Genomic DNA, 55,346 nt, shown 5'->3' on the forward strand with positions numbered 1-55,346 from the left:
ACGCATCATTTACTCAAAATGCCCCACTGATGCCCCATAGAAAAACCGCATAACCTTAACTATCTGATTTAACATATTAATATCACTTCAATCATGATTCATCTGGATGAGCAAGGTCGGATCGTTTGCCTTTAGCTTCCTGCCGGTAATGTTCTGTATCGCCATTCCTCTGGGTCTGGCGCGCGAAAACAAAGGCGTGGCGGCGTTTGCGGGCTTCGTTGGCTATGCGGTCATGAACCTTGCGGTTAACTTCTGGCTGACCGCCAAAGGGATCCTGCCCACGACCGACGCGGCGGTACTGAAAGCCAATAACATTCAGAGCGTGATTGGTATTCAGTCCATCGATACCGGGATCCTTGGAGCCGTGATCGCGGGGGTGATTATCTGGATGCTGCACGAGCGATTCCACAACATCCGCCTGCCCGATGCGCTGGCCTTCTTCGGCGGGACCCGCTTTGTGCCAATCATTACGCTGGTTGTGATGGGTCTGTTTGGTCTGATCATCCCTCTGATTTGGCCGATTTTTGCCATGGGGATCACCGGTATTGGCCGCATTATCAACGGCGCGGGTGATTTCGGCCCGATGATTTTCGGTACGGGTGAACGTCTGTTGCTGCCGTTTGGTTTACAGCACATCCTGGTTGCCCTGATCCGCTTTACGGAAGCCGGCGGCACCATGGACGTTTGCGGTCATTCCGTTAGCGGCGCGCTGACCATCTTCCAGGCCCAGCTGAGCTGCCCGACCACTCACGGCTTCTCTGAAAGTGCGACGCGTTTCCTCTCTCAGGGTAAAATGCCTGCCTTCCTCGGCGGCCTGCCGGGCGCTGCGCTGGCGATGTACCACTGTGCCCGTCCGGAAAATCGTCATAAAATTAAAGGCCTGCTGATCTCCGGCGTTATTGCCTGCGTAGTGGGCGGTACGACAGAACCTATCGAATTCCTGTTCCTGTTCGTGGCACCGGTACTGTACCTCATCCACGCCGTACTGACGGGCCTGGGCTTTACCGTGATGGCTGTGCTCGGTGTGACCATCGGTAACACCGACGGTAACGTGATTGACTTCGTGGTCTTCGGTATCCTGCACGGTCTGTCCACCAAGTGGTATCTGGTGCCGGTTGTGGCCGCCATCTGGTTCGCGGTTTACTACGGGATCTTCCGCTTCGCCATCACCCGCTTTAACCTGAAAACGCCTGGCCGCGATACCGATACGGCCACCAGCGTTGAACAGGCGGTGGCTGGTACCGTTGGGAAATCCGGATATAACACGCCTGCTATTCTGGCGGCGCTGGGCGGTGCGGATAACATTACCTCTCTGGATAACTGCATCACCCGCCTGCGTTTGTCGGTGGCGGACATGTCCAAAGTGGATACCAACGCACTTAAAGCTAACCGGGCTATTGGCGTAGTACAGTTAAATCAACACAATTTGCAGGTCGTCATTGGCCCGCAGGTACAGTCAGTGAAGGATGAGCTGGCAACCCTGATGCGAACCGTCGAAGCCTGATGCCTCGCCCCCCCTCGTCATGAGGGGGTTTTACTTTACGGAGCACCGTCATGTTTGATTTTTCTACCGTCGTGGATCGACACGGCACCTGGTGTACCCAGTGGGATTATGTCGCTGACCGTTTTGGCGCTGCCGACCTGCTGCCCTTCACCATCTCTGATATGGATTTCGCCACCGCCCCCTGCATTACCGATGCGCTGCACCAGCGAATAAACCACGGGGTGTTTGGCTACAGTCGCTGGAAAAATGACGAATTTCTGGCCGCCGTGGCGCACTGGTTCCGGCAACGCTTTAACAGTCAGATTGATACCGAAACCGTGGTGTATGGGCCGTCGGTCATTTATATGGTCTCGGAGCTGATCCGCCTCTGGTCCTCGCCTGGCGACGGCGTGGTGGTTCATACCCCGGCTTACGATGCTTTTTATAAAGCCATCGACGGCAACCAGCGTACCGTTGTTTCCGTGCCGATGCAGAAAACAGCGCATGGCTGGGAGGGCGATATGGCCGCGCTGGAAGCGGCGCTGTCAAAACCGGAAAACAAGGTGTTGCTGCTGTGTAGCCCGCAAAACCCGACCGGCAAAGTCTGGACGCGGGAGGAGCTGACCACAATGGCGGCCCTGTGTGAACGTTATGACGTAGCGGTGATCAGCGACGAAATTCATATGGACATGGTATGGGGCACGCATCGTCACACCCCGTGGAATGAGGTTGCGCGCGGTAAATGGGCGCTGCTGACCTCGGGTTCCAAAAGCTTCAACATTCCGGCGCTGACGGGCGCCTGGGGGCTTATCGCCGATGACGCCAGCCGTAACGCCTATCTGAATGCATTAAAAGGTCGGGACGGACTCTCTTCCCCTTCCGTGCTGGCGCTGACCGCGCACATTGCTGCTTACCGGCAGGGCGAACCCTGGCTGGACGCGCTGCGGACCTATCTCGAAGAGAATCTGCGGTTTGTTGCTCGCGAATTAAACAGTGCTTTTCCGACACTCAACTGGCAACCGCCCGAGGCCACCTATCTGGCGTGGATCGATCTTAGCCCACTCGGTATAGATGACAAGACGCTGCAAAACGTGCTGATTGAACAGCAAAAAGTGGCCATCATGCCGGGATATACCTATGGGGATGAAGGTAAAGGCTATGTGCGTCTGAACGCTGGCTGTCCGCTTAGTAAACTTGAACAGGGCGTTCAACGCCTTATCGCTGGCATCAACACGCTGCTGTAAATTATTTGCGCAACGGAATATTCCCTTGCGCAAATAGCTTTTTACCCCGTTTTGTTTTTATAATATGGCGCACTTTAACCAGCAAAGAGTGCGACCATGATTGATACACGCCTGCCTTTAACTGATATTCACCGCCACCTCGACGGAAACATTCGTGCCCAAACCATTCTCGATCTTGGCCGCCAGTTCAATTTAACCCTCCCTGCCGAAACGCTTGAAACCCTGATCCCCCATGTTCAGGTCACGTCGAACGAACCGGATCTGGTGAGTTTTCTGAGCAAGCTCGACTGGGGCGTGAAGATGCTGGCCTCGGTGGATGCCTGTCGCCGTGTCGCCTTTGAAAACATCGAAGATGCCGCGCGCAACGGCCTGCACTATGTCGAACTGCGTTTCTCCCCGGGCTATATGGCGATGACCCACAATCTCCCCGTAGCGGGCGTGGTTGAAGCGGTCATTGAAGGCGTGCGTGAAGGCTGCAAAACCTTTGACGTTCAGGCGCGTTTGATCGGCATTATGAGCCGTACCTTCGGTGAAGCGGCCTGTCTTCAGGAGCTGGAAGCATTACTGGCGCATCGCGACCAGATCACCGCCATTGACCTGGCCGGTGACGAGCTGGGCTTCCCGGGCAGCCTGTTCCTGTCTCATTTCAACCGCGCACGTGATGCAGGATGGCATATTACCGTTCATGCGGGGGAAGCCGCTGGGCCGGAAAGCATCTGGCAGGCCATTCGTGAGCTGGGTGCGGAACGTATTGGTCACGGCGTGAAAGCCATTGAAGATCGCGCGCTGATGGATTTCCTCGCCGAGCAACGTATTGGGATCGAATCCTGCCTGACCTCCAATATTCAGACCAGTACAGTGGCGTCGCTGGCGCAACACCCGCTGAAAACCTTCCTTGAACACGGGGTGCTGGCTTCCCTGAACACGGACGATCCGGCGGTTCAGGGCGTGGATATTATTCACGAATACAACATCGCCGCACCGCAGGCCGGGCTGAGCCGCGAGCAGATCCGTCAGGCGCAAATCAACGGGCTGGAGATCGCCTTCCTGACGCCTGAAGAGAAACAGGCGCTGCGCAATAAAGTTGCTCAGTAGTCCTCTTTACTGCCGGGTGGCGCTGCGCTTACCCGGCCTACGAAAGCGTTTGGTACTTATGCCAGACAGAGCGTTGCGCGATGTTTGGCAGATTCGATCCCGAGCTCAATGAGCTCCATAATCTGGATTGCCTGGCTTGCGGGAACCGGATTTTCACCTGAACCGTTTAGCGCGTCACGAATGGCGGCGTAATACGCCGGATAGTTCCCCGGCAGGGTCAACACCGTCTCTTCAACCAGCGCCTCCCCCTCCGCACGCGTCACCACCCCGTCCCGCATGTCGTAGCCCCAGTCCTCCTGCGGTAAGCGTTCGCCATTTTTGAGGCGCTCTTCCTGCGGATCCAGGCCGAACTTCACATAGCTGCCGCGCGCCCCGTGAATGATATAGCGGGCCGATTCCGCCGCCGCAAGCATTGTCCCGTGCAGCACAATGCGCCGCTGCGGATAACTCAAAATGGCATGGAAATAGTCGGTGGTCTGCGCCCCCGGCCTGAGCTGCGCTAAATCGACCGTCATGCTCACGGGCAGACCAAACAGATGAACGGCCTGATCGAGAAGATGCGGCGCTAAGTCATACCAGATGCCGCTACCCGGTCCCGCCTGCTCGCGCCAGCGATCTCGCACCTGCGGACGATAACGATCGAAATGCGACTCAAAAAAGGCAATTTCGCCGAGCGTACCTTCGTTTATCAGCGCCTTAACCGTCAGGAAATCGCTGTCCCAGCGCCGATTGTGAAAGACCGATAATAACCGACCCAGACTTCGCGCCAGCGCATCCAGCTCGCGCGCCTGTGACAACGTCACGGTGAAGGGCTTATCGACAACAACATGTTTCCCTGCCTCCAGCGCCGCTTTCGCCAGGGGGAAATGCGTGTCGTTAGGGGTAGGAATGATAATAAGGTCAATATTAGGATCGTTAAACAGATGCTTAGGCTCCGTTACCACCGGCACGGCTGGCCAGTCGGCGCGGACCTTAGTCTCATCGCTGCTTGTGATAGCCGCCAGTTCCATTCCCGGCGTACCGGCAACCAGCGGTGCATGGAAGGTTTTGCTTGCGTACCCGTAGCCAATAAGACCGACGCGGATGTTTTCACTCATCGTGTGCCCCCTCGCTGTGCGCTTATTTATCACTGGCCTTGTGCTTAACGCACACATTAATAATGTGCCCTGTGAGTTAAAATAGCATCTCACGACAGCGTTTTTTGTTACCTCGCATTAAAGTGTGTATAGGGGCCGGGGAATCGTTCCCAAAGCGCTTGCTCTGGCGAAAAGGGCGCTGTAACATTTGTAATCTGTATTTATGGATAAATTACAAACACAAATTATGTCGTTAATAATTAATCGAATCATTGAATTAGCGGGATGGATTGTCCTTGGGGTTTCAGTCGTGTTGCTCGGTATTGCCAGCCATATCGATAACTACCAGCCGCCGGAGCCTGTTACTGTCGCACAACAAAAGTAAGCCGTAGCGTCATAAAGCGTGACACATTACGTCATGGTACGTATTGCCAGCCGTAATGAACGGGGTTACCCTTCTCTTCCAGGCATCTGCTGGTGCCTGATTCTTCGCAAAGAAAACTCCTAATTTCGTCGCGTTACCCGAGTGGACAGTTTACGTCTTTATTAATCCGTTTATTATTCGAACGCATTACCTTTATGGGTATTACCCTTTTATATGGAAACTTATTAATATGACAGTTCAGGACTATTTATTAAAATTTCGCAAGATCAATTCCCTTGAAAGCCTGGAAAAACTGTTTGACCATCTGAACTACACGCTGTCGGATAATCAGGACATCATCAATATGTACCGCGCTGCTGACCATCGTCGCGCCGAACTGGTCTCTGGCGGTCGTCTGTTCAATGTGGGGGAAGTGCCTAAATCAGTATGGCGTTACGTTGTATAAGAAAGTAGCCTTCGGCGTGAAATGTTATATACTCTCCGCCCTGCAAATTTCTGTATAACATTTCGCGCAGACTATGGGAGAGCGTATGACCGCATTGCCTGGAGAGAGAATTGGGGGCTGGTTAATCGCCCCGCTGGCATGGCTGCTGGTGGCATTATTAAGCGCTTCGCTGGCGCTGTTGCTTTACACCACCGCACTGGTTACGCCTCATGCTATCCAGACACTGATGTCCCAGAGTGCGCTTAATATTGCGACGTGGTTTGTGTCGTTCGTTTTCGCGATCGCGATGTGGTACTACACGCTGTGGCTGACTATCGCCTTCTTCAAACGCCGCAAAAGCGTGCCGAAACATTACATTATCTGGCTGCTGGTCTCCGTGCTGCTGGCCGTCAAAGCATTCGCTTTCTCGCCAGTGTCTGACGCGCTGGCGGTTCGCCAGTTACTGTTCCCGCTACTGGCGACGGCGCTTCTGGTCCCTTATTTCAAGCGCTCGACGCGCGTTAAGAAGACCTTTGTTAACCCGTAATAACCTTACAGTTAACCTGTTGTGGCCTGTTGTCGTTTATCCGATAATAGGCGGCTATTTTATTTCAGGCTAAATAATGACCGATTACTTACTGCTCTTCGTCGGAACTGTGCTGGTTAATAACTTCGTACTGGTGAAGTTCCTTGGCCTGTGCCCGTTCATGGGCGTCTCCAAAAAGCTGGAGACGGCAATGGGCATGGGGCTGGCCACCACCTTCGTGATGACGATGGCCTCCATTTGCGCATGGCTGATTGATACCTGGATCCTGATCCCGCTCGACATGCTCTACCTGCGCACCCTGGCCTTTATTCTGGTCATTGCGGTTGTGGTGCAATTTACCGAAATGGTGGTGCGTAAAACCAGCCCTGCCCTGTATCGCCTGTTGGGTATTTTTCTGCCCCTCATCACCACCAACTGTGCGGTGCTGGGCGTGGCGCTACTGAATATCAACCTCGGGCATAACTTCCTGCAATCGGCGCTGTACGGTTTTTCCGCCGCGGTCGGTTTCTCTTTTGTTATGGTCCTGTTCGCCTCGATTCGCGAGCGTCTGGCCGCGGCGGATATTCCCGCGCCGTTTCGCGGTAACGCCATCGCTCTGGTGACCGCAGGTTTAATGTCTCTGGCCTTTATGGGCTTTAGTGGTCTGGTGAAGTTGTAATGAGTGCTATCTGGATTGCCATCGCGTCCATCAGCGTACTGGGACTCGTCTTTGGCATCATTCTGGGTTATGCCTCCCGCCGGTTTGCGGTGGAGGACGATCCGGTTGTTGAAAAAATTGATGAACTTTTACCCCAGAGCCAGTGCGGGCAGTGCGGCTACCCAGGCTGCCGCCCTTACGCTGAGGCGGTGGGCGTGCAGGGAGAAAAGATCAACCGCTGCGCACCGGGTGGCGAAGCGGTCATGCTTAAAATAGCTGCCCTGCTGAACGTCGATCCCCAGCCTGTCGACGGCGATGAACAGGCCCAGGAGCCCGTTCGTGCCCTTGCTGTTATCGACGAAGCCAACTGCATTGGCTGCACCAAATGTATTCAGGCGTGTCCTGTTGACGCCATTGTGGGCGCAACGCGCGCGATGCACACCGTTGTGGCGGATCTGTGCACCGGCTGTAATCTCTGCGTGGCACCCTGCCCGACGCAGTGTATAGAACTACGCCCGGTTGAAACGACTACCGAAAACTGGAAATGGGACCTTCAGGCCATTCCGGTTCGCAATATTCCTGTGGAACAACATGCTTAAGTTATTTTCTGCCTTCAGAAAAGAGAAGATCTGGGATTTCGACGGCGGCATTCATCCGCCTGAGATGAAATCGCAGTCTAACGGCACACCGCTGCGCCAGATCCCACTGGCGACCCGTTACGTTATGCCCCTTAAACAGCATATCGGCGCGGAAGGCGAACTGTGCGTGAAAGAAGGCGATAGCGTTCTTCGCGGCCAGCCGCTGACCTTTGGTCGCGGACGGATGCTGCCGATACATGCCCCGACTTCCGGTAAGGTGGTGGCTGTTGCCCCCCATACCGTTGCCCATCCGTCGGCGTTGTCTGAGCTGAGCGTGATCATAGAAGCCGATGGTGAAGACCGCTGGATCGAGCGTGACGGCTGGAGCGACTACCGTTCCCACAGCCGTGAAGCGCTGATTGAACGCATTCATCAGTTCGGCGTGGCGGGTCTGGGGGGCGCAGGCTTCCCGACCGGCGCTAAGCTTCACGGCGGCGGCGATAAAATCGAAACGCTGATCATCAACGCCGCCGAGTGCGAACCGTACATCACCGCCGATGACCGTCTGATGCAGGACTGTGCCGCGCAGGTGGTGGAAGGGATTCGCATTCTTGCGCATATTCTGCAACCCCGCGAAGTGCTGATCGGTATTGAGGACAATAAACCGCAGGCCATTTCGATGCTGCGTGCGGTACTGGCGGACAGCCACGATATCGCCCTGCGCGTGATCCCGACCAAATACCCGTCCGGCGGGGCAAAACAGCTGACGCAGATCCTGACCGGCAAACAGGTCCCCCACGGGGGCCGTTCGTCCGACATCGGCGTGCTGATGCAAAACGTGGGAACCGCCTACGCGGTGAAACGTGCGGTGATTGATGGCGAGCCATTGACCGAGCGCGTCGTCACGCTGACCGGCGAGTCCGTCTCCCGTCCCGGCAACGTCTGGGCGCGTCTGGGTACGCCAGTGCGTCATCTGCTGGAACAGGCTGGCTTCTGCCCGGGTAGCGATCTACTGGTCATTATGGGCGGCCCGCTGATGGGCTTTACCCTGCCGTGGCTGGATGTGCCGGTGGTGAAGATTACCAACTGCCTGCTCGCCCCTTCCGCAACGGAGATGGGCGAAACGCAGGAAGAGAAAGGCTGCATACGCTGTAGCGCCTGTGCGGACGCGTGCCCGGCAGATTTACTGCCGCAGCAGTTGTACTGGTACAGCAAAGGCCAGCTGCACGATAAAGCCCAGGCGCATAACCTGGCTGACTGTATTGAATGCGGTGCCTGCGCCTGGGTCTGCCCCAGCAATATTCCGCTGGTGCAGTATTTCCGTCAGGAGAAAGCCGAAATCTACGCCATCTCCATGGAAGAAAAACGTGCCGCTGAAGCGAAGGCCCGTTTTGAAGCGCGCCAGGCGCGACTGGAGCGCGAGAAACAAGCCCGTCAGGAACGCCATAAGCAGGCTGCCGTGCAGCCTGCGGCGAAAGATCAGGATGCCATTAACGCAGCCCTGGCCCGCGTGCGCGAGAAGAAAGCCACCGCCGCCCAGACGGTTGTGATCGCTCCGGGAGAAAGACCGGACAACAGCGAAGCGATTGCGGCCCGCGAAGCGCGGAAAGCCGAAGCACGCGCGCGTCAGGCGGAGAAAGCGCAAAACGCCAAACCGGAAGCCGATATCGACCCACGTAAAGCGGCGGTGGAAGCGGCTATCGCCAGGGCAAAAGCCCGTAAAGCCGGTCAGCAGACAGTGGTGGTTGAACAGGAAGCGACGGATCCACGCAAGGCGGCCGTTGAAGCCGCTATCGCCCGCGCCAAAGCACGTAAAGCGGCACAAGTTCAGCCTGCCGAAGAGAGTGAAACGCCTGTCGACCCGCGTAAAGCCGCCGTTGAAGCGGCCATCGCCCGTGCCAAAGCACGAAAAGCGGCACAGCAGGACGAACTGCCTGCGGCCGCTAATGACGATCCACGCAAAGCCGCAGTCGCCGCCGCGATTGCGCGCGTTCAGGCAAAGAAAGCCGCGCAGCAAGCCGTTAACGAGGATTAAATGGTTTTCAGAATTGCAAGTTCCCCTTACACCCATAACCAGCGCCAGACATCGCGTATTATGATGCTGGTGTGCCTGGCCGCGCTGCCAGGTATTGCCGTACAGTGTTGGTTTTTCGGCTGGGGTACGCTTTTCCAGTTAGTTCTGGGTTGCGCCAGTGCCGTCGCAGCAGAAGCCGCGATCCTGAAGCTGCGCAAAATGGAAGTGACTCGCATCCTGAGCGATAACTCCGCCCTGTTGACCGGCCTGTTGCTGGCCATCAGCATTCCCCCGTTTGCCCCGTGGTGGATGGTGGTATTGGGAACGGTGTTTGCGGTGATCATCGCCAAGCAGCTGTACGGCGGACTTGGCCATAACCCGTTTAACCCGGCGATGATTGGCTACGTGGTGCTGCTGATCTCCTTCCCGGTACAGATGACCAGCTGGCTGCCGCCGCATGAAATCGCCGCCACGGTGCCCGGCTTTATGGATGCCCTGCACGTTATCTTTACCGGCCACACCGCGCTGGGCGCGGATATGAACGCGCTTCGCATGGGCGTGGACGGCATCAGCCAGGCCACCCCGCTCGATACCTTCAAAACCTCCCTGCGTGCCGGACACAGCGTGGAGCAGGTGATGAAATCGTCTATTTACAGCGGCGTACTGGCGGGTGCTGGCTGGCAGTGGGTCAATCTGGCCTATCTGTTGGGCGGCGCGTTCCTGCTGCAACAGAAGGCAATCCGCTGGCATATTCCGGTGAGCTTCCTGGTGACGCTGGCCGTCTGCTCGACGCTCGGCTGGGTGATCTCACCTGAGTCGCTGGCCAGCCCGCAGCTCCATCTGCTCTCCGGCGCGACCATGCTCGGGGCATTCTTTATTCTGACCGATCCGGTCACCGCGTCTACCACCAACCGTGGTCGTCTGATTTTCGGCGCGCTGGCGGGCTTGCTGGTCTGGCTTATTCGCAGCTTTGGCGGTTATCCGGACGGCGTGGCATTTGCCGTGCTGCTGGCTAACATCACCGTTCCGCTCATCGACTACTACACGCGTCCCCGCGTGTACGGTCATCGCTAAGGGTCACGCCATGCTAAAGACAATGCAAAAACACGGCGTCACGCTGGCGATCTTCGCCGCCGCCCTCACCGGGCTGACCGCGCTGGTAAATGAACTGACGAAAACCACCATTGCAGAGCAGGCAATGAAGCAGCAAAAAGCGCTGTTCGATCAGGTGATCCCATCCGACCTCTACGATAATGACCTGCAAAAAAGCTGCTTTGTCGTGCAGGCTCCGCAGCTCGGTAAAGGACCCCATCGCGTTTATATTGCCCGCAAGGGCGATAATCCCGTGGGTGCCGTCATGGAAGCCACCGCGCCGGACGGTTACTCCGGTGCGATTCAGTTGCTAGTGGGCAGCGATTTTTCCGGCACCGTGCTGGGTACGCGCGTGACGGAACATCACGAAACGCCGGGCCTTGGCGACAAAATTGAAACCCGCTTAAGCGACTGGATCTTACACTTCGCCGGGAAGATGATTCACGGCGAAGACGATCCTGCTTTCGCGGTGAAAAAAGATGGCGGCGAGTTTGACCAGTTCACCGGCGCCACGATTACCCCGCGCGCGGTGGTCAACGCCGTCAAGCGCGCCGGGCTGTATGCCGAAACGCTGCCCGCGCAGATCAATCATCTTTCCACCTGTGAGGAGTGACCATGAGCCAGGTTAAAGAGGTTATCGTCCAGGGTCTCTGGAAGAACAACTCCGCGCTGGTACAGCTGCTGGGGCTGTGTCCGCTGCTGGCGGTGACGTCTACCGCCACCAACGCGCTCGGGCTGGGGCTGGCGACCACGCTGGTGCTGACCCTGACTAACTTTTCCATTTCTGTTTTGCGCCGCTGGACGCCGTCGGAAATCCGTATTCCGATCTATGTCATGATCATTGCGTCGGTGGTCAGCGTCGTGCAAATGCTGATTAACGCCTACGCATTTGGCCTGTACCAGTCGCTCGGGATCTTCATTCCGCTTATCGTGACTAACTGTATTGTCGTAGGCCGCGCTGAAGCCTTCGCGGTGAAAAACAATCCGGCTATTTCCGCGCTGGATGGGTTTTCCATCGGCATGGGCGCGACTGCCGCCATGTTCGTCCTCGGCTCTCTGCGTGAAATTTTGGGCAACGGTACGCTTTTCGACGGTGCGGACGCGCTGCTTGGCGGCTGGGCGAAGTCGCTGCGTATTGAGGTGTTCCATACGGACACGCCGTTCCTGCTGGCCATGCTGCCGCCTGGCGCCTTCATTGGCCTTGGGATGATACTGGCGTTAAAATACCTGATTGATGAAAAACGTAAACGCCGCGCCGCTGAGCGCAGCATACAGGAAGGGATCCCCGAGAAAGCAGTATGAATAAAGAGAAACGCATTGCGATCCTGACGCGCCTGCGCGATGAGAATCCTCATCCTACGACTGAGCTGAACTTTAACTCGCCGTTTGAACTGTTGATCGCGGTGCTGCTCTCTGCGCAGGCGACGGACGTGAGCGTCAACAAAGCCACGGCCCTGCTCTACCCTGTCGCCAATACGCCGCAGGCCATGCTGGAGCTGGGCGTTGAGGGTGTGAAATCCTATATCAAGACCATTGGCCTGTTTAACAGCAAGGCCGAAAACGTCATTAAGACCTGCCGGATCCTGCTGGAGCAGCACGGCGGTGAAGTCCCGGAAGACCGCGCTGCGCTGGAAGCGTTGCCGGGCGTCGGGCGTAAAACGGCAAATGTGGTGCTGAACACGGCGTTTGGCTGGCCGACCATCGCCGTGGATACCCATATCTTTCGCGTCTCTAACCGCACCCGGTTCGCGCCGGGTAAAAACGTGGAAGAGGTGGAAGAGAAACTGTTAAAAGTGGTCCCGGCGGAATTTAAGGTGGACTGCCACCACTGGCTGATCCTGCACGGACGGTATACCTGTATTGCCCGTAAGCCACGCTGCGGTTCCTGCATTATCGAAGATCTCTGCGAATACAAAGAAAAAGTCTATCCCTGAGCGTAAACCACCTAACTTCTTACCTGTTCAAGCCCTTAATATTAACAAGGGCTCTGATATCTTCCCGATTGACCATAAATTGCCCTCTCTTTCTCCTTTACGCTTTGTCGATTCTTCGGTCATTTAACACTCAAACAGGTTAATAGTTTTTTCATCACCAAAAATTTCTATACATCTGTGATCGCGATCACTCTGATAACCTGATGTTGGATTTTTGTTGTTAAAACCCGCCCAACCCCTTTGTCAGACAAGATTTCATCGATTCCACACCGCACATAAGACCAGTCATTTTTCAGAATATGGGCTATATCACTGCCAATCACCCAAAATAGCAGAACATATCGCCATACAGCCGTTGAACAGGGTCGTTTACAGTGAAAAAAACCATCAATTTTGAACGGATGAGATTTAACGCTGTATAACATTTGCATGACCCGATGATTATACCGCCAGAGTTATATGTAACAGATTATTACAAACGTATTGCCAGATGGGGCTGGATAGTGAACATTACCCGCCGTTTCCCCTCCCAATATAACTATAAAGCGGATGGACTACGGTCATCACGCTATGAACACCCCCGTTAATATGGGATGTAAAAAAAGAGGTATATGTGTCTACTGCAAACAATAAACCAACAGATGAGAGCGTAAGTCTTAACGCTTTCAAACAGCCTAAAGCGTTCTATCTCATTTTCTCTATCGAATTATGGGAACGTTTTGGCTACTACGGCCTGCAAGGGATCATGGCGGTTTACCTGGTTAAACAGCTGGGTATGTCTGAAGCCGATTCCATCACGCTGTTCTCTTCCTTCAGCGCCCTGGTGTATGGCCTGGTAGCTATCGGCGGCTGGTTAGGCGATAAAGTTCTCGGTACTAAACGTGTCATTATGCTGGGCGCCGTTGTTCTGGCGATTGGCTATGGGCTGGTTGCCTGGTCCGGGCACGATGCAGGTGTGGTTTACATGGGTATGGCTACCATCGCGGTAGGTAACGGCCTCTTCAAGGCGAACCCGTCTTCCCTGCTCTCTACCTGCTACAGCAAAGATGACCCACGTCTGGACGGTGCATTTACCATGTACTACATGTCCATCAACATCGGTTCCTTCTTCTCTATGCTGGCAACCCCATGGCTGGCCGCAAAATTCGGCTGGAGCGTAGCGTTTGCGCTGAGCTTCGTGGGTATGCTGATCACCGTTGTGAACTTCCTGTTCTGCCGTAGCTGGGTTAAAGACTACGGTTCAAAACCAGACTTCGAACCCGTGCACATGGGCAAACTGCTGTCAACCATCGTCGGCATCGTGATCCTGGCCGCTGTCGCCACCTGGCTGCTGCACAACCAGGGCGTTGCACGTGCCGTACTGGGCGTGGTTGCGCTGGGTATCGTGATTATCTTCGCGAAAGAAGCCTTCGCGATGCAGGGTGCGGCACGTCGTAAGATGATTGTGGCGTTCATCCTGATGCTGGAAGCGATCATCTTCTTCGTTCTGTACAGCCAGATGCCAACGTCTCTGAACTTCTTCGCTATCCGCAACGTTGAGCACTCCATCCTCGGTATCGCGTTCGAGCCGGAGCAGTATCAGGCCCTGAACCCGTTCTGGATCATGATTGGTAGCCCGATTCTGGCCGCTATCTATAACAAGATGGGCGACCGTCTGCCTATGCCGCACAAGTTCGCTATCGGTATGGTGCTGTGCTCTGGCGCATTCCTGGTGCTGCCGCTGGGGACGAAATTCGCAACCGACGCGGGTATCGTGTCTGTTAACTGGCTGATCCTGAGCTATGCGCTGCAATCCATCGGTGAACTGATGATCTCCGGTCTGGGCCTGGCGATGGTTGCGCAGCTGGTCCCTCAGCGTCTGATGGGCTTCATCATGGGTAGCTGGTTCCTGACGACCGCTGGCGCAGCCATCATCGCAGGTAAGATTGCGAACCTGATGGCGGTACCAGACAACGTTACCGACCCGCTGGTTTCCCTGAATGTCTACGGCACCGTGTTCATGCAAATTGGTATCGCGACCGCCGTGATTGCCGTGCTGATGCTGCTGACCGCACCTAAACTGAATCGTATGACGCAGGACGACGACAAATCCGCTAAAGCGATCAAAACCGCGAACGCGTGATGTCATCGGGAAACGACTGAACAGAAGCCGCTAATTGATTAGCGGCTTTTTTTTTATCTGAACGCGCACTAACATAGCTGGAACCTCAGCAAAAAGGAGTTACCGATGAAACTGTTCTATAAACCGGGCGCCTGCTCTCTTGCTTCCCATATTACGCTTCGCGAGAGCGGTAAAGATTTCACGCTGGACGGCGTTGACCTGATGAAAAAGCGCCTGGAAAACGGGGATGACTTTTTTGCGATTAACCCAAAAGGCCAGGTTCCGGCCCTGCTGCTGGATGATGGCACCCTGCTGACCGAAGGGGTGGCGATTATGCAATTCCTGGCGGACAACGTACCGGATCGTCAGCTCCTTGCCCCCACCGGCAGCATTGCACGTTATAAGACGCTGGAGTGGCTGAACTATATTGCCACCGAACTGCACAAAGGATTTACGCCCCTGTTCCGCCCGGACACGCCGGAAGAGTACAAACCTACCGTGCGCGCGCTGCTGGAGAAAAAGTTGCAGTACGTTAACGACGCGCTGAAAGACGACCAGTGGATCTGTGGCTCGCGTTTCACCATCGCCGATGCTTATCTGTTTACCGTTCTGCGCTGGGCGCGCGCGGTTAAGCTGAACATGGAAGGGTTAGACCATGTCGCGTCGTATATGACGCGCGTGGCGGAGCGTCCTGCGGTGGCGGCGGCGCTGAAAGCGGAAGGGTTGAATTAACCGAAGGCCTGGGTTGCCGGGTGGCGCTGACGCTTACCCGGCCTACCAATTCCGTAGGCCCGTGCAAGCGCAGCGCCGCCGGGCGGTGTCTAAAGCTGCGTTGCGCTGAAATAGTGCTCCGGCTTCGCGATACGATCCTGCGCCGCGACGACCTGGAGCTCATATTCCTGCATCGTCTTCGTCGCAATCATGATTTCATAAACGGCTGCGGTGACGTGCTCCAGCGCATCGCGCAGGCTCGCACCCTGCAATAGCTTCACCAGCAGCAAACCGCTGGTCACATCCCCGACCCCGACAGGCTGACGTGTACCGAAATCCACCAGCGGTCGACTGATATGCCAGGCTTCATCCTTCGTCACCAGCAGCATCTCAAAACGGTCCTGGCTCAACCCTGCGCGTGCCAGGTGTTTCACCAGCACAATCTCTGGCCCCTGTGCGATCAGCTCGCGAGAGGCGCTTACCGCCTCTTCTACGCTGTTGACCGGATGCTCGCACAGGATCTCAAGTTCAATCAGGTTGGGGGCAATAATATCGCTGGCGGGCAATGCATGGCGGACATGAAACTCCGCAACGCCCGGCGCTACAATGCAGCCTTTTTCCGGATGTCCCATCACCGGATCGCAGAAATATTTCGCCGCGGGGTTTGCCGCTTTCACCTGGCGCACAATGCCGAGGATATGTTCCCCCTGCTCCGCCGAACCCAGATAGCCGCTCAGTACGGCATCGCAGCGTTTGAGCTGGTCGATATCCGCAATCCCCTGAACGATTTCCGTCAGATGCGACGGCGGCATCACGCAGCCGGTCCATTTACCGTACTGGGTGTGATTCGAAAACTGGACGGTATTGAGGGGCCAGACGTTAACGCCGAGGCGGCGCATCGGGAATTCCGCAGCGCTGTTGCCAGCATGTCCAAACACAACGTGGGACTGAATGGCGAGGATGTTCTTCATGTTTTACTTACCAAACCCTGTCAAAACAAAAGGGGCGTGGTTTCCCACGCCCCTGCATACTTTTAATTACTTCCAGCAGACCAGGCAGTAATTTTTCTTACCGCGACGCAGCAGCGTGTAGCGACCATAGAGACGGTCGTTCTCGGTAAAGGTGTATTCCGGATCGGCCTGTTTTTCGCCATTAATGGTGATGGCGTTAGAGGCGATGGTTTTACGCGCCTGACCGCGAGACGGCTGGAGCTCGGAGTCCACCAGCGCCTGCATCAGATCTGCGCCTTTTTCCATCTCTACCATCGGCACGCCATCCTGCGCCAGCTGTTCGAAATCCGCTTCGCTTAAATCGCTCAGGGTTCCGTTGAACAGGCTCGCCGTAATGCGCTTCGCCGCCGCCAGACCTTCTTCGCCGTGAACCAGTTTGGTCACTTCGTCCGCCAGCACGTACTGGGCGCGTGGTGCTTTACCGCTGTTCTTGTCTTCTTCTTCCAGCGCATTGATTTCTTCGATATCCATAAAGGTGAAGAACTTCAGGAAGCGATAAACGTCGGCATCCGCCGTGTTGATCCAGAACTGGTAGAACTTGTACGGGCTGGTTTTCTTCGGATCCAGCCATACCGCGCCGCCTTCGGTCTTACCGAACTTGGTACCGTCGGCTTTGGTGATCAACGGCACGGTCAGACCAAACACCTGATTCTGGTGAAGGCGACGGGTCAGATCGATACCGGAGGTGATGTTACCCCACTGGTCGGAACCGCCAATTTGCAGAGAGACGCCGTGCAGCTTGTTCAGGCAGGCGAAGTCATACCCCTGCAACAGGTTGTAGGAGAACTCGGTGAAAGAGATACCCTGATCGTCACGGTTAAGACGCTGCTTCACTGCTTCTTTGTTAATCATCTGGTTAACAGAGAAGTGTTTGCCGATGTCACGCAGGAACGTCAGCACGTTCATGCCACCAAACCAGTCGTAGTTGTTCGCCGCAATCGCAGAGTTATCACCGCAGTCGAAATCCAGGAACGGTGCAACCTGTTTCCGGATCTTATCCACCCACTCCTGCACGGTGTCTTCGGTATTCAGCTTACGCTCAGCGGCTTTGAAACTTGGGTCGCCAATCAGACCGGTCGCGCCGCCAACCAGTGCGACAGGCTTATGGCCGGCCATCTGGAAGCGTTTCAGGCATAACAATGGAACAAGATGCCCCAAATGCAAGCTGTCAGCGGTGGGATCGAAGCCGCAATAGAGCGCGATCGGGCCTTGCGCCAGTCGCTCTGCTAACGCTTCCTCGTCCGTCACCTGGGCCACGAGGCCCCGCTCTTGCAATTGTTTAATCAAGTTACTGCTTGCCATCAAATTCTCCATGTATAAACGACTGCACCTTTGCCGGTACACGACTTTTCGCCTGATGCGAAAGGACCATAGAATAAAGCGCCAGCGCGGTGTGCGCTAGCGCTTAAATCAACAAATTTTGGGGATTACGGGGCCAGTCTGTCGATTTTCCAGCCACCGTTGTCGCGCTGGTATAAAAAGCGGTCGTGCAGGCGGTGTTCACCGCCCTGCCAGAACTCTATCTGTTCAATGGGGATGCGGAACCCGCCCCAGAAACTCGGCAGCGGTACTTCACCCTGCTGAAACTTCTGTTTGAGTTCGAGGAATTTACTCTCCAGCACGCCGCGGGCTGAGATTCGGCTGGACTGTTTAGAGACCCAGGCGCCGATCTGACTGTCGCGCGGGCGGCTGTGGAAATATTTTACCACTTCGAGCGTAGAGAGGCGCTCCGCCTTGCCGGTGACCATCACCTGGCGCTCCAGCATATGCCACGGGAAGAGCAGGCTAATACGCGGATTATTTTCAAGGTGATGCGCTTTACGACTGCCAAGGTTGGTGTAGAACACCAGCCCTTTCTCGTCATAATGCTTGAGAAGAACGATGCGTTGATACGGCTGACCGTTTTCATCAACCGTGGCAACGACCATCGCCGTCGGGTCGGCCAGTTTCGCTTCGCAGGCCTGCTTCAGCCAGCGTTCAAAAAGCACCAGCGGTTCGGCGGGAAGATCCTGGCGGCGCAAACCGCCTTTGGTGTATTCACGGCGCAGATGCGCAATTTGCTGTAGTTCGTCGTTATCTGACATGGCGTTAGCTGAAAGTGAGATTGGGTGGCGCTATTGTGCGCGCCCCCTTCAAAAATCTCAACGCTTCGGATTTTCAAGCTGACAATTGTTCAGCACAATGCGGTCACGCTTGTAGACGGTGGCGCTGTCGCCTTTCGACCAGAAGACGTAGATCCCGTCTGAGTAGCGCGCACCGGAGGCCGACATTCCCTGCTTCAGCGTCAACAACTTATTGTCATAAACAAAGCTGGCTTCCTGACGCGGGTTGTTCAGCTTCACCGTCAGCGGTTTTTCATCACAACGATATTCCAGCGTATCGGTTTGCATACGCTCAACGAACTGGTTATAGACGCTGCATCCGGTCATAAGAAAAGATACAGCAATGAGAAGAAGTTTTTTCATGGGCAGATTCCGAAGACTATCCTGGTCCTGGAGGGCCTAACCGCCCTCCTGTTTTTCCCTATTTTACGGGTTACGCCTCCCGCTGAATTTCAGTTAACTCTGATTATGGCGCGGGTTTGCGGGGAAAATGGCCCCGAGGACGCTCGCCTCCCGCGCACCGGTTACGGAGGGTAAATTCCCCGGCAGACCGGCAACCGTACGCCAGGCGAGCCAGGCGAAGGCCAGCGCTTCCATATCGTCTCCGCTGATCCCGGCTTCATCAGTGGTCGTGACTTCGGTGCCCGGCAGCAAGGCGGCGAGGCGTGCCATCACCAGCGGGTTGCGGCTTCCGCCTCCGCATACCAGCAAGCGCTCACACCCGCCGCTCAGCAACACCTGTTCAGAAATCGACACCGCGGTGAGCTCCGTCAGCGTAGCCTGCACATCCTGAGGCGCAAGGCCGGGGAAGCGCGTCAGCTGACGTTCAAGCCAGCCGTAGTTGAAATATTCCCGCCCCGTGCTTTTCGGCGCAGGCAGAGCAAAGAAAGGATCGCTTAACAGGGTTTGCAGCAAGGGAAGGATCACTTTCCCCTGGCTGGCCCACTGCGCGTCTTTGTCATAGGCTTTACCGCTCTGACGCCAGATCCAGGCATCCATCAGCATATTACCGGGTCCGGTATCGTACCCCCGCACGGGTTGCCCGGGAATAAGCATTGACAGGTTGGCGATCCCGCCGATGTTCAGGACCATCCTGCGCTCTACCGGGTGCGCCAGCAGCGCCTGATGAAATGCCGGAACCAGCGGCGCCCCCTGCCCGCCGAGGGCCATATCGCGACGACGGAAATCACCCACCACCGTCACGCCGGTTTTTGCCACAATCTGGTTGTTATCGCCAATTTGCATCGTGTGCGGCGCCTCCCCGACAGGTTCATGCCAGACGGTCTGCCCATGGCAACCTATTGCCACGATATCCTGCGGGTGGAGTCTTTCCTGCTGCATCAGGGCCAGTACCGCATCAGCAAACAGCGCCCCCAGACGCACATCCAGTTGGCCCAGTTGGGAAAGCGTCAGCTGTTGCCCCTGGCAAATGTTCAGGATCTCTTCTTTTAACGAGACCGGAATTGGCCAGGTCAGGCTTGCCTGCTGCGCCACCATGTTTTCATCAATGGCGGCCAGAACGACATCCACACCGTCAAGACTGGTACCAGACATCACACCGATATAGCGACCCGATTTCATGCGCTTTCCTTACGTTACATGGGCTAAGTGCAAACACTCCATCATAAATAACGCGGCTTTGCTATGCGGTGATAATAATTTTTAACAATCTCAGACCTGTAGCACAGGCGATGTTTGTTTATGTCCCGTTAAGCCCTGTTCAGGTAAAATTTATCTATTCGGGATGCAAAGATATGAACTGTGGTCAGGAATGCCATATAATTTAGCCATAACGGATGCCCCAACCGGGCGTTTTTTGGTGAACAGGAGAGTCAAATGATTTTACGTGTACTGGGCGTTTCGCTGATTGGTTTAACACTGGCGGGTTGTGTGAATGACAGTTCACTCTCCGGCGACGTATATAGTGCTTCTGAAGCTAAACAGGTACAGAACGTGACATACGGTACTATCGTTAATGCCCGTCCTGTTCAGATTCAGGGTGGCGATGACACGAACGTGGTGGGCGCAATCGGCGGTGCTGTGCTGGGCGGTTTCCTGGGTAATACCATTGGCGGCGGCACCGGACGTTCTCTGGCGACCGCAGCGGGCGCAGTTGCAGGCGGCGTAGCGGGTCAGGGCGTTCAGGGTGCGATGAACAAAACTCAGGGCGTTGAGCTGGAAATCCGTAAAGACGATGGCAGCACCATTATGGTTGTGCAGAAACAGGGTAACACCCGCTTCTCTGCTGGCCAGCGTGTTGTTCTGGCAAGCAACGGCAGCCAGGTCACCGTCTCCCCGCGTTAATATCCTGATGGATGTGGTCTTTCAGACCGCATCCATTTACCAAAATCATCATTTCCAATAATATATTGGCACAATATATTCACATGGTGAATTATTCATTTCACCTGTTCTTGTCCGTGCGCAAAGTATTTTTTATTTCCCTCGCTTAGACTCTTCGCAATCTCTTTTTCCTTTTTTAATTTTTAAATTCTCTATGCTTGCGATCTGTCGATTTGTAAAGAACCGCTTTGTGGCCTTCGCGCTTGGGTGCATTGTTATCATTGCCGTATTACAAGGTTTTTTTATAAAACTTGTTGAATGGGTTCCTTCGTTTTCACCTTTGTTTTTCCCTACGCTGACGATATTTCTTCTGGTGTTCCATCTGTTTATTGCCTGTTTTATGGCAATGAAATACTGGTGCGACAGAAGGCGATTATATCTTGTTCCCATTGCCCTGGCCTTTGCCGGTTCGGCGTTACTGATGGTGGGGACACTGGCCAGCTTCCCGGCCTGGCTTGATCTCTATCAGTTCAACGAAGCGAACTATAACGACGCCATGATTTTCTACATGTTCCGCCACTTTTTAATGGCGGTGCTGATGATCGTCGCAGCATTACTGTATAGCCTGCGCAATTCTGCGCTCTCACGAAGCGCCCATGTTGGTATCGTTGTCGGCGCCTCGCTCTTTACGGGCTGTATGCTTGGGCTGGCATTGTTCTATTCCAGCCATTCAACCCTGCTCACACTGGACCTGGTTGATAATGAAACCCGGCAGTTTATGGTTCTGTGGAGCCAGGCGATCAATATCATTTTGATCGTCCTGTGGGTAGTAACGTTAATCACCCTGTTGGCCATTACCCGCGTGAGGAATTTGTTTTGGGTCGGCGGCAATTTTTTATGTGTCTGTTATATCGTCACTCTGCTCATGCTATTGTTAGGCGGACACGCTGAAGATATTTCATGGTACCGGGCACGGTTATTCGAAACTGTCGCTACGTTAATGATTATTTTCATCTTACTTTCTGATGTATTTAATTTGTATCGTGACTCGCATGTAAAATATCAGCAGTCTTATCAAAATTCCATCCGCGACCCCCTCACCCGTCTTTATAATCGCAGCTATTTCTATGATTCATTAAATCACGCGCTAAACACGGCCACGGTGACACATCCGGTGTCGGTGGTCGTGAGCGATCTTGACCGTTTTAAACGCATTAACGACTGCTACGGCCATTTGCAGGGGGATAAGGTTTTACAGTTTGTCTCAAACCTGTTGACCGATTCGGTGCGACCGCAGGATATCGCGGCGCGGATCGGCGGCGAAGAGTTTGTGCTCATGCTGACAAATACACCGTCTGATGTCGCGCATCAGGTTGCCGAACGTATTCGCCTCAAGTTGAGCGGGTTTGACAAGGCCAGCAGCGGTGGGCAGCTTCCGGAACCGATTACCATCAGTATGGGGGTATTCACCGCCACCTCGCCGGAAACCAGCGCTGAAACCTGCGTGGAGAGCGCGGATAAAGCCATGTACGAGGCAAAAGAGACGGGCCGCAACCGGGTGGTGGTGTTCAAATCATGACAGAGGCCTTGCACGAGCAAGGCCTGTAAACAACGTCAGTCGCGCGACTGTAAATCGTGGATGTTTTGCTCAAGACGGGCGATGAGTCCGATCAGCATTTCCAGCTCAGCGGGGGAAATACCGGCCAGGATCTCCCCTCGCGTTTTACTGATGACGGTTTCCATCTCAGTGATAATCGGGGCCGCTTTTTCCGTCAATTTGATCCGCTTGGCGCGACGGTCGCTGGCGCAGGTTTGTCGGGAGATGAGTCCCTTCTCTTCCAGCTGGTCAAGGGTACGCACCAGAGACGGCTGCTCAATACCAATCGCTTTTGCCAGTTGGATCTGTGACTGATCGGGCGGAAGCTGATGGATGTTATGCAGCGTAACCCAGTGCGTCTGTGTGAGTTCCAGAGGTTTCAGGCGATGGTCAATCAGAGCACGCCAGATGCGTACCAACCTTGCCAGATCAGAACCTAATGGCGATTCCAATTTCATCTCCTTATAATTAGCTTGCTAAGTGATTATAGTGATTTTAGAATAGTTTGCAGTATTTGTATTGCCAAAACAAATGCAATCACGGTATTCATCATTCCTTAAAGGATGATTTACACTGAATGGTAATGCGCCATCGCATTGAAATCTGCCAATGTGGCCCTCATTCCACCGCAAAGGATCGCTGCTTGTGACGTTGTTTTCCTTCTCCGCAGGGTTACCCCTCCAGGATCTGATTGTTGGCGCATCGGTCTACTTTCCGCCACTGTTTAAAGCCGTGATGGTCGGTTTTGTGATCTGGCTCATTGCGCATCGTCTGCTGCGCGACTGGATGTATTCCGGTGAAATCTGGCACCCGATGTTAATGGATCTCTCCCTGTTTACCCTCTCCGTCTGTCTTGGCCTTGCCGTGTTAACCGTGTGGTGAGAATAGCATTGAAAACGTTAAAATATTTTTCCACTCTTTTTGTCTTAGCGCTGGCGCTGATGGCTGGCTGGTGGCTCTGGAATTATTACATGCAGTCGCCCTGGACGCGTGACGGCAAGATCCGCGCGGAACAGGTCAGCATCACGCCACAGGTATCCGGCAGTATCAGCGCGCTGCTGGTGAAGGACAACCAGTACGTTCATGCGGGCGATGTGCTATTCCGCATCGACGAGACCCCTTTTCACATTGCGGTGCTTAATGCCCAGGCGCAGCTCGCTAAAGCTCAATCCGATCTGGCAAAAGCCAATAACGAAGCCGAACGCCGCCGCCATCTGTCGAGAAATTACATCTCTGCGGAAGATCTCGATACCGCCAATATCAATGTAAAAGCCATGCAGGCCAGCCTGAAGGTTGCAGAGGCAACGCTGAAACAGGCCGAGTGGCAACTGACCCAGACCGTGGTCAAAGCGCCGGTGGATGGATGGATCACGAGCCTGTCGACCCGTGTGGGGGATTACGCCACCACAGGCCAGCCGGTCTTCGCCCTGGTCGATAGCCACTCTTTCTATGTTGTAGGTTATTTTGAAGAGACCAAGCTGCGCCATATCCGCGAGGGAGCGCCTGCCCGGATCACGCTTTACAGCGGCGCAGAAACGTTACAGGGTCACGTTAGCAGCATAGGTCGGGCAATTTACGATCAGAGCGTGGAAACCGATTCTGGCCTGGTGCCCGACATCAAACCCAACGTACCGTGGGTGCGTCTGGCTCAGCGGGTGCCTGTTCGCGTCGAGTTTGATCAACTGCCGAAAGACATTACCCTGGTCTCTGGCACAACCTGCACCGTCGCCATCGGATCGCGATGATGAACCTGGGGGCTTTCTCCTGGCGCAATACGCCGTGGATAAAAGCGACACGACCGCAGTGGCGTTACGCGCTGCGCAACGGCATCGCCATGTGCCTTGCGCTTACGGTTGCCTATTATCTGAATCTGGATGAGCCTTACTGGGCGATGACCTCTGCGGCGGTCGTCAGCTTCCCTACCGTCGGGGGCGTTATCAGTAAAAGCCTCGGGCGCGTGGCGGGTAGCCTGCTGGGGGCAACCGCCGCACTGCTTCTTGCCGGCCATACCCTGAACGATCCCTGGCTATTTCTGTTAAGCATGTCGGCATGGCTGGGGCTGTGTACCTGGGCCTGCGCCCATTTTACCAATAACGTTGCCTATGCGTTTCAACTGGCGGGTTACACCGCGGCCATTATCGCCTTTCCGGTCGTCAACGTGCTGGACACCACCGAGCTGTGGGATATCGCCCAGGCACGCGTGTGTGAAGTAATGGTCGGCATTCTGTGCGGGGGCGTCATGATGATGATTCTGCCCAGTACCTCAGATGGCACTACGCTTATCACCGCCCTTAAAACGATGCACGCACGTTTGCTGGAACATGCCAGCCTGCTCTGGCAGCCTGACAGCAGCGATGACATCCGCCTCGCGCACGAAAAGGTCATCGGCCAGATCCTGACCATGAACCTGCTGCGCATCCAGGCTTTCTGGAGCCACTACCGTTTTCGTCGCCAGAATACGCTTCTGAACTATTTACTGCACCAGCAATTGCGGATGACGAGTGCGATCTCGAGCCTTCGCCGGATGTTGCTGAACTGGCCTGCACCGCCAGCCCATACCCGGGAGATTATTGAGGCGCTGCTCGCCGCCCTTGCGCGTCCGGATGCCGATATCTATACCGTGGCCCGCATTATCGCGCCGCTCGCTCCAACGGATGAATATGACTACCGGCATCGCGCCTTCTGGCAGCGTCTGAACTATTTCTGCCGCCTGTATCTGCGCAGCAGCCGCTGGTTAAAAGCCGTCGAAAATGCCACGCCCGTCACCGAATTTTCCGTTCCCGGTAGTCCTGCTCTGGCGCGGCATACCGACGCAATGGAGGCGCTGTGGAGCGGTTTTCGTACGTTTTGCGCGTTAACGGCCGTGGGCGCATGGGCCATCACCACCCAATGGGATGCGGGCAGTGCGGCCCTGACGCTTGCAGCAATCAGCTGCGTGCTCTATTCCGTCGCCGCTTCCCCCTTTAATTCCCTGACGCTTCTGCTGCGTACGCTGGTACTGCTGTCGCTGTTCAGCTTCGTGGTGAAATTTGGTTTGATGGTGCAGATAACCGACCTCTGGCAATTTCTGCTGTTTCTCTTCCCGCTATTAACCACCATGCAGTTGCTCAAACTGCAAATGCCTAAACTGGCCGGTCTGTGGGGTCAGTTGATTGTTTTTATGGGCTCATTTATCTCTGTAACGAATCCACCGGTTTACGATTACGCTGATTTTCTCAACGACAACCTGGCGAAGATCCTCGGCGTGGGGCTGGCGTGGCTGGCTTTCGCCGTGCTACGCCCGGGCTCGGACGCGCGTAAAAGCCGCAGGCATATTCGGGAGTTGCGCAGGGGTTTTGTCGATCAGCTGAGCCGCAGGCCGCATCTGCGCGAAAGCGAGTATGAATCGCTGGTTTATCATCATGTCAGCCAGCTGAACAATAGCCAGGATTCACTCTCCCGTCGCTGGCTGCTGCGCTGGGGCGTGGTGCTGTTAAACTGTTCGCACGTGGTGTGGCAACTGCGCGCCTGGGAGACACGTTCCGATCCGCTGTCGCAGGTCCGTGATAACTGTATTTCCATGCTCCGAGATGTGATGAGCGAGCGCGGGGTGCAGCAGCGCCCCCTGAGCGTCACGCTCGCCGAGCTTCAGCGTATTTGCGACGCGCTGGCGCACCATCATCAGCCTGCGGCCCGCGATCTGGCGTCCATTATCTGGCGGCTGCACTGCTCCCTGTCACAGCTTGAACAGGCGCCGCCACCCGGAACGATTGGCGATCAGATCACCCCGCAGGCATAGCGCGCCCCGCCGCCGCCAAGCGGTTTAGGCTGATCGGACATGTTATCGCCGCCCACGTGGACCATCAGCGCCTTGCCTTTGACCTCGTCAAGCTTTTTGAGTCGTGGCGCCACAACCGGATCGGTGGCTTTACCGTCGTTATTTACCACCAGGACCGGCAGATCGCCGAGGTGCCCCATCCCTTCCGGACCTTCATGCTTACCGGAGTTGTGCGGGTCGAGATGCCCCCCTGCCGCTTCCGCAGCTGTTGGTTTCCCCTCTTTCATTGCGGGTTGACAGCTGCCTTTGGCATGAACGTGAAAACCATGTTCGCCGGGTGGAAGAGCCTTGAGATCGGGAGCAAATTCCAGCCCTTTATCGGTTTCGGTGATTTTCACCGTCCCGATGGACTGGCCTACCCCCTGAGAAGTGACGAGATTCATTTCAACGTCCTCGCTGGCTGCATGCGCCCCTGCGCAAACAACCAGCGTAACCATTGCCAGAGCAAAACGCTTCATAAGACCTCCACGGGTTATTTTTTGCACCTTAAGTCTATACCAGCGGCGCAGATTTCACCGGAAAGTCAGGTTCAGGCGTGCTCAGGGTACGTCGTAGCCCAGCGCCGCCTTGCGGATGCGGAACCACTGCTGGCGCGTCATATCCAGCTCCTCAGCCACAAGCGCAGCGCGGACGCGCTCAATTTTGCCGGAGCCAATAATTGGCAGCGGTTTAGACGGCAGGCGCAGGATCCAGGCGTAAACCACCTGCTCGATACTCTCCGCATTCAGTTCGCGCGCCACCGTTTCAAGCTCGTTACGCAGCGGCTGGAATGCCTCATCGTTAAACAGGCGGCCGCCTCCCAGACAGGACCATGCCATTGGACGGATGCGCAGCTGTTGCAGTTGGTCGAGCGTGCCATCCAGCAGCAGCGGCTGATGAACAGGCGAGATCTCCACCTGATTCGTCGCCAGCGTAAACGGCAGGCGAGACTGCAATAACGCAAACTGTGCCGGGGTGAAGTTAGACACGCCAAAATGGCGCACCTTTCCGCTCTGGTGCAGCGTCAGGAAGGCTTCCGCGACCTCATCCGCATCCATCAACGGATCGGGACGGTGGATAAGCAGCAGGTCGATGCGATCGGTCGCCAGGTTGATCAGTGACTGCTCGGCGCTTTTAACGATATGCGCGCTGTCAGTGATGTAATGCCCAAGCGCATGCTCCGGTTTTGCTGTGGTGGCAATACCGCATTTGGTCACAATCTCCATACGTTCACGCAGCGCTGGCGCTCGCTTCAGCGCTTCGCCAAAGGCGGCCTCGCACTGATAGCCGCCATAAATATCAGCGTGATCGACGGTGGTGATCCCGAGATCGAGATGCTCTTCTATAAAGTCCGCCAGCTGGACCGGAGACATATTCCAGTCCATGAGGCGCCAGTAGCCCATAACAAATCGGGAGAATTCCGGGCCCTGCGGGGCAAGGGTAATACGCTGAACCATAACATTTTCCTCAAGGAAGTCTTGTTACCAGTATACGCAATTACCCTGCTAAAACAGTGAAGGTTGCTGAGGTTCTTCGGGTTCAACCGCTTTGTTTGCACGAATTTTGCGCAGCAGACGCTGTCGGCAGAGCCGTAAGACCTCCTGCTTTTGCGCGTCGCTGAAATTTTGCCAGTTAAAACGTTCATCGCGCGTGCGCATGCAGCCACGGCAGTATCCTCGTTCATCAACCTGGCAAATACCCCGGCACGGGCTCTGGACAGGGAAAAATTCCAGTTGCTCTGCCACACCTACCTCCAGAACGTCATTATTCCCTACAGTGAAGACCCTAAATGGCTTGCATGCAAGGATGTCCGCCACAAACAGGAGATTAAGGTTTCGCTAATCTTCCCTTCTTATACTCGCCGCATTGATATAACGAATGGTCTGTTCATCATGTGGTTCACTAAAAAGTTACACTGTAACGATATAAAATTTACTCTGGGCTGTGCACTTTTCTTCACCGTACTGAATGCACTGTTTATCCAGCGCAGCTGGTCAATCATTGCGCCTACGCATCTGCACGATGTCCTGTTTGCTGCCAGCGTGCCGCTGGTACTGTTCTGCGGCTGGGTGATTGTCTTCAGCCTGTTAAATATCCCCTTTATTCGTAAGCCGCTCCTGATTGTCCTGACCCTGGGATGTGCCGCCGCGACCTGGTTTATGTATTCCTATGGTACGGTTATCGATCAGAACATGATTGTGAACGTGTTCGAGACTAATTCTCAGGAAGCGACTGCCCTGGTGACGCCGCAGATGATCCTGTGGCTGGTCGTAGCGGGTCTGGTTCCATCTGTTGTGTTAGCCCTGACGCGCATTCGCACAGGAAAATGGTGGTATGCCCTCCTGACGCGCTTCGCCGCTATGCTGGGTGCGCTGCTGGTGATCATCCTGGTCGCGTCAGTGTTCTATAAAGACTATGCTTCGCTGTTCCGTAATAATAAAAGCATCGTCAAAATGGTCACCCCGGCGAATTACGTGAGCGCCCTGGTGAAATACAGCAAAATGCGTTGGTTTGCCGGCGACCAGACGCTGGTCCGCATTGGCGAAGATGCTCATAAAGGCGCGCTGATTTCCGGCCAACGCAAGAAAACCGTGCTGGTTGTGGTGGTGGGTGAAGCCTCCCGCGCCGCAAACTACTCGTTAAATGGTTACCCGCGTGAAACCAACCCAGAGCTGAAAAAGCAGGATGTCATCAACTTCCCGCGGGCCTCCTCCTGTGGCACGGAAACCGCCGTTTCCGTCCCCTGCATGTTCTCCGGTATGACGCGGAAAAAATATGACGCGGACCTCGCCCATCATCAGGAAGGTCTGCTCGATGTCCTTAACCATGCCGGGTTCAACCTGCTGTGGCGCGACAACGACGGCGGGTGTAAAGGCGCCTGCGACCGCGTGCCGCACACGGACATGACCCAGTGGAAACTGGATCAGTTCTGTAAGGACAAATCCTGTATCGACGACGTCAACCTGTACCGCCTGGACAATGTGCTGGATGGAATAAAGCAGGATACGGTTCTGGTTATTCACCTGATGGGCAGCCACGGTCCGGCCTATTACAAACGCTACCCGGACAACTTCCGCAAGTTCACCCCAACCTGCGATACCAATGAAATACAGGATTGCGATCATCAGTCGCTGATCAATACCTATGACAACACGATTCTGTATACCGACAGCGTCGTCAGCCGAACCATCGACGCGCTGAAAGCCCGGCAGGCCAACATGAACACGGCGCTCATTTACCTCTCCGATCACGGTGAATCGCTGGGTGAGAGCGGAATTTACCTGCACGGTACGCCGTATATGCTGGCCCCGGAGCAGCAAACGCATATTCCGTTTATGTTCTGGCTCTCCCCGGATTATGCGAAAAACTTCGGCGTAAACACGGATTGCCTGCGTGACCATGCCGCAAAAGAGGCGGTTTCACAGGACAATTTATTCGCCACCGTTCTGGGCATGATGGACGTGAAATCAGCGGTTTATCAGCCGCAGCTGGATATTCTGTCGCAGTGTCGTCGCTAAGCGGGCTTGCATTAGACCGAACGGTCTATTAGAGTAAGGGCATGAGCAGACACACTGAACACGATACACGAGAACATTTGCTGGCTACCGGCGAGCGCCTTTGCATGCATCGCGGGTTTACCGGGATGGGGCTGAGCGAGTTGTTAAAAACTGCTGAAGTACCTAAGGGATCGTTTTATCACTATTTTCGATCCAAAGAGGCGTTTGGCGTTGCCATGCTGGAGCGGCACTACGCCAGCTACCATCAGCGCCTGGCAGCCCACTTCGCCAGCGGTGAAGGTGACTACCGGGATCGTGTTCTGAACTACTATCAGGAAACGCTGACGCAGTTCTGTCAGCAGGGCATCATCAGCGGCTGCCTGACGGTAAAACTGTCTGCCGAAGTGTGCGATCTCTCCGAAGATATGCGCACCGCCATGGATAAAGGAGCCAGCGGCGTGATTGCCCTGTTGGCTCAGGCGCTGGAGAGCGGGCGCAATGAAAAAACGCTCTCCTTCTCCGGCGATCCGCTCACGCAGGCACAGGTGCTCTATTCCCTCTGGTTAGGCGCCAACCTGCAAGCAAAAATGTCTCGCAGCGCCGTGCCGCTCGAAAGCGCGCTGGCGCATGTGAAAAACTGTATAACCGCGCCTGGCGTGTAGCCGGCGTTTTTATTTACCCTTTTACTAGTCGACTGGTCTACTCAGGAGCCATTATGTCCGCTGAAAAGCTGTTTACCCCACTGAAAGTGGGTGCCGTTACTGCCCCAAACCGCGTGTTTATGGCCCCACTCACCCGTCTGCGCAGCATCGAGCCGGGCGATATCCCAACGCCATTGATGGGTGAGTATTATCGTCAGCGCGCCAGCGCGGGCCTGATTATTTCCGAAGCCACGCAGATTTCTGCCCAGGCAAAAGGCTACGCCGGTGCGCCGGGTCTGCACAGCCCGGAACAGATCGCCGCGTGGAAAAAAATCACCGCAGGCGTGCATGCTGAAGATGGTCGTATTGCCGTTCAGCTGTGGCACACCGGTCGTATCTCACACAGCAGCATCCAGCCTGGCGGTCAGGCGCCGGTTTCGGCCTCTGCCCTGAACGCCAATACCCGCACTTCCCTGCGCGATGAAAACGGTAATGCGATCCGCGTTGACACCACCACGCCACGCGCGCTGGAGCTGGACGAGATCCCGGGTATCGTGAATGATTTCCGTCAGGCCGTCGCCAACGCCCGTGAAGCGGGCTTCGACCTGGTTGAGCTGCACTCTGCGCACGGTTACCTGCTGCATCAGTTCCTGTCCCCGTCTTCCAACCAGCGTACCGACCAGTACGGCGGCAGCGTTGAAAACCGCGCGCGCCTGGTGCTTGAAGTGGTCGATGCTGTCTGTAATGAGTGGAGCGCAGACCGCATTGGTATTCGTGTCTCCCCGATCGGTACTTTCCAGAACGTCGACAACGGTCCGAACGAAGAAGCAGACGCGCTGTATCTGATTGAAGAGCTGGCGAAACGCGGTATCGCCTATCTGCACATGTCCGAGCCGGACTGGGCAGGTGGCAAGCCTTACAGTGAAGCCTTCCGCCAGAAAGTGCGCGAGCGCTTCCACGGCGTGATTATCGGGGCGGGCGCGTATACGGCAGAGAAAGCCGAGGATCTGATCGGGAAAGGCCTGATCGACGCCGTGGCCTTTGGCCGCGATTACATTGCTAACCCGGATCTGGTTGCCCGTTTGCAGAAGAAAGCCGAACTGAACCCACAGCGCCCTGAAAGTTTCTATGGCGGCGGCGCGGAAGGTTATACCGACTACCCTTCACTGTAATCCCGCTTTGTACATTGATAGCGGCGACCTTTCGCCGCTATACTAAAACATCGTTTCTGTTCAAAAAGATAATTCATTCCACTGTTTAATGAGGAAATTATGCGCCTACTTCACACCATGCTGCGCGTTGGCGACCTGCAACGTTCCATCGATTTCTACACTAACGTTCTGGGCATGAAGCTGCTGCGCACCAGCGAAAATCCGGAATATAAATACTCTCTGGCGTTTGTTGGTTACGGCCCGGAATCTGATGAAGCGGTCATCGAGCTGACTTACAACTGGGGCGTGGACAGCTACGAGCTGGGTACAGCTTACGGCCACATCGCGCTGGAAGTGGATAACGCCGCCGAAGCCTGCGAACGTATCCGCAGCAATGGCGGTAACGTCACCCGTGAAGCCGGTCCGGTTAAAGGCGGTACCACCGTCATTGCGTTTGTGGAAGATCCGGACGGTTATAAAATCGAACTGATCGAAGCCAAAGACGCTGGTCGCGGTCTGGGCAATTGATCCCGCAGGGCGCACTATGCGCCCGTTGTTTTGCTGCATCCCCTCTCAAAATTTGCCATAATGCGCACTGCTTTTTCCCCCTTGTAAGAGACCCTGATGTCCGATAACGCTCAATTTACCGGTCTGTGCGACCGTTTTCGTGGTTTTTATCCCGTTGTTATTGATGTAGAAACAGCCGGATTTAACGCTAAAACCGATGCGCTGCTTGAGATTGCCGCCATCACGCTGAAGATGGATGAACAGGGCTGGCTTGTACCGGACACCACGCTGCATTTCCACGTTGAACCCTTTGAAGGGGCAAACTTACAGCCAGAGGCGCTGGCCTTTAACGGTATCGATCCGACAAACCCGCTGCGCGGGGCGGTAAGCGAATACGAGGCGCTGCACGCCATTTTCAAAATGGTGCGCAAAGGCATGAAAGAGAATGACTGTAGCCGCGCCATCATGGTGGCCCATAACGCTACGTTCGATCACAGCTTCACCATGGCTGCCGCCGAGCGCGCCTCGCTGAAGCGTAATCCATTCCATCCGTTTGTGACCTTCGACACCGCCGCGCTGAGCGGCCTGGCGCTGGGGCAAACCGTGCTCTCTAAAGCCTGCATCACGGCGGGTATTGCGTTTGACGGCACCCAGGCACATTCCGCGTTATACGACACCGAGCGTACGGCGGAGCTGTTCTGTGAGATCGTCAACCGCTGGAAACGTCTCGGCGGCTGGCCGCTGCCGATGGGCGACGAGGCCGATCCTCAATCGTAGGTTGGGTAATTAACAGCCCCACAGGACAAAAAAAAGCGACCAACATAATGTGGTCGCTTTTTTATATCCGCAGAAAACTTATTCTGCGTCCGGCTCTTCGGTTTTATACTTCGCCGCAGTCTCTTTGATCAGCTGTTGCAGTTCGCCGCGCTGATACATTTCAATCAGGATGTCGCATCCGCCAACCAGTTCACCATCAACCCACAGCTGCGGGAAGGTCGGCCAGTTGGCGTATTTTGGCAGTTCAGCGCGAATGTCCGGGTTTTGCAGGATATCAACGTAAGCAAAACGCTCACCACAGGCGGACAGCGCCTGGACCGCTTGCGCGGAGAAGCCGCAGCTTGGCAGCTTCGGAGAACCTTTCATGTACAGGAGAATCGGGTTTTCAGCGATCTGGCGCTGAATTTTTTCAATAGTGGTGCTCATGTCTTGCTTCCTTTAACTTCTGTTACGGCATCAGTCTGACATTGTAGCGGGTCAGGCCGACATCGGAAAATAACATTTTTGTCACGTCTAATTATTTTATCGCTTATCGCATAAAGTTGCATTGCTAATGTCGTTTATCGCCAGACGGGGTGCGGTTTTGCTTAAGGAGCGAACAAGAGTACGACAGAATGGTGAATTTTTTTGCACTTGCTAACGAAACACAATTTTTGAATGAAAAATGCTATTAACTTCTTCTGATTTTATGGATTAGAATCGACAGGTTTTGTAAATCTCACGCGGGTATGCATTGTGGCCTGCATTTATCAGGGGACTGCCCAGTGGCGCGGATAACTAAAATCTCGATGACGCTCTGTGCTTTACTGTTTACCACACTCTCATTTACGCCAGCGGCGAACGCCTCTGAACAGGCGCGGCATTCTGCTGTACAAAAATCGCATCTGGCAAAAACCACAGAACGTAAGAAAAAAACCACCAGCAAAACAGTAAAGAAGAAAACCACCGCTCAGACCAAAAAGACCGCCTCCAGTAAAACCAAAACTCTCCGTTCCGGCACACACAAAACCACCCGCACGACTGCCAGCCTGGTGAATGAAAAATGCACCGTGCGCAAAGGCCATAAAACGAAATGTGCAAAAGTGACGAAGCTGGCTGACGTGCATAAAGCGCGTATGCAGAAAGCGCAAAAAACGGCGATGAACAAACTGATGGGGCAAATAGGTAAACCGTATCGCTGGGGCGGCACTTCTCCGCGCACCGGTTTTGACTGTAGTGGGCTGGTTTATTATGCCTATAAAGATCTGGTGAAGTTTCGCATTCCGCGCACCGCCAATGAGATGTACCATCTGCGCGACGCCGCGCCTGTAAACCGTGGCGAACTGCAAAATGGCGACCTGGTGTTCTTCCGCACCCAGGGACGCGGTACGGCCGATCACGTTGGGGTGTATGTGGGTAACGGTAAATTTATCCAGTCACCGCGCAGCGGTCAGGACATTCAGATCACCTCCCTCAGCGAAGATTACTGGGTGCGCCACTATGTGGGTGCACGCCGCGTGATGACGCCAAAAACCATCCGCTAGCCCCTGCCCTGCCGCCTCCGTGGCAGGGTAAGTTCCTCTTTTGCATACCCTTTCAATTTGCTATTCTGTCCTTGTTGTCTGTAGGGTTATTGGCAACGTATAAAACTATAAGGAGAGAAGCAATGTCGTTCGAATTACCTGCACTACCGTATGCAAAAGACGCCCTGGCCCCGCATATTTCCGCGGAAACCCTGGAGTACCATTACGGCAAGCATCACCAGACCTATGTCACCAACCTGAACAATCTGATCAAGGGCACCGATTTTGAAGGCAAAACGCTGGAAGAGATCGTGCGCAGTTCAGACGGTGGCGTATTCAACAACGCCGCTCAGGTGTGGAACCACACCTTCTACTGGCACTGCCTGGCCCCCAATGCAGGCGGAGAACCTGCCGGTGAGCTGGCGGCAGCGATTAACGCCGCGTTCGGCAGTTTCGCGGATTTTAAAGCGAAGTTTACTGACGCCGCCGTTAAAAACTTTGGCTCCGGCTGGACCTGGCTGGTCAAAGAGGCTGATGGCAAACTGGCTATCGTTTCCACCTCTAATGCGGGTACCCCTCTGACCACCAGCGCCACGCCGCTGATGACCGTGGACGTATGGGAACACGCCTATTACATTGATTACCGTAATGCGCGCCCGAACTACCTGGAACACTTCTGGGCACTGGTTAACTGGGAATTTGTTGCGAAGAACTTCGCCGCGTAAGAGACACGCAGAAGGGGAAGCCCTTCTGCGTTTTTGTTTATTCCGCCGTACACACCGCTTCAGGCTGTTTACGACCAGACATCATCACCAGCAGCAGACCGAGTGCGGCAATGATCGCCCCCATCACCGGCACAAAGCTGTAACCCAGACCACCGGAGATCACCGCCCCACCCGCTGCGGCCCCCAGCGCATTGCCCAGGTTAAACGCACCGATATTCACGGACGAAGAGAGCCCCGGCGCTTCGTGCGCAACGCGCATTACGCGCATCTGCAACGGTGGCACCACGGCAAAGGTTGCGGCGCCCCACACCACCATGGCAATCGCGGCACCCACTTCGTTACGCGCCAGCCACGGGATCGCCACCATGATGACAATCAGCAGCGTTAAAAAACCTTTCAGCGTCCCGCTGACGGAGCGGTCGGCAAATTTCCCGCCGAGATAGTTGCCAATCGAGAACCCGACACCAATCAGCACCAGCATCGCGGTAACAAAGAGTGGCGTTGCGTGGGTAATGTCGTGCAACACCGGGGAGATATAGGTGTAGAGCGTAAACATCGCCCCCGCCCCCAGCACCGTGGTGAGCAGCGCGGACAACACCTGAGGACGCATTAGCACCGCCAGCTCTTTGCGTACTTCCGGACGTTCTCCCGCACTTCCTTTCGGCAGTGAGAAGAACAGCGCAACCATCGCGACCACGCCCAGTCCGGCGGTTGCGAGGAAAGACATACGCCAGCCGATGGCTTCTCCCAGCCAGGTGGCAGCGGGAACGCCGCCGATATTAGCGATGGTGAGACCCATAAACATAGTGGCTACCGCGCTGGCCTGCTTATGTTTTGGCACCACACTGGCGGCGACAACCGAGCCCAGTCCGAAGAAGGCGCCATGATTGAGGCTGGTCAGAATGCGCGAAAGCATCAGAGTGGTGTAATCGGGCGAAATCGCGGAAAGCACATTTCCGAGGGTGAAAATCGCCATCAGGAAAATCAGCGCATTGCGGCGAGCGCGGTGCGAAAGCAGCAGCGTCATCAGCGGCGCGCCCACCATCACGCCAATCGCGTAGGCGCTAATTAACATACCGGCCGCAGGGATAGAGACGTCCACACCCCGGGCGATAACAGGCAATAACCCCATCGGGGAGAATTCAGTGGTGCCAATCCCGAAGGCGCCAATCGCCAGGGCCAGCAGGGGAAAATTGATTTTCATGAAGAGACTCCGGATACCGTGCCATAACCCGGCACAGAACTAAGAAGTCAAAAGCATGACATCAATCACAAAAAATGAGAAGTTAACATTTTGGCAAAAGATTTTTGCCGGAGAGGTAACAATAGCGGCAAGAGAGGGAGAAGGTTCTCCCCCCTCCTGAATCAGTGCAGCGCAGCGGTTAAACCACCGGCAACAATCAGAGCAAGAACAACAATGGTGGTAAACAGCGAAAACTTCAGATCGGTACTCATCAATTTTTCTCCTTTTATTCACCCTACGAAAAGTGAGCTTGCTCATTTTTACACAGTTCAGGTCAAAAATCTTCCAGGATTTAAACGGATATCCACTTTACCTCTTCCCCTTTTCATCAAGATAGGACAAAATTCCACGCTAAATTTATTAGCGTACCGGCCACTGACCCCCTCCTGACGTCCTGTGTCGTTTTCCCGGCGTGTCGCAACTCATGTTTGCGTAATAAGGGTGAGAGAAGGCAAACGTTTACCTTCAATTTTTTCAGGAGCTTAGGATATGGTCTGGAGTGACATTTAATGGCAACAATTAAAGACGTAGCAAAACGCGCAAACGTTTCCACTACAACCGTATCACATGTTATTAACAAAACGCGTTTCGTCGCTGAAGAGACGCGTAATGCCGTCTGGGCGGCAATCAAAGAGCTGCACTACTCGCCAAGTGCGGTCGCCCGCAGTCTGAAGGTTAATCACACCAAATCGATTGGTCTGCTGGCCACCAGCAGTGAAGCGGCCTACTTTGCTGAAATCATCGAAGCCGTTGAAAAAAACTGCTTCCAGAAAGGCTATACCCTGATTCTGGGCAACGCGTGGAACAACATTGAAAAACAGCGCGCTTACCTGTCAATGATGGCGCAAAAGCGCGTCGACGGCCTGCTGGTAATGTGTTCTGAATACCCCGAGTCGGTCCTTTCCATGCTGGAAGAGTATCGCCACATTCCGATGGTGGTCATGGACTGGGGCGAAGCGCGCGCAGACTTTACCGACTCCGTTATTGATAACGCCTTTGAAGGCGGCTACATGGCGGGGCGTTATCTGGTAGAACGCGGTCATCGTGAAATTGGCGTGATCCCGGGTCCGCTGGAGCGTAACACCGGGGCTGGTCGTCTGGCCGGTTTCATGAAAGCGATGGAAGAGGCGCTGATCACCGTGCCGGAAAACTGGATTGTTCAGGGCGACTTCGAGCCGGAGTCGGGCTACCGCGCCATGCAGCAGATCGTCTCCCAGCCGCATCGCCCTACTGCGGTGTTCTGCGGCGGCGACATCATGGCGATGGGCGCGCTCTGCGCGGCGGATGAACTCGGCCTGCGCGTCCCGCAGGATATCTCGGTGATCGGCTATGACAACGTGCGCAACGCTCGCTTCTTTACCCCGGCGCTGACCACCATTCACCAGCCGAAAGATTCGCTGGGTGAAACGGCCTTCAATATGCTGCTGGACAGGATCGTCAACAAGCGTGAACAGTCCCAGTCCATTGAAGTCCACCCGCGCCTGATTGAACGCCGTTCCGTTGCGGACGGTCCGTTCCGCGACTACCGTCGTTAATCTCATTACGGGGCCAGCTATGCTGGTTCCCGCAACCACTCCCGGTTCAGCGTTTCACTGTCGCCCAGATAATCCAGCAGCCAGGCCATGGCGGGCGAGACGTCGTTTTGCTGCCACGTCAGACAGCACGCGGCATCCGGGAAGGGGTTTTCCAGCGTCAGAGCCACCCACTCTCCCGCGTCGATGCGCGGGCGCGCAAAATGCACCGGCACCATGCCAACGCACAGCCCCGCGCTCAGACAGGTGGCCGACGACTCCCAGTCCGGCGCGACCACGCGGCGCTGATTATCCAGCAGCCAGGTAATGCGCTTGGGCAGCGAGCGGGAGGTATCTTCCAGCACCAGCGAGGGCCAGTTGCGTAAGGTGTCATCGCTCAGCGGACCTTCCAGCGCCGCCAGCGGGTGATCGCGCGCGACCACGCAGGTCCAGCTCAGCATGCCCATGTCGCGAAACGCGTAGCGCCCCCCAACCGGGATCGCCTGGGTCGCACCAATCGCCATCTCCGCCCTGCCGTCCGCCAGCGCATCCCAGACGCCGTTGAACACTTCCTGCGATACACGCAGTTCGACGTCGGAAAAATGACGATAGAAATCGACGATCATCTGCCGGGTCCGCTCCGGCTTAACGATGTTATCCACCGCAATAGCGAGATGCCCGCGCCAGCCGTTGGCGATCTGCTGGCACTGCTCACGGGTGATCTGCATTTTTTTGATAACAGATCGCCCTTCCTTCAAAAACCACGCGCCGGCAGGCGTGAGCTCCACGTCGCGATGGCGCCGCTCAAACAGCGGGACCGCCAGCCACGCTTCCAGCTGGCGCACCGTATAGCTGATAGCCGAGGGAACGCGATGCAGCTCCTGGGCGGCGCCGGTAAAGCTGCCGTTACGCGCCACGGCATCAACCACTTCAAGGGAATAATCTGACCACATCTTTAGCCTGCAAAATTTTTGAATGCACCCGCCAAATATTAGCGTTTCACAAGCCGCTTTGCACTCCCTACACTCTGCGCCAACGTACACCTGACTCCTCAGGAGAAAAAACAGTGCAACCCAGGAAAGGATTTTTAGTCTGGCTCGGCGGCTTAAGCGTGCTGGGCTTTTTGGCGACCGACATGTATCTGCCCGCGTTCGCCGCGATGCAGGAAGATTTGCAAACCCCTGCCGCCGCCATCAGCGCCAGTTTGAGTTTGTTCCTCGCCGGTTTTGCTTTTGCGCAATTGCTGTGGGGGCCGCTCTCGGATCGTTTTGGCCGTAAGCCCGTCCTGTTATTGGGTCTGGCGATTTTTGCCGTAGGCTGTCTGGGCATGCTGTGGGTCCGCGATGCCGCCTGGCTGCTGGCGCTGCGCTTTATTCAGGCGGTCGGTGTCTGTGCCGCTGCGGTCACCTGGCAGGCGCTGGTGACCGATTACTACCCCGCCTCGCGCACTAACCGGATATTCGCCACCATTATGCCGCTGGTCGGCCTGTCGCCAGCACTCGCCCCATTACTGGGCAGCTGGATCCTCGCGCATTTCGACTGGCAGGCCATTTTCGCCACGCTCTTTGCTATTACGCTGGTCCTGATGCTGCCCGCGTTCGGACTTAAACCGGCGCATAAAAAAGCGACGCATCCGGACGCGAAGCCCATTACCTTTACCTCTTTACTGCGGTCGAAAGCCTATCGCGGTAACGTGCTGATTTATGCCGCCTGCTCTGCCAGCTTCTTTGCCTGGCTAACCGGTTCGCCGTTCATTCTGCATGACATGGGCTACAGCCCGGCGGCTATCGGCCTGAGCTATGTACCACAGACCATCGCCTTCCTGGTGGGTGGCTATGGCTGTCGCGCCGCGCTGCAAAAATGGGAAGGCCAACAGATGCTGCCCTGGCTGCTGGTGCTGTATGCGCTAAGCGTGATTGCGACCTGGGCTGTCGGCTTTATTCCGGGCGCCGGGCTTGCAGAAATTTTGATTCCGTTCTGCGTCATGGCGATCGCTAACGGGGCCATCTACCCTATTGTTGTAGCTCAGGCGTTGCGTCCATTTCCGCAGGCGACAGGCCGCGCTGCCGCGCTGCAAAATACCCTGCAACTTGGCCTGTGCTTCCTGGCAAGTCTCGTGGTCTCTGCGTTGATTGCAACCCCGCTGCTCACCACCACCAGCGTGATGCTGGTCACCGTTGCGCTGGCGGGATTGGGCTATCGCATGCAGTCCTCAGCTCATCGCGAGCAGAGTGAAAACGCGCAGACAGAAACGTCGCACGCCTGATTGCGTGGGAAACTATGTTAAAAACCAGTGATTAGGTTGCTAACAATTTTCTGTTGAATCACCTAATTTTGCGGCCTATACTGAATTTGGTTCGATTAAATACGATAAATATTAAGTGTTAACGGGAGCCGGAGCGCTCCCGTTTTACCATGGAAGGCATTTCGGCAAGGGTTATCTCCCTTCCTCTGTTCTACGTCGGATATTAGCCTCGCGGGCATTTACCGTGAGATTTCTCACAAACCAAAAAAGCGTCTACGCTGTTTTAAGGTTCTGATCACAGCAAGGTGATGGAGAAGCTATGAGTTCATCGTGTATAGAAGAAGTCAGCGTTCCGGACGATAACTGGTCCCGGATCGTCAGTGAACTGTTGGGACGTGCGGGCATTACGATTAATGGCTCATCCCCCTCCGATCCCCAGATTAAGCATCCCGATTTTTTCAAACGCGTGTTACAGGAGGGATCGTTAGGGCTGGGTGAAAGCTATATGGACGGCTGGTGGGAGTGTGAGCGGCTGGATATGTTCTTCTCCAGCGTATTACGCGCCGGTCTTGAAAAACAGCTCCCTCGTCATTTCAAAGATACTTTACGTATCGCTTCCGCCCGCCTGTTCAATCTGCAAAGTAAAAAACGGGCGTGGATCGTCGGTAAAGAGCATTACGACCTGGGCAACGATCTGTTCAGCCGTATGCTCGATCCTTTAATGCAGTACTCCTGCGGATACTGGAAAAAAGCGACGACCCTGGAAGAGGCGCAGCAGGACAAGCTGCAACTGATCTGCGATAAATTGCAGTTACAGCCCGGCATGCGTGTGCTGGACATCGGCTGTGGCTGGGGTGGTCTTGCCTGGTTTATGGCGAAAAATTACGGCGTCAGCGTAGTCGGCGTCACGATTTCGGCTGAACAGCAGAAGATGGCGCAGGAGCGCTGTCTGGGACTGGATGTTGATATCCGGCTTCAGGACTACCGCGACCTGAACGAGCAGTTCGATCGTATTGTTTCCGTAGGTATGTTCGAGCACGTGGGGCCGAAGAACTACAAAACCTACTTCGAGGTCGCCGATCGTAACCTGAAGCCTGACGGAATTTTCCTGCTGCACACCATCGGCTCTAAACGCACCGATAACAATGTGGACCCGTGGATCAACAAATATATCTTCCCGAATGGCTGTTTACCCTCTGTTCGCCATATTGCGAACGCCAGCGAACCGCATTTTATTGTGGAAGACTGGCATAACTTCGGCGCAGATTACGACACGACCCTAATGGCCTGGCATGAACGTTTCCAGGCTGCATGGCCTGAAATCGCCGACAACTATTCGGAACGATTCAAACGGATGTTTAGCTATTATCTGAATGCCTGCGCGGGCGCGTTCCGCGCGCGGGATATACAGCTATGGCAGGTGGTCTTTAGCCGTGGGATTGAGCACGGCTTGCGGGTGGCCCGCTAAAAAATAACCCCGGTTAACCGGGGTTATTTTTTATTCTTCTTCCACGGTCTTTATTATCGCCGCCTCTTTCGCCGCCAGCACGCGCTCAACGGTATCCACGACCGCCTGGGTCTGGGGATCAATTTCGATATTCACGCGCTGCCCCAGTTTTTTTGCGCCAAGCGTAGTACGTTGCAGCGTTTCAGGAATTAAATGCACGCAAAAACGCGTTGGCGTCACTTCACCGACGGTCAGACTAATCCCATCGATGCCAATAAATCCTTTATAAAGGATGTATTTCATTAATGACGGGTCCTGCACCTTAAACCAGATTTGACGGTTATTTTCCGAGGTCACGATTTTCGCCACTTCTGCGGTGGTCATAATATGACCCGACATCAGATGCCCGCCAATCTCATCGCTGAATTTCGCCGCGCGTTCAACGTTGACGATATCTCCCACCACCAGCTCACCCAGGTTAGTGATGCGCAGCGTCTCTTTCATTAAATCAAAGCTAATCTGGTTACCGTTAATTTCGGTCACCGTCAGGCAGCAGCCGTTATGCGCTATCGACGCCCCGGTTTCAATGCCATCGAGCATATATTCAGGCAGCTCAACCACGTGAGTGCGGAAATTCGGTTTTTCATCAATGGACACCACTTTGGCAGTGCCCTGCACAATACCAGTAAACATGCTTACAGCTCCTGTTCATTCCGAACGGCGATGACACCGTATAATCCCACCACAATAACAGTTGAAAAAACAGGTTGCCAGTGATGCGCAATTTCTGGCGATTTTTTCACTAGATAATTAGTTAAACCCCGCTACAATAGCTGGCATCCCTCTGTTTTTTCTTCTTGCTGCCAGTAACGGCGGCCTTTTTAGTCTCTCAAATAACTACAATACAAAGGTGTTCACGTGCAGAAGTATATGATCGAAGCGCGTCAGTTATTGGCACTGGCCATACCGGTGATCGTCGCGCAGGTAGCCCAAACAGCAATGGGATTTGTGGATACGGTAATGGCCGGTGGTTACAGCGCCACCGATATGGCCGCCGTGGCGATCGGAACCTCAATCTGGCTCCCGGCCATTCTTTTTGGTCACGGCCTGCTGCTGGCGCTGACGCCGGTTATCGCGCAGCTTAACGGCTCCGGTCGACGCGACCGCGTGGCCCATCAGGTGCGCCAGGGCTTTTGGCTCGCCGGGGGAGTCTCCGTCCTGATTATGATCGTGCTGTGGAACGCCGGGTATATTATTCGCGCCATGCATAATATCGACCCGGCGCTGGCGGATAAGGCGGTCGGTTATCTACGCGCCCTGCTCTGGGGCGCCCCCGGCTATCTGTTCTTCCAGGTGGCACGTAACCAGTGTGAAGGGCTGGCAAAAACCAAGCCGGGCATGGTGATGGGCTTTATCGGCTTGCTGGTGAACATTCCCGTGAACTATATCTTCATTTACGGTCATTTTGGCATGCCGGAACTCGGCGGCGTCGGCTGTGGCGTGGCGACGGCTGCGGTGTACTGGGTGATGTTCGGCTGTATGCTCACCTACATTAAACATGCGCGATCCATGCGTGACATTCGTAACGACACCTCGTTCAGCGCACCTGACTGGACGCTCATGACCCGTCTCATTCAGCTGGGGTTACCCATTGCGTTGGCGCTGTTCTTCGAAGTGACGCTGTTTGCCGTCGTCGCCCTGCTGGTCTCGCCGTTAGGGATTATTGATGTGGCAGGACACCAGATCGCCCTGAACTTCAGCTCTTTGATGTTCGTCCTGCCGATGTCCCTGGCTGCTGCGGTGACGATTCGCGTGGGCTTCCGTCTGGGGCAAGGCTCGACGCTGGACGCGCAAACGGCAGCCCGTACCGGCCTTGGCGTCGGCGTCTGCATGGCAGTCTGTACCGCGCTCTTTACCGTGCTGTTGCGTGAGCAAATTGCCCTGCTCTATAACGACAACCCGGAGGTAGTGACCCTGGCCTCGCATCTGATGCTGCTGGCGGCCATTTATCAGATCTCTGACTCCATCCAGGTGATTGGCAGCGGCGTGCTGCGTGGGTATAAAGATACGCGTTCCATCTTCTTCATCACCTTTATCGCTTACTGGGTGCTGGGCCTGCCGTGCGGGTACATTCTGGCGCTCACGGATCTGGTGGTGGATCGCATGGGGCCAGCCGGATTCTGGATGGGCTTTATCATCGGCTTAACGTCTGCGGCCATTATGATGATGCTGCGTATGCGCTTCCTGCAACGTCAGCCGTCTGCGGTCATTTTGCAGCGCGCTGCACGTTAATGACACAGTAGCCGCCGGCTGGCGGCTACTTTCTCTTCACTTTGCGCGGTAATGAAGCAATCGCGTGAAATCAGAGAGAAAAATGCATTTTCCCTCTTGCCACCTTGGGGCTGTGCCGCTAATATTCGTCCCCGTTGTCACCGACAACACAATGCGTTCATAGCTCAGTTGGTTAGAGCACCACCTTGACATGGTGGGGGTCGTTGGTTCGAGTCCAATTGAACGCACCATTCTGCGTCTGTAGCTCAGTTGGTTAGAGCACCACCTTGACATGGTGGGGGTCGATGGTTCGAGTCCATTCAGACGCACCAATCTGTTTTTCCGCACATTTCATTCCCGTTCAGCCTCATGCAGAGGCAGCAAACCTTTTAAGCACATCGAAAGTGACCTCCAGCCCGCGCGTACCGGGAAAAGCGGAATGGCATAAGCCCCATCAGGTTAGCAAAACGCCCGGCGTTTACCGGGCGTGAAAACAACGTCAGTCAATGATTACGGCTTATGTTCAATCGCCGGGTTGTTGTTGATGGCGATGCGCTGCGGTTTCTCTTCTTCCGGGATATCCTGGTGTAATTCAATCGCCAGCAAGCCGTTTTCCAGCGAAGCGCCGGTTACTTTCACATGCTCCGGCAGACTATAGCTGGCCCGGAAGTCGCTGCGGCTGATACCCCGATGGATCCACCCTTCTTCCCCGTTTTCGGTTTTCTCTTCTTCACGTTTACCGCTGATATTCAGCTGACCGCCAACGGTTTCAATTTCAAGTTCGCTCTCTTTCCAGCCCGGCACGCTGAGCGTCAGTTCATAGCGGTTATCACCCACCCGCCGGATATTGTAAGAAGGCGTGGAGGGCAACGGCGTACTGCCGGTTAGCTGGCTAAAAAGGCGATCGATACGGTTAAAACGGTCCGCAAACAGAGAGTCGGAGAGATCGTTCAACATGGGAAAAGCTCTGAGAGTCATCATGTACCTCCTGAACAGTAAAAAAGAATATTCAAAAAGTTCATGTCTTACGGGCAGGTATTCCTGACCCGCTTTCTATATGAGGTTACCGCACAATATTTCAACCTCAGGAGCCTGCAAAATGTAGCTGGAACCTAAAAAACGCAACGGGCCGTTAAGCCCGTTGTTCGTTACATCATCGCAGTTCTATCACTCTCGCCCGCTCAGCCTGCTTTCGGTAGTGGTCATATCGCTCCCGGAACCATACCTGCTGTTCATCACTCATATTGCCGGTCACGGCATCGATATCAACTGGCTGGCCCAGGGCGTACATACGGGCAAAACTGCGTGCCAGAAAATCAAAATTCTTTAATGCGTTTATATCTTGTCGCTTCATTAGCATATCCCTCCAGTCATTGTGATTACTGTTCAAGGTCATATGCTTTTCTGATCTCAGTATCCGCCTGAAAAAGATCGTTTTTTGAGCGATGCGTGCGCATCCATCTGCCAGTGTTCACATTTCAGGAACGACAAAACTCTTCAGCCCTGGTAATGATTTTCCCTCCTTTTATCACTCATGCAGAAAGCATAAACGCCAGCCATGCAGCAAGTTCGCCATGTAGCCGGAAGGTCGAACGGCGTCCTTTAATGCCAGACGCTGTAACAGATCACCCAGCGCGTTCAGGTGGGTTTCCACCTGCAAGCGTCTTATCAGTGCGAATAACAGACAAAGAACGTTTACACTGGCGGAGGGGGAGGGTTTTACCTGCCGGGGCGGTTCGGAGGCACCATAACCTGAACAGAATCGCTTCGACTGGCTCAGACTGCCGTCATTGCAGACAAAACGACCATCCGATGTACAGTGTGCTATGCCACCTTTTGAGCCAGAGCAGGGCTGTCTTCCACGGGCGGCATCAGCCTGCATGTTAAAAAGTACACTGACCGTAAGAAGGAGAATTCTCATGATAAAATCAGCTGGTTCTCCTCACTGACGCCGTGCAGGTCAAACCCACCGGCAAAGTTACCGTACTTTTTAACCCCTATCACATACAGATAATCGATAAACCTGGGACCAAACAGTTATTCCTTTCAGAAAATCAGGCAGAATTATATCTAATCAGCCAGAGTCAATTGAATTGACTTTCCCATAAGTTCAGGAAGGGGGCTACATCCCTCTTCTAAACGTCTTAATTTCTCCCTTCATTGAATGACTTAGCCTTTCTCCTGCTACGCTTGTTTTATGGTTCAGAAACGCAGGAACGCTTTCGATGAAAAAAATCGCCATTATCGGCTCAGGCCCAACAGGGATTTACACCTTTTACTCACTTCTTAACAACGCAGCGCCGCTTTCGATCACCGTGTTCGAAAAAGCAGACCAACCCGGTGTTGGGATGCCCTACAGCGACGAGGATAATTCCCGGCTGATGCTGGCGAACATCGCCAGTATCGAAATCCCGCCTATTTTTATTACCTACCTCGACTGGCTCAAACAGCAGAGTGCGGCCCATCTTGCCCGCTATAACGTCGACAGTGAGAAGCTGCACGACCGGCAATTCCTGCCGCGTATTCTGTTGGGTGAATATTTTCACGACCGCTTTCTTGCCGTCGTTGCTGAGGCAAAAAAGGCGGGCTTTCATGTCGAGGTGCACCCCAACGCAGAAGTCACAGATATTAAGGCTGATGCAGACGGCGTGGCCCTTTCAGTGAACAATGCCCCTTTCTCAAGGCGGTTTGATCTTGCGGTAGTCGCCACCGGTCACGTCTGGCCTGATGAAGATGAAACCACCCGCGCATATTTCCCAAGCCCATGGTCGGGGCTGATGGACGCGGAGATCCGCGCCTGTGAGGTGGGGATCATGGGTACCTCCCTCAGCGGGCTGGACGCCGCGATGGCGGTTGTGATGCAGCATGGCCGGTTTAGCGGGGAGCAGTTCGTTGTCAATAAAGGCAGCGAGGGGCTAACAATCACGCTGATGTCCCGCACGGGCGTTCTGCCGGAGGCCGACTTTTACTGCCCTATCCCTTATGAACCGCTGTCGGTGTTAACCGAGTCTGTGGTGGCAAGCGAAATCACCAAAGGCCCGGACGGGCTGCTTGACCGCATCTTTGCGCTGATGGTGAAAGAGCTTGAGCTGGCCGATCCGCGCTGGTGCCAGGAGATATCGCTCGGTACGCTGAGTGCCGACACGCTTCGTGATGTCTGGTTTGAGGATCGTAAAAAGCATGGCCCCTTCAGCTGGGCCGAAGCGAATCTGAAAGAAGTGGAGCGTAACAAGCGCGAGAAACGCACCGTTGCCTGGCGCTATACCGTGCTTCGTCTGCATGAAGTGGTTCAGGCCATCGTCCCTTCACTCAGTGAGCATGACAGAGAGCGGTTTAAATCCGGGCTGGAGCGTGTGTTTATTGATAATTATGCCGCCATTCCACCGCAGTCTATCCGCCGTTTACTGGCGCTGCGCGAGGCAGGGATCATTAGCGTGGTCGCACTCGGTGATGATTACGACCTGGATATCGGCAGCGATCAGACCGTCATCACCACGGCAGAAAAAAGTTACCGCTTCGACGTGTTTATCGACGCGCGCGGGCAAAAGCCGCTCAGAAACAAAGACATTCCCTTCCCCACCCTGCGTAAACAGCTTGCGGAAACCGGCGATGACGTCCCGGACGTGGGGGAAGACTATACGTTGCTGGCGCCTGCATCACTGCGGGGGCGCATCGCTTTTGGGGCGATCCCCTGGCTGATGCACGATCATCCGTTTGTTCAGGGTTTGTCTGAGTGCGCTGAAATTGGTAAAGCGATGGCGAAAGCGGCTGGAAAACCTGCGTCGGGCGTGCGAAGAAAGTTACCTTACACGGAGTTTTAACAGGGCTTCCCTGCCCTGCGGTGTCGGATTACTCGAAGAAGACGTCCGGGTTTTCCGACAGCGACACGAACGATTTAGTGTTCTTGTCAAGGGCAAGGATTTTGCCGCTTTCGATGTCATATACCCAGCCGTGCAGGCGAATGGCGTTGTTGCGCAGGCCTACCGCCACCGACGGATGGGTCTTAATGTTGCTCAGCTGCGCAAAGACGTTCTCCTGCACCATCGCATTCACTTTATCGATTGGCTTATCCCAGGTTTTCTTCTCAACCACCGCTTTTGCCGCATCAGAATAGCGCAGCCAGTGGGAAACGGCTGGCATCGGCTCCAGATCGGCGTTGTCAGCAATCGCCTTCATCGCGCCGCAGTTGGAGTGGCCGCAAATAACGATATCGGTCACGCCCAGGGCAACAACAGCATATTCGATGGTCGCAGAGACGCCGCCAGGCTCCGGCCCGAACGGTGGCACAATGTTGCCCGCGTTTCGAATGACAAAGAGCTGTCCTGGCTCCTGTTGCGTAACCAGTTCCGGAACCAGACGGCTGTCGGAGCAGGAGATGAACAGCGCTTTGGGATTCTGACTGGACGCTAAACTACGAAAAAGCTCTTTACGTTGCGGGAAAATCTCTTTTTGAAAGCTGAGAAAACCTTCAATGATATGTTGCATAGCCATTTCTCTTTTATCTGTTTTAGTTTAGGTATGATCGCGATCACACTCGTAAAATTTAACCACCGCGCCCTAGCCGAGACAAGCAATATATTTCTGGCCCGACCGCTGCACGATCTCATCCGCGTTCGCCGGGATGTTCTGCCCTTCAAAGGCCCCGTACAGGCGCTGGTACGTTTTCCCGGTCAGTCGGCCAATCACCGACTCAACGGTGCGGGCAGGCAGCGGCAGCATATTCGGATAACTCCACATAAACGACACGGCGTCCTTACCGGGTGTAACCTGCAAAATATCACCGGCCAGCAGCACGCCGTCGCCTGACTGCCAGTGCAGCACCGTGCCGCCTGCAAAATGCCCGCCCAGCCGCAGCAGAGTCACCAAAGGCATAATCTCCAGGGCGTCCTCCTCCCAGAAGCGTATCGCCGGGCTGTCACGCATCACCCACTGCCGATCGCTGGCGTGCAGGTAGATCGGCGCGTTAAACGCGGCGGCCCACTCCTGCATGGTGGTGTAGTAATGCGGGTGCGAAATCGCGATCGCGCTGATGCCCCCGAGCGCGTCCACTAACGCTCTGGTCGCCGGATCAAGATTGGCGATGCAGTCCCACAGAACATTGCCCTGTGGCGTACGCAGCAGAAGCGCCCGCTGGTTGATGGCAAAAGCGGGAACGGTTTTGATGCTGAACAGCTGCGGTTCCAGCTGTTGCCATTTGTTGGTGTGCGTGGTCGTAAGGCTGTCGAAGTCCGTCCATGTCTGGCCCGTCACCGGGACATACTGGCGCTCATCGTCGCAAATCGGGCAGTTTTTGGGCTGTTCATCGTAAGCGGTACCGCAGGTTTTACAGAGTGTAATCATCGGCTTTCCTCAGCAATAAAGCACTGAGTATGGCAGGGATTATCCATATGTGCTGAGGGGTGCCTGGCCCGCTTTTTTTGACTTATACTGTGCCAGTATCAAAAACTGAATAACGCAGGTGGCACATGGAAATTAATCTCGATAACTTAGTCTTTAACGGGCTGGATGAAGCAGAAGAGCGCAACGCGGAACGTCTCGACGATGCGGATAAAAAAGCCCAGGCGATTATCGCCGATGACGACTGCGGCGATGCCTGCAAGATCTGAAGAATAAGCACCGGGCTCCCCGGTGCTTTTTTTATGAATGCCTTTTGCTACCGGCTATCAGATCTCCGGCGTTTTGCTAAACCCGGTCAGCATCAGGATCAGGCTTTGTGGAGATGACCCCGTCTCAAACTGATAATGATTTCCCTGACGATCGCCGCCGATATACCATGAAATTTCGGTTTTCCCTTCTGCCAGCGCCTTACGCACCGCTTTATCCACGTCCACCATCCGGTATTCGCGGGAGTGGTTCAGGTAAAGCACCGCATCCGAGCGATAGTTGCAGGATGGTCGTGAATGCCAGTTCACGGTGGCCGGATCCCAGTCGTTACTCGCCGGATAGAAGAAGATTTGATCCGCGCCGTTGGTTTCCACTTTCCCGCCATAAATTCTGACGCGGTATTTAAACTGGGCAGGATCCTGTCCGGCAGGCAGCGGAGGAATGTTGAACTTCACCAGGGACAATGTTTCGCTGTTTTTCGTGCGTCCACCGTTCTTCCAGTTATCCTGCACCAGTAAGACCTGGGGATCGGGCTGTGAAAGTGCGGGTTCCATGCTGCTGAGCCAGACGTTAGCCTTCGCTTTTGAATAACCATACGGTACGGTGGTGCCGCAATCCATTCCCCGGTTCATGCACAGGTCGGTCATAAAGCGCGCGGCATCTTCCGTCCAGCCGTTCATGAAGTCAGCATGCGCCGTATACAGGCTCCCCCACCGCTCTTCACGCTCACTGCCATGCATGATGGGGTCGAGGGAAAGCTGGACTTTGCTGGTATCCAGAGAGCTAATTGTCGGAAGCACGTATGCAATATTCATGTTCACCGTCGGGATCTTCACCGGGAAGGCGGACGGACACTGTCCTTTCGTATCGTAGGTGGCGTTAGCCAGGCCGTGGGCGGGCTTCAGGTTGACCCCGTCCCAGCAGTTCGGGAACTGAATGCCGATATTAAACTGCACGGCATCCTTCGCCTTGCGTAGGCCGCAGACTTCACCCGTTCTGGTGGTGTAGCCCTTGCCGTTGGCGCATAAAAAGGTGATATGCGGATTTGGCGCAGTGCCGTGGTGATCGCCCGCCAGCAGCGACAGCCCCGCCGGGAACGGGTGCAGCGGCCAGGCGTCAACGTTCGATGCCTGATAACAGGTTTTTTGATAGGCGGGTTTGACCACCGTTCCGTCCGGCAATTTTAGCGACGGAGCCCAGTAGGCCGAGCTGTCTGCTTTGTTATCGCAGGTGGTCTTTTCCTGGGCACGCAGCGATTCACGGCTGGAGTAAGCATCCGTGTGCACGTTACCAAAAAAATCGTGCAGCATAGCCTCGTTGGGCATGCCGAACATCATAATGGCATCATCGCCGAGGGTGTGGGAATAACTGCATACAACATGCGCCTGTGGTCCAGCGTGTGCCGCCTGCATGGCAAGCAGAAGTGCGGTGGCAGAAAGCGCGGGGGTTAATACTGTCCGTTTCATTATCATCTCCATCTGTGAAAGGAGATAGTGGTAACAAAACGGCCCTCATTTACCGAGGATTAGCCTGGGTATTTTTCCCCTCATCCTCGCTTTACAGACACCACGCACAGCTCATTCCAGTACATTTCGCGCGTCCGGCGCAGTTCAGCGTGACGTTTTATCATGGAACCACTCCGGATCGATGTTGGCTACGTCCACGCCATACAGGCTGGCGACAGGCAGTATTGACTCAAGAACACGTTGCGCGCTGTTCTCCGCATTCGCTGGTCGGGGCGCAAAAAACCGCCGTAACGTGCTTATCCATTTTTTCATCGTCATTACCCTTCTCGCTTAACCTGTTCTCAGTTAAACACCCAAATTGCGCCCGGGGGAAATATCAAAATCCACTGTCGATGTGCAGGATCTGCAAATAGCGCCCCACCGTCTGCTCTCTTCTTTAACACCTTGTTCACTCATGCTTTTTTTCTCATAGCAAAGAACGATTTCTTATTTGGCGATAGCTTTCCCTTATGGGAGCGTAACGGGGTAAAACAAAAACAACGGGATGGCGTATGACTATGGCTGCAAAAATGAAAGGGTTTAAAAAACGGGCGCAGGTTCTGGGATTAGTGGCAGCCTGGGGCCTGGTTTCAGCGCAGGCGCAGGCCGATCGGCTGGCGGATATCAAGGCAGCGGGCGTGGTGAAAGTGGCCACGTTTGATGCTAATCCACCCTTTGGCTCGATTGATGCCAAAACGCATGAGATCGTGGGTTACGACGTGGACTTCGCCAAAGCGCTGGCGACATCGCTCGGCGTCAAGCTTGAACTGGTCGCCACCAATCCGGCTAACCGCATTCCGCTGCTACAGTCCGGAAAAGCAGATCTCATCGTGGCGGATATCACCATCACCCCGGAACGCGCACAGGTCATTGATTTTTCGACGCCTTACTTTGTCACCGGCCAGCAGTTCCTGGTTCCGGCAAAATCACCGGACAAGCTTGATGACTATAGCCGGGCACGCATTGGCGCCGTAAAAGGTACGACGGGTGAACAGGCGCTGCACCAGCGTTTTCCGCAGTCTCGCGTCCTCTCTTACGATGATATCCCACTGGCGCTGACGGCACTGCGCAATGGTAACGTGCAGGCCATTACCCAGGACAGCACCATTCTGGCCGGTCTGCTGGCGCAGGCGCCGGATAAAGCCGACTTCAAAATCCTGCCCGACCTGCTCAGTAAAGAAGAGATTGGCGTGGGGGTGAAAAAGGGTGAAACGGCGCTACTGAAAGCCGTTAACGATGAGCTGGTAAACCTGGAGAAAAACGGCCAGGCGGCAAAAACCTATGACGTCTGGTTCGGTCCAGGCACCCCTGCTCCACAGCCTCGTAACTTTAAAATAGAAGCCCGGTAATATGCTCTCAGGTTTATTTTCACACTACGCGGCCAATGCCGCGGATTTTTCACGTCTGGAACAGGCCAGCGTTGAGTTTCGCCATGTGGACAAACGCTACGGCGACCATCCGGTTTTAACCGACATTAACCTCACCATCATGCCGGGTGAAGTGGTTGCCATTCTCGGCCCTTCGGGTTCCGGAAAATCGACCCTGATTCGGCTTATCAACCAGTTTGAGAGCCTGAGCGGCGGGGAGATCCTGATCGACCACAAGCCGACCGGACAGCTTTCCGGCAGCAGGCTACGTCAGTTACGCAGCCGCGTCGGATTTGTGTTCCAGCAGTTCAATCTCTATGCCCACCTTACCGCCAGCCAGAACATCACCCTTGCACTGGAGCACGTTCACGGCTGGAAACCCCTGCCCGCCCAGGAGCGCGCGCTGGCGCTGCTGGAGAAGGTCGGCATGCTGGAGAAGGCGCACCGCTATCCTGCTGAACTTTCCGGCGGACAGCAGCAGCGCGTGGCGATTGCCCGCGCTCTGGCCTCGTCGCCGCAAATCATTCTCTTTGACGAGCCGACGTCGGCACTCGACCCGGAGATGATTGGCGAAGTGCTGTTGGTGATGAAAGCCCTTGCCCACAGCGGGATCACCATGATTGTCGTCACCCATGAGATGCAGTTTGCCCGGGAAATTGCCGATCGAATCGTTTTTATCGACGGTGGACACATTCTGGAAACCGCGCCCCCGGCGCAATTTTTCAACCAACCGTCGCATCCGCGTGCGAGGCGGTTCCTGCAAAAAGTGCTGGATCCGCTGCATCAGGAGCAACCGTAATGCCCGCTCTGGACTGGCAGGGGGTGCTGGCCGGACAGCCCCTGCACTGGCTCCTCTCCGGATTTCTCACCACTCTGTGGGTGACGCTGGCGGGGATTATGCTGGCCAGCCTGCTCGCCTTGTTCTTTATGCTTTTGCGGCTTTCCGGGGGACGTTTCGGGACATTGATCGTCAGCGGCTGGGTATCGCTGTTTCGCAATACGCCGCTGCTGGTACAGCTGCTGTTCTGGTATTTCGCCGCCTGGAACGGGTTGCCGCAGGGGCTGCGTGACGCGGTGAACGCAGACCACAGCTGGTCCATTCTGCCCGGTGACGTCTGGTGGTTTACGCCCGAGTTTTTATGCTCCGCCTGGGGGTTAGGCGTCTTTACCTCGGCGTTTTTAATCGAAGAAGTGGAGTCGGGACTGCGTTCCGTGCCTGCCGGGCAACGGGAGGCGGCGCTCGCCCAGGGATTTTCCTCATGGCGTCTGTTTCGCTACATTCTTCTGCCTCAGGGGCTCGCTAACGCCTGGCAGCCCGTCGTTGGCCAGTACCTTAACCTGATGAAGCTCTCCTCGCTCGCGAGCGGGATTGGCTTCGCCGAACTGACCTACCAGGTTCGCCAGATAGAAAGTTACAACGCCCATGCACTGGAAGCCTTTACCGTCGGTACGGTGCTCTACTTGCTTACCGGGATGGTGACGGGAAGCGTGCTGGTGCGCCTCGGCCCCCATTCAGGGAGGAAAAACCATGATCCCCGGATTTAACGTTATTGTCGAAAATCTGGACTATCTGCTTTGGGGACGTGCGGCTACGGGAGAACCCGGCGGCGTACTGCTCTCGCTGCTGATGGCCACAGGCGCCGCCGCGCTTGCCCTGCCCGGCGGGATTGTGCTGGCATGCGTCGCCTGGCGCTATCCCGGCGTGGTGCGCAGTGCGCTGTTTGCGTGGGCAGAGTTGATTCGCGGGATCCCCCTGATCTTCGTGATATTCTGGATGTGGTATCTGCTGCCGCTGATAACCGGCAGGGATCTCCCGGGCGCGACGACCGTCACGCTGGCGCTGGCCTGGTTTACCGCGGCTGCGGTGATGCATTCGGTATTAGCCGGACTGAGAGCCCTGCCGTCGGGCCAGAATGAGGCCGCGCTTTCTCAAGGGTTCAGTACGCAGCAAACGCTGTGGCGCGTGCTGCTGCCGCAGGCGCTGAGAAATATTCTGCCGTCGCTGGTGGGGATTTTTATCAGCCTGCTGAAGGATACGTCGCTGGCGTTTATCGTGAACGTTCCTGAACTGACCACGGTGGCGGGACAGATCAACAACCGGGTGCAAATTTACCCGGCGGCCATTTTTATCTTTACGGGTGTGATCTATTACCTGCTCTGCTGCTCGCTTGAACTGCTCGCGAAGCGCTGGCGCGTCAGCCGGCCAGCGCTTTAACCACCGTTTCCATCGCTTTGGTGGTCAACTCACTGCGCTTAACGCGCTGGTTCGCCAGCGCGGTACGCAGTACGCCCGCAATGACAATATGTTTCGGCTCCTGCCCTAAATCACGCATTTCGAGAACGACCTTGCCTACCACCCGACACATCTCCTGGTACAGCGCTTCGTCTTTGGTCACATTGCCCATTGCCATCACTCCGTTGCCCTAAACCGTCAGCTTAAATCATTCGTCGGCTGGATACAAAAAAGAAGCCCGGCGTGTTGTTCGCCGGGCTTCGTCTGGAAAATCAGGAGATTAGTTGTTTACCGGGATCACTGCGCCTTTGTATTTGGTGCGGATCCAGTCCTGAATCTCTTTGGAGTGCAGCACGTTCACCAGCGCGACGATATCCTTCTTCTTCTCGTCACCGCGATGAACGGTAATGATGTTGGCGTACGGGTTATTCTCACCGCTTTCTACCGCAATGGGATCGTGGACCGGATCCAGACCGGCATCAATTGCGTAGTTGGCGTTGATCACCACCGCAGCACCTTCGTCGTTGTTGTACATCTGCGGCAGCAGAGATGCCTCGACGTTAGGGGTGAATTGCAGCTTTTTCGGGTTCTCCACGATATCGCTGATGCGCGCGGTCACTTTATCGATGCCTGGCTTCAGCTTGATCACGCCCTCTTTTTCGAAGATGGAGAGAATACGCCCTTCCTCGGAAACCGCATCACGCATGATGATTTTGCCGCCTTCCGGCAGATCCTTCAGCGATTTGTATTTTTTCGAATAGATACCGATCGGCTCAATGTGGATTGCGCCCGCACTGACAAAATCATAATCCTTATCGCCCGCGTGATCTTTCAGCACGCTGTTCAGGTAAGGGATATGCTGGAAATAGTTGGCGTCAATGTCATGCCCCGCCAGCGCCGTGTTTGGCAGAATGTAGTCCTGGAACGGTTTAATCTCCAGATCGATCCCCTGCTTCGCCAGAATCGGCTTAGCCTGCTCCAGAATTTCCGCGTGCGGGGTGTTGGACGCCC

60 protein-coding genes, 2 tRNA genes and 2 pseudogenes (1 of these 64 running past the window's edge) are annotated in these 55,346 nt (G+C 55.1%); 39 read left to right on the forward strand and 25 right to left on the reverse strand.

What is annotated here, in order from left to right; translation table 11 throughout:
- Nucleotides 1-97: 97 nt before the first annotated feature.
- The 3 genes and pseudogenes from malX to add all read left to right on the forward strand — a co-directional run.
- A pseudogene (gene malX, locus ACOTW6_RS05020) lies at nt 98-1,504 on the forward strand (maltose/glucose-specific PTS transporter subunit IIBC); the annotation flags it as partial.
- Between the two features lie 50 nt (nt 1,505-1,554).
- Nucleotides 1,555-2,727: a MalY/PatB family protein gene (locus tag ACOTW6_RS05025; RefSeq protein ID WP_062932600.1), complete on the forward strand. Its 1,173-nt coding sequence runs from the start codon at nt 1,555-1,557 to the stop codon at nt 2,725-2,727.
- A gap of 96 nt (nt 2,728-2,823) precedes the next feature.
- Nucleotides 2,824-3,822 carry an adenosine deaminase gene (gene add, locus ACOTW6_RS05030; protein ID WP_062932599.1) on the forward strand — a complete coding sequence of 333 codons (999 nt, stop codon included), beginning with the start codon at nt 2,824-2,826 and terminating at the stop codon, nt 3,820-3,822.
- A gap of 56 nt (nt 3,823-3,878) precedes the next feature.
- Here add and ACOTW6_RS05035 read toward each other — a convergent pair whose 3' ends face one another.
- On the reverse strand, nt 3,879-4,919 hold the full coding sequence (locus tag ACOTW6_RS05035) for an oxidoreductase (RefSeq protein WP_062932598.1): 1,041 nt from the start codon (nt 4,917-4,919) through the stop codon (nt 3,879-3,881).
- A 238-nt stretch (nt 4,920-5,157) separates the two neighbouring features.
- Here ACOTW6_RS05035 and blr point away from each other — a divergent pair, with 238 nt between their 5' ends.
- The 12 genes from blr (at nt 5,158) to gstA (ending at nt 15,342) form a co-directional block, all read left to right on the forward strand.
- Nucleotides 5,158-5,283 (forward strand): division septum protein Blr, encoded by a 126-nt coding sequence (gene blr / locus ACOTW6_RS05040; RefSeq protein WP_151884424.1) that lies wholly within the window; start codon nt 5,158-5,160, stop codon nt 5,281-5,283.
- Nucleotides 5,284-5,512: 229 nt separating this feature from the next.
- Nucleotides 5,513-5,728 (forward strand): transcription modulator YdgT, encoded by a 216-nt coding sequence (gene ydgT / locus ACOTW6_RS05045; protein WP_000217941.1) that lies wholly within the window; start codon nt 5,513-5,515, stop codon nt 5,726-5,728.
- Nucleotides 5,729-5,813: 85 nt separating this feature from the next.
- Entirely contained in the window at nt 5,814-6,254 is a 441-nt protein-coding gene (locus tag ACOTW6_RS05050) for a DUF2569 domain-containing protein (protein WP_015570663.1), read from the forward strand.
- A 76-nt stretch (nt 6,255-6,330) separates the two neighbouring features.
- The gene (gene rsxA / locus ACOTW6_RS05055; RefSeq protein ID WP_003857582.1) at nt 6,331-6,912 is read left to right on the forward strand and encodes an electron transport complex subunit RsxA; all 582 of its coding nucleotides are present in this window, start codon (nt 6,331-6,333) and stop codon (nt 6,910-6,912) included.
- Entirely contained in the window at nt 6,912-7,490 is a 579-nt protein-coding gene (gene rsxB / locus ACOTW6_RS05060) for an electron transport complex subunit RsxB (protein ID WP_047051387.1), read from the forward strand. Before rsxA ends, rsxB begins: the two co-directional genes overlap by 1 nt.
- A complete protein-coding gene (gene rsxC / locus ACOTW6_RS05065) occupies nt 7,483-9,504 on the forward strand; it encodes an electron transport complex subunit RsxC (protein ID WP_213788667.1) in 2,022 nt (673 codons plus the stop codon). The genes rsxB and rsxC overlap by 8 nt, the downstream gene beginning before the upstream one ends.
- A complete protein-coding gene (gene rsxD, locus ACOTW6_RS05070; protein ID WP_015570666.1) occupies nt 9,505-10,557 on the forward strand; it encodes an electron transport complex subunit RsxD in 1,053 nt (350 codons plus the stop codon). It abuts the gene before it with no gap.
- Between the two features lie 10 nt (nt 10,558-10,567).
- A complete protein-coding gene (gene rsxG, locus ACOTW6_RS05075) occupies nt 10,568-11,188 on the forward strand; it encodes an electron transport complex subunit RsxG (RefSeq protein WP_003857590.1) in 621 nt (206 codons plus the stop codon).
- 2 nt (nt 11,189-11,190) lie between these two features.
- A complete protein-coding gene (locus tag ACOTW6_RS05080) occupies nt 11,191-11,877 on the forward strand; it encodes an electron transport complex subunit E (protein ID WP_062932596.1) in 687 nt (228 codons plus the stop codon).
- Nucleotides 11,874-12,509: an endonuclease III gene (gene nth, locus ACOTW6_RS05085; protein WP_015570668.1), complete on the forward strand. Its 636-nt coding sequence runs from the start codon at nt 11,874-11,876 to the stop codon at nt 12,507-12,509. The genes ACOTW6_RS05080 and nth overlap by 4 nt, the downstream gene beginning before the upstream one ends.
- A 613-nt stretch (nt 12,510-13,122) precedes the next feature.
- On the forward strand, nt 13,123-14,631 hold the full coding sequence (gene dtpA / locus ACOTW6_RS05090; protein ID WP_062932595.1) for a dipeptide/tripeptide permease DtpA: 1,509 nt from the start codon (nt 13,123-13,125) through the stop codon (nt 14,629-14,631).
- 105 nt (nt 14,632-14,736) lie between these two features.
- Nucleotides 14,737-15,342: a glutathione transferase GstA gene (gstA, locus tag ACOTW6_RS05095; RefSeq protein ID WP_003857598.1), complete on the forward strand. Its 606-nt coding sequence runs from the start codon at nt 14,737-14,739 to the stop codon at nt 15,340-15,342.
- Between the two features lie 89 nt (nt 15,343-15,431).
- Here gstA and pdxY read toward each other — a convergent pair whose 3' ends face one another.
- The 5 genes from pdxY to anmK form a co-directional block, all read right to left on the reverse strand.
- Nucleotides 15,432-16,292: a pyridoxal kinase PdxY gene (gene pdxY / locus ACOTW6_RS05100; RefSeq protein WP_023313972.1), complete on the reverse strand. Its 861-nt coding sequence runs from the start codon at nt 16,290-16,292 to the stop codon at nt 15,432-15,434.
- A 66-nt stretch (nt 16,293-16,358) separates the two neighbouring features.
- Nucleotides 16,359-17,633 carry a tyrosine--tRNA ligase gene (gene tyrS / locus ACOTW6_RS05105; RefSeq protein ID WP_017384594.1) on the reverse strand — a complete coding sequence of 425 codons (1,275 nt, stop codon included), beginning with the start codon at nt 17,631-17,633 and terminating at the stop codon, nt 16,359-16,361.
- Nucleotides 17,634-17,758: 125 nt separating this feature from the next.
- Complete coding sequence (gene pdxH / locus ACOTW6_RS05110; protein ID WP_032648127.1) at nt 17,759-18,415, reverse strand: pyridoxamine 5'-phosphate oxidase; 657 nt, start codon at nt 18,413-18,415, stop codon at nt 17,759-17,761.
- A gap of 57 nt (nt 18,416-18,472) precedes the next feature.
- Nucleotides 18,473-18,796 (reverse strand): C-type lysozyme inhibitor, encoded by a 324-nt coding sequence (mliC, locus tag ACOTW6_RS05115; protein WP_062932594.1) that lies wholly within the window; start codon nt 18,794-18,796, stop codon nt 18,473-18,475.
- A gap of 93 nt (nt 18,797-18,889) precedes the next feature.
- On the reverse strand, nt 18,890-20,014 hold the full coding sequence (anmK, locus tag ACOTW6_RS05120) for an anhydro-N-acetylmuramic acid kinase (RefSeq protein ID WP_062932593.1): 1,125 nt from the start codon (nt 20,012-20,014) through the stop codon (nt 18,890-18,892).
- Between the two features lie 255 nt (nt 20,015-20,269).
- Here anmK and slyB point away from each other — a divergent pair, with 255 nt between their 5' ends.
- Together slyB and ACOTW6_RS05130 are read left to right on the forward strand one after the other, a co-directional pair.
- Entirely contained in the window at nt 20,270-20,737 is a 468-nt protein-coding gene (gene slyB / locus ACOTW6_RS05125) for an outer membrane lipoprotein SlyB (RefSeq protein ID WP_003857604.1), read from the forward strand.
- Between the two features lie 193 nt (nt 20,738-20,930).
- Entirely contained in the window at nt 20,931-22,295 is a 1,365-nt protein-coding gene (locus tag ACOTW6_RS05130; RefSeq protein WP_062932592.1) for a GGDEF domain-containing protein, read from the forward strand.
- A 35-nt stretch (nt 22,296-22,330) separates the two neighbouring features.
- Here the strand turns inward: ACOTW6_RS05130 and slyA are convergent, their stop codons facing one another.
- Nucleotides 22,331-22,771, reverse strand: a complete 441-nt coding sequence (gene slyA / locus ACOTW6_RS05135; protein ID WP_006808997.1) for a transcriptional regulator SlyA — start codon at nt 22,769-22,771, stop codon at nt 22,331-22,333.
- Nucleotides 22,772-22,958: 187 nt separating this feature from the next.
- Here slyA and ACOTW6_RS05140 point away from each other — a divergent pair, with 187 nt between their 5' ends.
- The 3 genes from ACOTW6_RS05140 to ACOTW6_RS05150 are packed head-to-tail and all read left to right on the forward strand — an operon-like array spanning nt 22,959 to nt 26,091.
- Nucleotides 22,959-23,195 (forward strand): DUF1656 domain-containing protein, encoded by a 237-nt coding sequence (locus ACOTW6_RS05140; protein ID WP_003857607.1) that lies wholly within the window; start codon nt 22,959-22,961, stop codon nt 23,193-23,195.
- Nucleotides 23,196-23,197: 2 nt separating this feature from the next.
- Nucleotides 23,198-24,058, forward strand: a complete 861-nt coding sequence (locus ACOTW6_RS05145) for an HlyD family secretion protein (RefSeq protein ID WP_047728633.1) — start codon at nt 23,198-23,200, stop codon at nt 24,056-24,058.
- The gene (locus ACOTW6_RS05150; protein ID WP_026080711.1) at nt 24,058-26,091 is read left to right on the forward strand and encodes an FUSC family protein; all 2,034 of its coding nucleotides are present in this window, start codon (nt 24,058-24,060) and stop codon (nt 26,089-26,091) included. The genes ACOTW6_RS05145 and ACOTW6_RS05150 overlap by 1 nt, the downstream gene beginning before the upstream one ends.
- On the opposite strand, the gene sodC is transcribed toward ACOTW6_RS05150, so the two are convergent.
- From sodC to ACOTW6_RS05165, 3 genes are all read right to left on the reverse strand, one after another.
- Nucleotides 26,070-26,588 carry a superoxide dismutase [Cu-Zn] SodC gene (gene sodC, locus ACOTW6_RS05155; RefSeq protein ID WP_015570677.1) on the reverse strand — a complete coding sequence of 173 codons (519 nt, stop codon included), beginning with the start codon at nt 26,586-26,588 and terminating at the stop codon, nt 26,070-26,072. The genes ACOTW6_RS05150 and sodC overlap by 22 nt on opposite strands.
- An 81-nt stretch (nt 26,589-26,669) precedes the next feature.
- Nucleotides 26,670-27,566, reverse strand: a complete 897-nt coding sequence (locus tag ACOTW6_RS05160; RefSeq protein WP_015570678.1) for an aldo/keto reductase — start codon at nt 27,564-27,566, stop codon at nt 26,670-26,672.
- 48 nt (nt 27,567-27,614) lie between these two features.
- On the reverse strand, nt 27,615-27,854 hold the full coding sequence (locus tag ACOTW6_RS05165) for a DUF1289 domain-containing protein (protein WP_003857614.1): 240 nt from the start codon (nt 27,852-27,854) through the stop codon (nt 27,615-27,617).
- Between the two features lie 147 nt (nt 27,855-28,001).
- On the opposite strand from ACOTW6_RS05165, the gene eptA reads away from it, so the two are divergent.
- The 5 genes from eptA to rnt all read left to right on the forward strand — a co-directional run bounded on the left by eptA (nt 28,002) and on the right by rnt (nt 32,682).
- Nucleotides 28,002-29,627, forward strand: coding sequence for a phosphoethanolamine transferase EptA (eptA, locus tag ACOTW6_RS05170; protein ID WP_213788666.1), 1,626 nt, complete (start codon nt 28,002-28,004; stop codon nt 29,625-29,627).
- 41 nt (nt 29,628-29,668) lie between these two features.
- Nucleotides 29,669-30,268 carry a TetR/AcrR family transcriptional regulator gene (locus ACOTW6_RS05175; protein ID WP_003857618.1) on the forward strand — a complete coding sequence of 200 codons (600 nt, stop codon included), beginning with the start codon at nt 29,669-29,671 and terminating at the stop codon, nt 30,266-30,268.
- Nucleotides 30,269-30,321: 53 nt separating this feature from the next.
- Nucleotides 30,322-31,419, forward strand: a complete 1,098-nt coding sequence (locus ACOTW6_RS05180) for an alkene reductase (RefSeq protein ID WP_015570682.1) — start codon at nt 30,322-30,324, stop codon at nt 31,417-31,419.
- 99 nt (nt 31,420-31,518) lie between these two features.
- Nucleotides 31,519-31,926 carry a lactoylglutathione lyase gene (gene gloA / locus ACOTW6_RS05185; protein WP_003857623.1) on the forward strand — a complete coding sequence of 136 codons (408 nt, stop codon included), beginning with the start codon at nt 31,519-31,521 and terminating at the stop codon, nt 31,924-31,926.
- Nucleotides 31,927-32,022: 96 nt separating this feature from the next.
- Nucleotides 32,023-32,682, forward strand: a complete 660-nt coding sequence (gene rnt / locus ACOTW6_RS05190; protein WP_047051409.1) for a ribonuclease T — start codon at nt 32,023-32,025, stop codon at nt 32,680-32,682.
- 78 nt (nt 32,683-32,760) lie between these two features.
- Here rnt and grxD read toward each other — a convergent pair whose 3' ends face one another.
- Complete coding sequence (gene grxD / locus ACOTW6_RS05195) at nt 32,761-33,108, reverse strand: monothiol glutaredoxin 4 (RefSeq protein WP_003832760.1); 348 nt, start codon at nt 33,106-33,108, stop codon at nt 32,761-32,763.
- A 338-nt stretch (nt 33,109-33,446) separates the two neighbouring features.
- Between grxD and ACOTW6_RS05200 the strand changes: the two genes are divergently transcribed.
- Nucleotides 33,447-34,205, forward strand: a complete 759-nt coding sequence (locus ACOTW6_RS05200) for a C40 family peptidase (RefSeq protein WP_045338780.1) — start codon at nt 33,447-33,449, stop codon at nt 34,203-34,205.
- A gap of 122 nt (nt 34,206-34,327) precedes the next feature.
- On the forward strand, nt 34,328-34,909 hold the full coding sequence (gene sodB, locus ACOTW6_RS05205; protein ID WP_017384606.1) for a superoxide dismutase [Fe]: 582 nt from the start codon (nt 34,328-34,330) through the stop codon (nt 34,907-34,909).
- A gap of 37 nt (nt 34,910-34,946) precedes the next feature.
- Here the strand turns inward: sodB and ACOTW6_RS05210 are convergent, their stop codons facing one another.
- Both ACOTW6_RS05210 and ACOTW6_RS05215 read right to left on the reverse strand, forming a co-directional pair.
- Nucleotides 34,947-36,113, reverse strand: coding sequence for an MFS transporter (locus ACOTW6_RS05210; protein ID WP_017384607.1), 1,167 nt, complete (start codon nt 36,111-36,113; stop codon nt 34,947-34,949).
- Nucleotides 36,114-36,274: 161 nt separating this feature from the next.
- On the reverse strand, nt 36,275-36,364 hold the full coding sequence (locus ACOTW6_RS05215; RefSeq protein ID WP_003857632.1) for a YnhF family membrane protein: 90 nt from the start codon (nt 36,362-36,364) through the stop codon (nt 36,275-36,277).
- A gap of 297 nt (nt 36,365-36,661) precedes the next feature.
- Here ACOTW6_RS05215 and purR point away from each other — a divergent pair, with 297 nt between their 5' ends.
- Entirely contained in the window at nt 36,662-37,687 is a 1,026-nt protein-coding gene (gene purR / locus ACOTW6_RS05220; protein WP_003857634.1) for an HTH-type transcriptional repressor PurR, read from the forward strand.
- 17 nt (nt 37,688-37,704) lie between these two features.
- Here the strand turns inward: purR and punR are convergent, their stop codons facing one another.
- Nucleotides 37,705-38,616: a DNA-binding transcriptional activator PunR gene (gene punR, locus ACOTW6_RS05225; RefSeq protein ID WP_003857638.1), complete on the reverse strand. Its 912-nt coding sequence runs from the start codon at nt 38,614-38,616 to the stop codon at nt 37,705-37,707.
- 113 nt (nt 38,617-38,729) lie between these two features.
- On the opposite strand from punR, the gene punC reads away from it, so the two are divergent.
- Together punC and cfa are read left to right on the forward strand one after the other, a co-directional pair.
- Complete coding sequence (punC, locus tag ACOTW6_RS05230; protein WP_017384608.1) at nt 38,730-39,929, forward strand: purine nucleoside transporter PunC; 1,200 nt, start codon at nt 38,730-38,732, stop codon at nt 39,927-39,929.
- 298 nt (nt 39,930-40,227) lie between these two features.
- Nucleotides 40,228-41,376, forward strand: coding sequence for a cyclopropane fatty acyl phospholipid synthase (gene cfa / locus ACOTW6_RS05235; RefSeq protein WP_047051416.1), 1,149 nt, complete (start codon nt 40,228-40,230; stop codon nt 41,374-41,376).
- 30 nt (nt 41,377-41,406) lie between these two features.
- Here the strand turns inward: cfa and ACOTW6_RS05240 are convergent, their stop codons facing one another.
- Nucleotides 41,407-42,048: a riboflavin synthase gene (locus tag ACOTW6_RS05240; protein ID WP_017384610.1), complete on the reverse strand. Its 642-nt coding sequence runs from the start codon at nt 42,046-42,048 to the stop codon at nt 41,407-41,409.
- Between the two features lie 225 nt (nt 42,049-42,273).
- Here ACOTW6_RS05240 and mdtK point away from each other — a divergent pair, with 225 nt between their 5' ends.
- The 3 genes from mdtK to ACOTW6_RS05255 all read left to right on the forward strand — a co-directional run bounded on the left by mdtK (nt 42,274) and on the right by ACOTW6_RS05255 (nt 43,958).
- Nucleotides 42,274-43,647 (forward strand): MdtK family multidrug efflux MATE transporter, encoded by a 1,374-nt coding sequence (gene mdtK, locus ACOTW6_RS05245; RefSeq protein WP_017384611.1) that lies wholly within the window; start codon nt 42,274-42,276, stop codon nt 43,645-43,647.
- 153 nt (nt 43,648-43,800) lie between these two features.
- Nucleotides 43,801-43,877 (forward strand) — tRNA-Val (locus tag ACOTW6_RS05250).
- 4 nt (nt 43,878-43,881) lie between these two features.
- Nucleotides 43,882-43,958, forward strand: a tRNA-Val gene (locus ACOTW6_RS05255).
- A gap of 178 nt (nt 43,959-44,136) precedes the next feature.
- On the opposite strand, the gene ACOTW6_RS05260 is transcribed toward ACOTW6_RS05255, so the two are convergent.
- From ACOTW6_RS05260 to ACOTW6_RS05275, 4 genes and pseudogenes are all read right to left on the reverse strand, one after another.
- Entirely contained in the window at nt 44,137-44,607 is a 471-nt protein-coding gene (locus ACOTW6_RS05260; protein ID WP_026080712.1) for an Hsp20 family protein, read from the reverse strand.
- A gap of 172 nt (nt 44,608-44,779) precedes the next feature.
- Nucleotides 44,780-44,980, reverse strand: a complete 201-nt coding sequence (glgS, locus tag ACOTW6_RS05265) for a cell surface composition regulator GlgS (RefSeq protein WP_049019332.1) — start codon at nt 44,978-44,980, stop codon at nt 44,780-44,782.
- Between the two features lie 174 nt (nt 44,981-45,154).
- Complete coding sequence (locus tag ACOTW6_RS05270) at nt 45,155-45,280, reverse strand: hypothetical protein (RefSeq protein WP_276521181.1); 126 nt, start codon at nt 45,278-45,280, stop codon at nt 45,155-45,157.
- A 99-nt stretch (nt 45,281-45,379) separates the two neighbouring features.
- Nucleotides 45,380-45,508: pseudogene (locus tag ACOTW6_RS05275) on the reverse strand (hypothetical protein); the annotation flags it as partial.
- Between the two features lie 343 nt (nt 45,509-45,851).
- Between ACOTW6_RS05275 and ACOTW6_RS05280 the strand changes: the two are divergent.
- Nucleotides 45,852-47,447, forward strand: a complete 1,596-nt coding sequence (locus ACOTW6_RS05280) for an FAD-NAD(P)-binding protein (RefSeq protein ID WP_116329890.1) — start codon at nt 45,852-45,854, stop codon at nt 47,445-47,447.
- Between the two features lie 28 nt (nt 47,448-47,475).
- Here the strand turns inward: ACOTW6_RS05280 and ACOTW6_RS05285 are convergent, their stop codons facing one another.
- Nucleotides 47,476-48,111, reverse strand: a complete 636-nt coding sequence (locus tag ACOTW6_RS05285) for a carbonic anhydrase (protein WP_015570694.1) — start codon at nt 48,109-48,111, stop codon at nt 47,476-47,478.
- Between the two features lie 72 nt (nt 48,112-48,183).
- The gene (locus tag ACOTW6_RS05290; protein WP_045329727.1) at nt 48,184-48,966 is read right to left on the reverse strand and encodes an MBL fold metallo-hydrolase; all 783 of its coding nucleotides are present in this window, start codon (nt 48,964-48,966) and stop codon (nt 48,184-48,186) included.
- Between the two features lie 125 nt (nt 48,967-49,091).
- Here ACOTW6_RS05290 and ACOTW6_RS05295 point away from each other — a divergent pair, with 125 nt between their 5' ends.
- On the forward strand, nt 49,092-49,232 hold the full coding sequence (locus ACOTW6_RS05295; protein WP_062932590.1) for a hypothetical protein: 141 nt from the start codon (nt 49,092-49,094) through the stop codon (nt 49,230-49,232).
- A gap of 57 nt (nt 49,233-49,289) precedes the next feature.
- Here ACOTW6_RS05295 and ACOTW6_RS05300 read toward each other — a convergent pair whose 3' ends face one another.
- A complete protein-coding gene (locus ACOTW6_RS05300) occupies nt 49,290-50,696 on the reverse strand; it encodes a DUF1996 domain-containing protein (protein WP_121479066.1) in 1,407 nt (468 codons plus the stop codon).
- 144 nt (nt 50,697-50,840) lie between these two features.
- Nucleotides 50,841-51,008 (reverse strand): hypothetical protein, encoded by a 168-nt coding sequence (locus tag ACOTW6_RS05305; protein ID WP_032609053.1) that lies wholly within the window; start codon nt 51,006-51,008, stop codon nt 50,841-50,843.
- Nucleotides 51,009-51,253: 245 nt separating this feature from the next.
- Here ACOTW6_RS05305 and ACOTW6_RS05310 point away from each other — a divergent pair, with 245 nt between their 5' ends.
- The 4 genes from ACOTW6_RS05310 to ACOTW6_RS05325 are packed head-to-tail and all read left to right on the forward strand — an operon-like array spanning nt 51,254 to nt 54,317.
- Entirely contained in the window at nt 51,254-52,084 is an 831-nt protein-coding gene (locus tag ACOTW6_RS05310) for an ABC transporter substrate-binding protein (RefSeq protein WP_121479067.1), read from the forward strand.
- A gap of 1 nt (nt 52,085) precedes the next feature.
- Nucleotides 52,086-52,901: an amino acid ABC transporter ATP-binding protein gene (locus ACOTW6_RS05315; protein WP_121479068.1), complete on the forward strand. Its 816-nt coding sequence runs from the start codon at nt 52,086-52,088 to the stop codon at nt 52,899-52,901.
- Nucleotides 52,901-53,647: an amino acid ABC transporter permease gene (locus tag ACOTW6_RS05320; RefSeq protein WP_121479069.1), complete on the forward strand. Its 747-nt coding sequence runs from the start codon at nt 52,901-52,903 to the stop codon at nt 53,645-53,647. Before ACOTW6_RS05315 ends, ACOTW6_RS05320 begins: the two co-directional genes overlap by 1 nt.
- Entirely contained in the window at nt 53,631-54,317 is a 687-nt protein-coding gene (locus ACOTW6_RS05325; protein ID WP_121479070.1) for an amino acid ABC transporter permease, read from the forward strand. Before ACOTW6_RS05320 ends, ACOTW6_RS05325 begins: the two co-directional genes overlap by 17 nt.
- On the opposite strand, the gene fumD is transcribed toward ACOTW6_RS05325, so the two are convergent.
- Both fumD and ACOTW6_RS05335 read right to left on the reverse strand, forming a co-directional pair.
- Nucleotides 54,298-54,507 (reverse strand): fumarate hydratase FumD, encoded by a 210-nt coding sequence (gene fumD / locus ACOTW6_RS05330; protein WP_003857676.1) that lies wholly within the window; start codon nt 54,505-54,507, stop codon nt 54,298-54,300. The two genes, ACOTW6_RS05325 and fumD, sit on opposite strands and share 20 nt — an antisense overlap.
- A 108-nt stretch (nt 54,508-54,615) precedes the next feature.
- On the reverse strand, nt 54,616-55,346 hold the 3' portion of the coding sequence (locus ACOTW6_RS05335; RefSeq protein ID WP_003857677.1) for a MetQ/NlpA family ABC transporter substrate-binding protein. The gene runs 82 nt beyond the window's last position; 731 of the gene's 813 nt are visible here — the last part of the coding sequence; the start codon falls outside the window, past its right edge — the gene reads right to left on this strand; it ends in the stop codon at nt 54,616-54,618.

The organism is Enterobacter cloacae complex sp. IR5403 (assembly GCF_049238705.1).
GTDB lineage: Bacteria > Pseudomonadota > Gammaproteobacteria > Enterobacterales > Enterobacteriaceae > Enterobacter > Enterobacter hormaechei_C.

Coding starts and splice junctions, on each gene's coding strand:
- rsxB (WP_047051387.1), top strand. CDS start 6,912: ATGAGTGCTATCTGGATTGCCATCGCGTCCATCAGCGTACTGGGACTC.
- rsxG (WP_003857590.1), top strand. CDS start 10,568: ATGCTAAAGACAATGCAAAAACACGGCGTCACGCTGGCGATCTTCGCC.
- cfa (WP_047051416.1), top strand. CDS start 40,228: ATGAGTTCATCGTGTATAGAAGAAGTCAGCGTTCCGGACGATAACTGG.
- ACOTW6_RS05215 (WP_003857632.1), bottom strand. CDS start 36,364: ATGAGTACCGATCTGAAGTTTTCGCTGTTTACCACCATTGTTGTTCTT.
- ACOTW6_RS05025 (WP_062932600.1), top strand. CDS start 1,555: ATGTTTGATTTTTCTACCGTCGTGGATCGACACGGCACCTGGTGTACC.
- sodC (WP_015570677.1), bottom strand. CDS start 26,588: ATGAAGCGTTTTGCTCTGGCAATGGTTACGCTGGTTGTTTGCGCAGGG.
- tyrS (WP_017384594.1), bottom strand. CDS start 17,633: ATGGCAAGCAGTAACTTGATTAAACAATTGCAAGAGCGGGGCCTCGTG.
- gloA (WP_003857623.1), top strand. CDS start 31,519: ATGCGCCTACTTCACACCATGCTGCGCGTTGGCGACCTGCAACGTTCC.
- purR (WP_003857634.1), top strand. CDS start 36,662: ATGGCAACAATTAAAGACGTAGCAAAACGCGCAAACGTTTCCACTACA.
- nth (WP_015570668.1), top strand. CDS start 11,874: ATGAATAAAGAGAAACGCATTGCGATCCTGACGCGCCTGCGCGATGAG.
- anmK (WP_062932593.1), bottom strand. CDS start 20,014: ATGAAATCGGGTCGCTATATCGGTGTGATGTCTGGTACCAGTCTTGAC.
- ACOTW6_RS05130 (WP_062932592.1), top strand. CDS start 20,931: ATGCTTGCGATCTGTCGATTTGTAAAGAACCGCTTTGTGGCCTTCGCG.
- ACOTW6_RS05050 (WP_015570663.1), top strand. CDS start 5,814: ATGACCGCATTGCCTGGAGAGAGAATTGGGGGCTGGTTAATCGCCCCG.
- grxD (WP_003832760.1), bottom strand. CDS start 33,108: ATGAGCACCACTATTGAAAAAATTCAGCGCCAGATCGCTGAAAACCCG.
- ACOTW6_RS05035 (WP_062932598.1), bottom strand. CDS start 4,919: ATGAGTGAAAACATCCGCGTCGGTCTTATTGGCTACGGGTACGCAAGC.
- pdxY (WP_023313972.1), bottom strand. CDS start 16,292: ATGAAGAACATCCTCGCCATTCAGTCCCACGTTGTGTTTGGACATGCT.
- ACOTW6_RS05285 (WP_015570694.1), bottom strand. CDS start 48,111: ATGCAACATATCATTGAAGGTTTTCTCAGCTTTCAAAAAGAGATTTTC.
- rsxA (WP_003857582.1), top strand. CDS start 6,331: ATGACCGATTACTTACTGCTCTTCGTCGGAACTGTGCTGGTTAATAAC.
- eptA (WP_213788666.1), top strand. CDS start 28,002: ATGTGGTTCACTAAAAAGTTACACTGTAACGATATAAAATTTACTCTG.
- gstA (WP_003857598.1), top strand. CDS start 14,737: ATGAAACTGTTCTATAAACCGGGCGCCTGCTCTCTTGCTTCCCATATT.
- ACOTW6_RS05325 (WP_121479070.1), top strand. CDS start 53,631: ATGATCCCCGGATTTAACGTTATTGTCGAAAATCTGGACTATCTGCTT.
- sodB (WP_017384606.1), top strand. CDS start 34,328: ATGTCGTTCGAATTACCTGCACTACCGTATGCAAAAGACGCCCTGGCC.
- glgS (WP_049019332.1), bottom strand. CDS start 44,980: ATGAAGCGACAAGATATAAACGCATTAAAGAATTTTGATTTTCTGGCA.
- ACOTW6_RS05290 (WP_045329727.1), bottom strand. CDS start 48,966: ATGATTACACTCTGTAAAACCTGCGGTACCGCTTACGATGAACAGCCC.
- ACOTW6_RS05080 (WP_062932596.1), top strand. CDS start 11,191: ATGAGCCAGGTTAAAGAGGTTATCGTCCAGGGTCTCTGGAAGAACAAC.
- punR (WP_003857638.1), bottom strand. CDS start 38,616: ATGTGGTCAGATTATTCCCTTGAAGTGGTTGATGCCGTGGCGCGTAAC.
- ydgT (WP_000217941.1), top strand. CDS start 5,513: ATGACAGTTCAGGACTATTTATTAAAATTTCGCAAGATCAATTCCCTT.
- ACOTW6_RS05260 (WP_026080712.1), bottom strand. CDS start 44,607: ATGATGACTCTCAGAGCTTTTCCCATGTTGAACGATCTCTCCGACTCT.
- slyB (WP_003857604.1), top strand. CDS start 20,270: ATGATTTTACGTGTACTGGGCGTTTCGCTGATTGGTTTAACACTGGCG.
- ACOTW6_RS05180 (WP_015570682.1), top strand. CDS start 30,322: ATGTCCGCTGAAAAGCTGTTTACCCCACTGAAAGTGGGTGCCGTTACT.
- ACOTW6_RS05295 (WP_062932590.1), top strand. CDS start 49,092: ATGGAAATTAATCTCGATAACTTAGTCTTTAACGGGCTGGATGAAGCA.
- ACOTW6_RS05240 (WP_017384610.1), bottom strand. CDS start 42,048: ATGTTTACTGGTATTGTGCAGGGCACTGCCAAAGTGGTGTCCATTGAT.
- slyA (WP_006808997.1), bottom strand. CDS start 22,771: ATGAAATTGGAATCGCCATTAGGTTCTGATCTGGCAAGGTTGGTACGC.
- ACOTW6_RS05315 (WP_121479068.1), top strand. CDS start 52,086: ATGCTCTCAGGTTTATTTTCACACTACGCGGCCAATGCCGCGGATTTT.
- mliC (WP_062932594.1), bottom strand. CDS start 18,796: ATGAAAAAACTTCTTCTCATTGCTGTATCTTTTCTTATGACCGGATGC.
- fumD (WP_003857676.1), bottom strand. CDS start 54,507: ATGGGCAATGTGACCAAAGACGAAGCGCTGTACCAGGAGATGTGTCGG.
- ACOTW6_RS05320 (WP_121479069.1), top strand. CDS start 52,901: ATGCCCGCTCTGGACTGGCAGGGGGTGCTGGCCGGACAGCCCCTGCAC.
- ACOTW6_RS05310 (WP_121479067.1), top strand. CDS start 51,254: ATGGCTGCAAAAATGAAAGGGTTTAAAAAACGGGCGCAGGTTCTGGGA.
- ACOTW6_RS05280 (WP_116329890.1), top strand. CDS start 45,852: ATGAAAAAAATCGCCATTATCGGCTCAGGCCCAACAGGGATTTACACC.
- rsxD (WP_015570666.1), top strand. CDS start 9,505: ATGGTTTTCAGAATTGCAAGTTCCCCTTACACCCATAACCAGCGCCAG.
- rsxC (WP_213788667.1), top strand. CDS start 7,483: ATGCTTAAGTTATTTTCTGCCTTCAGAAAAGAGAAGATCTGGGATTTC.
- ACOTW6_RS05210 (WP_017384607.1), bottom strand. CDS start 36,113: ATGAAAATCAATTTTCCCCTGCTGGCCCTGGCGATTGGCGCCTTCGGG.
- ACOTW6_RS05150 (WP_026080711.1), top strand. CDS start 24,058: ATGAACCTGGGGGCTTTCTCCTGGCGCAATACGCCGTGGATAAAAGCG.
- pdxH (WP_032648127.1), bottom strand. CDS start 18,415: ATGTCAGATAACGACGAACTACAGCAAATTGCGCATCTGCGCCGTGAA.
- rnt (WP_047051409.1), top strand. CDS start 32,023: ATGTCCGATAACGCTCAATTTACCGGTCTGTGCGACCGTTTTCGTGGT.
- ACOTW6_RS05175 (WP_003857618.1), top strand. CDS start 29,669: ATGAGCAGACACACTGAACACGATACACGAGAACATTTGCTGGCTACC.
- ACOTW6_RS05160 (WP_015570678.1), bottom strand. CDS start 27,566: ATGGTTCAGCGTATTACCCTTGCCCCGCAGGGCCCGGAATTCTCCCGA.
- ACOTW6_RS05300 (WP_121479066.1), bottom strand. CDS start 50,696: ATGAAACGGACAGTATTAACCCCCGCGCTTTCTGCCACCGCACTTCTG.
- ACOTW6_RS05305 (WP_032609053.1), bottom strand. CDS start 51,008: ATGAAAAAATGGATAAGCACGTTACGGCGGTTTTTTGCGCCCCGACCA.
- add (WP_062932599.1), top strand. CDS start 2,824: ATGATTGATACACGCCTGCCTTTAACTGATATTCACCGCCACCTCGAC.